Source organism: Streptomyces sp. NPDC007264, from assembly GCF_042869095.1.
Classification (GTDB): Bacteria; Actinomycetota; Actinomycetes; order Streptomycetales; family Streptomycetaceae; genus Streptomyces.
This window is the reverse complement of sequence record NZ_JBIAFD010000003.1, coordinates 1-57,671: the sequence shown is the minus strand read 5'-3', so window position 1 is coordinate 57,671 and position 57,671 is coordinate 1. Positions and strand designations below refer to the sequence as shown.

The following is a 57,671-nucleotide window of genomic DNA, read 5'->3' as shown; positions in this document are numbered from 1 at the left end:
CCTTGCCCGCAGCCGTGTCGCCGCCCTGGCCCGGCAGGTCGATCTTCGGTGTGGCGAGCGCCTTGTGCTCGGCGCGGGCGGCCATCTCCAGATCCCCGGCGACGTAACAGGCCGTGGCCTCGCGCGCACCGTTGACCGATTTCGCCGCCCGGGCACCGAGGAACAGCACGTCCGGGGCCGTCTTTTCCACGAACAGCGCCAGTGCCGCGCCGACGGGTCCGGTCGGGGCGAGCCCGCAGTACGGCCCACTGATCGTGCCGGCCGAACCGGCCGCGCTCTCCACATCCTTGCCGTACGCCTTGACGTCCTTGGCCAAGTCGTCCATCGCGTCCTCGACGAGCGAGGTCACGAACTGGACGCCGGACGATGAGATGTCCCACTTGGTCATGCCGAACCCCCGTGGAAACGATGCCTGCTCGCCGTGAACGCTCTCCATGCAGCCGTGACGTCAAGTCGACGCGCCACGCTGCCGACTTGGCCCTGGACAAGCGTCGGCTGGGCGGTGTCGTCGTCCGGCTCCGTCGTGGTGCGAACCCGCTGGCGTGTCGCGAACCTCGCCGAGCTGAGGGTGCCCTTGCCGACTCCGAGCGGGTAGTGGCCCCTCGTGCCGAACTTCTTCACTCACCCACCCCATGCGTGCGTCGTGCACGGTTGCCCGACCGCCTCCGAGCCCCCGAGTCACGCAGACCTCACCGCAACTCGAACATTGTCTCGTGTCGCGAGTTGCAGACGCAACGCGACAAGCGGTGAGGCGGAGTGATCTGGTTCATGCGCAGCCTTGAGGCGAGCCGCGTTGCATGCGCTCGCGTCGAGGGCGTCGAGCTGGGTGATCCCGGCTGGCAGGGGTGAGGGAAGTGACTGAGTTCGCCAGGCCGCGCCGCGTGTTCCAGGTCTGGAGCTACGACCCTTCGCACCGACAGCTCATCCTGCGAAGCGATCCGTCCCGGCTGGACGGCACGACGACCCGCGTGGAGGTGTGCTTCGGGCACGTCGAGTGCATGCTGGTCCGGCCGACCTATCACTTCCTTCGGATCCGGCGGGCTTCTCCTGACGGGTTCCGGCGTATCTCGGATGCCGCGGGGATCCCGACGGAGGACATGGACTCGACATATCTGATCGTTCCCGAGGCGTCCGCCGCCCACTCGACGCGTGTACGCCCCAAGAGTTGGTGGAGGCATCATCGGAGGGCAGGTCTGACGAGGAATTCCTCGGTCGGCCGGCGGAGCAGGTCGGTATGCGGAGACACGGCCTCTTCCTCGTTGCCGGGCTGGCCGTTGCGGACGGCGCATTGCAGTTCGACGATGCGGCCGGCCGCGAACTCCCCGGTCTGGTGCGGCACGCACTCGGCCTGCCTGCGTCCGGCCGTCGGCGACTGCGTGACCGTGCCCGAGCGCTGGCCGAGGTGCCGGACACCGGTTCTCCCAGAAAATGGCGCCCGGTTGAGCAGTATCCTCCAGGGTTCGGCTCGCTCCTTGTGCGGATGCTCGCCCTCCGTAATCTGGGATGGTCGTCAGCGGCCAAGGTGATGTACCTGATGTCCGGTGTCTATGTGTCAGCGGCGACCATCGGGCAGGTGGGACGGGGCGTCAAGGAACTCGACGCGGAGCTCATCAACGGCTTCGCTGCCGTGCTCGGAGTTCCGGCCGCGGTCCTGGTCGACGTGACCGGCATGCACCGAACAGTGGTAAGCCGTGAGCAGCCTGCGGAGATCACCGAAACCGCCGCGCTGCTGTGGGACGTTCGGAATCTGACCGCGGCGCAGGTGCGGCACCTCTCACATGGTGCAGATGAGGGCCCGCGCCCGGGGGAGGTCCGCCCCTCCGGATGCGACAAAGAGGAGAAGACAGAGTAAGACGTTCTTCGACTGCCGGTGGCGGGGCGCAGGTGTACAAGTCGGTGGCAGGCTGAACGGCGGTAGGGGACGATCGCGAGGGCACGGCACGGCCCTTCTCTCGCCGCACGCACACGAACTCGTTGCGGTGTTGAGCGCTGTGGTGCCGTGCTGACGACAGATCGATGCTCGGCCTGACCTTTCCATGCCGGGCCGGAAGGACGCGTGTGTCACTCGCTCTTGAAGATCGCTTGGCCATCACCGAACTGATCTCGTTGCACGGCCACCTTGTGGACGACGGAAGCCTGGACCGGTTGGAGGAGTTGTTCACCTTCGACGTTGTCTACGACCTCACCGACTTCGGCCAAGAGCCGCTGTCCGGGGTGGCGGCCGTCCGGGAAGCGGCGTGGGCGCTGGGAGCCGCCAACCCCGTCGCGCATCACGTCACCAACGTCGTCGTCACGGCGTCGGCAGACGGCCGGGTACAGGTCCGATCCAAGGGTCTGGGCATCAAGGCGGACGGCTCCTGCGGTTCCGTCTCCTACGACGACACGGTCGTGCGCACCGCCGACGGCTGGCGCATCAGCCATCGCAAGGTATCGCCACGCCGTACCCCCTTGGGCGGGATGACAAAGTCCGGCTGACCAGGCATCTCTCGCCCGGTCCCAGCCGGTGAGGACAAGATTGTGCAGGCGGGCGATGCCAAGCATGGCGTGGTGGAGGCCATCGCTTGAAGCGGCAGTCGCGAAGGATCTTCCAGATTTTCATGCGGGTGAAGACGTGCTCGACGCGGGCTCGGACTTTGCGGTGGGAGGCATTGTGCTCCTCCTTCTAAGCGGCAAGTCCGTCCTGGCCGGGCTTGCGGCGGTGTGCAATGACCAGGCCCGTGCCCCGGTATCCGCCGTCTGCCTCAGAAGCGGCGGTCCCGGCGGTCCCGGAGCGTGAACGGACGCGACGATCCTTCGAGCCGATCGCGTTGTCAGTCCCCCCTGCCATCATCCCGCCATGCTGTACGACGCCTTGGTGGCCGAATCCCGCAGGAACGACTCGCTCGACGTCGTGAGGTCCGCCGCGCTCGCCCGCACCCGCTGGCTCGTCGACCTGTTGGAACGTCAGCGCACCGAGTTCCGAGAGTCCATGGGGCCCGAGTACCGGCGATTCGAGGCGGCCGGCGCGGTGACCCGGACCGAGATCGAGGAGCGGCTCGCGGCCTGCGCGGACGAGGAGGGCAGGGCCGCGGTCCTGTGCCTCATGCTGGCCGCCTGCCTCGACGGCGCGAGCTTGTGGCAGTACGACACGGAGATCGGCTCCCTCGTCTCACGGGTGCGGGGCTGGACGCCCGACGAGGTCGCGGTGATGCTGCTCCGCGCCACCGAATACCACATGGACCACTGGTTCGCCGATTCGCTGAGGCTCGTGCTGAACGCCGCCGAACAGCTCGACACCGACGGCCGCCGCGCGGCCATGCCCTGGCTGCGGCACGCCCACACGGAGGTCATGGACACCACGGTCGACGCCCGCTCGCGGACGTTGCTCACCCAGCGCCTGCGCGCGCTGCTCGCAAGCGTGGACCAGGCGCACATCCCCGAGGGGCTGATCCCCGCCGGGGCTCGCTGGGCATTCCCGCTGAGCGACCGTGCGAGGACCTCGCCGACGCCGGAACTTGCCGCGTTCATCAGGCACTTGGCGAGCCTGTCCAGCCCGCGCCCCTCGCAGAAGTGGCGGCGGACCTGCCTCGAACTCACGGACGCGGCATCGGCGCGGGACCTCGTGGCCGACGTCCTGCGGGCGCTGGCCGAGGACGCTCCGCCGGGCAGCAGCGAAAGCGGCGCACACACCGGCCGGCTCCACGCCGATCATCACTACCACTACCACTACCTCGTCCACCCGAACGACGGGGACCTGGCGCGCGGCGTCGTCTGGGCCGCGACGCTCACCGGCGGACCGGCCGTCGTGCGGCACCTCGAAGCGCTCGCTCTGCGGACCGGCGGCCCGGGAACCGGCATGATGGAGGACCTCAAACTCGCGGGCGCGGCGATCAACGCGCTGGCCGAGTCCGGTGATCCGGCGTCTCTGGAATCACTGTGGCGGTTGCGGTCCCGGATCAAGCACCGGGCTCTGCGCAAGCAGCTCGACACCGCACTGGTGACGGCCGCCGGGAAGCAGGGCATCACGGCGGAGCAGCTCATCGAGCGCAGTGTGCCGGACCACGGCCTGGCGCCGGGCGGCTCGCTGGAACGGGAGTTGGGCGGACATCGGGTACGAGTGGCGATCGAGGACGCGACAACCGTACGGCTCACCTTCACCCACCCCGACGGGACGACGTCCCGCACGGCTCCGGCGGCAGTGAAGGACGGCTTCCCGGACGAGCTACAGCAGTTGAAGGCCCTGGCCAAGGAGGTGCGGGGGACGCTGTCGGGCGAGCGGGCCCGGGTTGAGGCGCTGATGTCGGCCGGGCGCGAGTGGCCGTACGACGAGTGGTGCCGCTTCTACCGCGACCACCCGGTGACCGGGGTTCTCGTCCGCGGCCTGATCTGGGAGTTCCGGGACGCCGAGGGCGCCGAGGGTGCCGAGGGCACCGACGCCGAGGGCGCCGACGCCGAGTGGCGTGCGGTGGCGCCGACGGCCGAGCCGCCCGGTCGGCCCGAGCGCGTCCGGCTGTGGCACCCGATCCGGGCGTCGCCGGACGACATCAGGGCGTGGCGGGAGCGGCTCGTCACCGAGCGCCTGCGGCAGCCGTTCAAACAGGCGTTCCGGGAGATCTACCTGCTGACCCCGGCCGAGGAGGAGACCGGCGTCTACTCCAACCGGTTCGCCGCCCACATCGTCCACTACCGGCAGCTCTATGCGCTGTTCAAGGAACGCGGCTGGCAGGCCAACTTCCTCGGCCGGTACGACGGCGGCTACGACGGGGAGGCCCGGGCCGAGTTCGGCGACGGCGAGTGGCGGGTCTGCTTCCACCACGAGCCCGCCGCGGGCGACGACGGCGGCGGCTACGCGCCCGAGCACGCCGCGACGGACCAGGTCCGCTTCGAACGGCGGGACGGCCGGCGCTGGCGGGAGGTTCCACTGGCGGAGGTACCCCGGCTGGTGTTCAGCGAGGCGATGCGCGACGTGGACCTCTTCGTGGGCGTGACCTCGATCGCCGCCGATCCCGACTGGACCGACCGGGGAGAGGACCGCTATGCCGGGTACTGGCGGACGGCCACATTCGGTGCGCTGACGGCGAGCGCCGAGGTCCGCCGCGAGGCGCTGGAGCGGATCCTGCCGCGCCTGAAGATAGCCGACCGGTGCACGCTCGACGGCCGCTTCCTGACCGTCCGCGGCGACCTGCGCACGTACAGGATCCACCTGGGCTCGGCCAACATCCTGATGGAGCCCGACGACTCCTACCTGTGCATCGTCCCGGCCCGCGGCAGGGGCGACGGCAAGGTCTTCCTGCCGTTCGAGGACGAACGGCTCTCCCTGATCCTCAGCAAGGCATTCCTGCTGGCCGCCGACATGAAGATCACCGACAGGACGGTCCTCCGCCAGATCAAGAGGGATGCCTGATGCACCTCGCCGCCCGGCTGATGCGCGCGCTGACCGACCCGGACTTCACACTCGAGGACAAGAACGAGGACGAGGACGAGGACAAGCGCCCAGACCTGTCGCAGGTCTCCGACGAGGAACTCGGCAGTCTGCTCGTGGCAGCCCACCGGGTGGGCGCGTCGGCCACGCACACGATGACCATGGTCCGCTTCGCGGTCGAGGACGCGGTCGGAGAACGGCAGCCGCGTTATACGCCCGAAGCGTGCCGCCGGTTGTTCGACACTCTGGCCGAGAGGTGCGAGCAGCACGGCTGGGCTGACCTCACCCTGGGTCTCGGTGCGCTGGAGCACTGCACGGGGCCGCTGCCCGACGTGTCCGGACCGGCCCGCACCCTGGTCGGGTTCTGGCTGGGGAAGGAGACCGTGCGTCAGCCGTACGCGCTGCTCGCGGTCGCCGGGCTGGCAGGCGAGGGGACACTGCGCGCGGCCGTGGAGCGCCTCGCCCGTGATGTGGGCCCCATCGTCGCGGACGAGATCGCCGTCATCGCCGGCCTCACCCCGGCCGAACAGGCGCTGCTGTCCGAGACCGACCGGGAGCACAGGCTCGCCTCGCCGCTCGCGCACGCCTGGCACAGGTCGGCCGACACCCCCGCCTATGCGGCGTTCGCCCGCCGCGCGCTGGCGGCAGCCGCCGACCGCACTGACGCGATCCGCGCGGGCGAGATCCCCTACCGTGCGGACAAGGCGTTCACGGACCGGGAGATCACCTCGCTGGGACGGGCTCTGCGGGTGGCGCTGCTGCGCGACGAGCCCTGGCTGCCCGAGCTGTTCGAGCGGCTGCTGCCCGGCGTCGCCCTCGCCCCGACGGCGGCGAAGACGCTTCCCTCGCAGGCCCTGCTGTACGAGGTGGTCCGCGCCGCACAGGACTTCCCGACACCCGAACTGGCGACCGCGATCCGCACCGTGCGCCGCACCGTCCGGCACGCCGGGGTACCCAAGCAGCTCGACAAGATGCTCAAGAAGGTCGACGCGGCCCTCGCCGAGCGCACCGACGTGGCGCTACGGCTGCCGAGACTGGACTTCGACACGGCAACCGTCGGCGGCTTTGCCGCGGGCGGCGTCCTGCGCAGGACGGCCGGCGACCACCAGGCCGTCGTCGTGGTCACCGAGACCGCCACGCTGACGTGGGAGAAGGACGGCCGCCCGGTGCGCGGCGTCCCGGCTCAGGTCCGCCGCGACCACGCCGCCCTGATCAAGGAGCTGCGCGACCTGGTGAAGCGGGTGAACGCTCAACTCATCACGTTCATGCGCGCGTTGGAGGGCGGCTTCACCGTCGACGCCGTCCACCCGTACGGCTGGTGGCGCACCGAGCTCGCCGGGCACCCCCTCGCCCGGACCCTCGTACGCCGGCTGATCTGGGAGATCGAGGTCGCCCCCGGCCAGTGGCGCGCCGTACTGCCCGAGACGGACGAACACCTTCCCGACGCGCCCCAGGACGCCTCCGTACGGCTGTGGCATCCCATCCGCTCCGAGCCGGACACCGTGCGGGCATGGCGGGATCTGCTCGTCGAGCGGCGGATCCGGCAGCCGTTCAAGCAGGCGTTCCGCGAGATCTACCTCCTCACCCCGGCCGAGGAGCAGACCCGCGTCCACTCCAACCGCTTCGCCGCGCATCTCGTCCACTACCGCACGATGTTCGCCCTGTTCCGAGCGCGGGGATGGAAGAGCGGCCGACTCGGCCCCTGGGACGGCGGAGACGGCGCGGAGGCCGAGCGCACCCTGGCGGCGGGGGAGTGGCGGGTCCGCTTCTTCCACAGCTGGGCCGACTGGGCGGGCGACGACGAACTGGCCTCGACCGATCAGGTGCGCTTCGACCGCCGGGTGGCGGGCACCTGGCGCGAGGCACCGCTCACGGACGTGCCTCCACTGGTGTTCAGCGAGGCGATGCGCGACGTGGACCTCTTCGTGGGCGTGACCTCGATCGCCGCCGATCCCGACCGGACCGACGGCGGCCTCCGGCGCACCTACTGGGAGCGAGCGGGGTTCGCCGACCTGACCGAGAGCGCCGAGGCGCGCCGCGACGTGCTGGAGCGGATCCTGCCGCGCCTGAGGATCGCCGACCGGTGCACGCTCGACGGCCGTTTCCTGCTGGTCCGCGGCGATCTGCGCACATACAAGATCCACCTGGGTTCGGCCAACATCCTGATGGAACCGGACGACAGCTACCTGTGCATCGTCCCGTCACGGCGCCCGGGCGACGCCAAGGTCTTCCTGCCGTTCGAGGACGACCGCCTCTCCCTCATCCTCAGCAAGGCGTTCCTGCTGGCCGCCGACACCGAGATCACCGACGAGTCCCTTCACCTGCAGATCAAGCGAGGTGCCTGATGGCCACCGTGACGTTCCGGGACGAGACCGCGACGGGCAAGCCGGTCACCGAGTGGGAAGTCGCCGACCTGCCGGCCCGGATGACGGTACGGGAGCTGATCAGGCTCCGCGTCCGCGAGGAGGTCGCCCGGCACAACGCCCGCCCGACCGTCCGCTTCGACGGCCTCGTCCGCCCCCACGACGCCGAGACGGAGCTGAACGGCCACCGCCTCCGCGAACCCCGCAGCATCGACTGGGAACGCCAGGCCGAGATCGCCGAGCGCGCCTTCCTGGCCAACGGGTTCTTCGTGCTGGCCGGCGATCGCCAGGTCGAGGAACTCGACGAAGTCGTGGATCTCACGGCCGATTCCCACCTGGTCTTCATCAAGCTCGTCGCCCTTGTCGGCGGCTGAGCCCCCGGCCTTGCAGAGCCACTGCCCCGTCGCCGGGGTGCCCGAGCGCACGAATCGCGCGAGCAAGGGCCGGTCGTGCCGGACCGGCTGGCTGTGACCTGCGGGAATCTCTGGTTGGACACATGAGCCCACGCTGGCACCCGTGGCACCCGAAGCAAGCTATCATCTAAGTAAGATTCGATCTACGTAATATCGAAACTGTGTTTGAGTCGAGAGGGGTCGCCCATGGATTTCAAAGGGAGGGCGGCTGACCTGGACCTGCTGGCTCGACAGCTGGACCTGGTGATCGAGGGCGCGGGCGCCACCCGAGGGCGGGCCGTGATCATGACCGGGCGGCGCCGTGTGGGGAAGTCTCGCCTGGTCCAGGAGTTCTGTGACCGGTCCCGGGTTCCGTACGTGGTCTTCCAGGCGACCCGGGGCCGCAACGCCGTGGCCGAGCGGGCGGACTTCGCCGGGGCACTCGCCCAGTCCGCCCTGCCGGGGGCGGAGCTGGTGGCCGGGCTGCAGGCCGCGGACTGGAATCAGGCGCTGCGCTCACTGGCCGTCGCGGTCCCGGACGACACCCCGAGCATCGCGGTGATCGACGAGGTGCCGTGGCTGGTGGAGCAGGACGCGGAGTTCGAGGGGGCCCTGCAGACCGTCTGGGACCGTCACCTGTCCGCCAAGCCGGTCCTGCTCATCCTGGTCGGCAGCGACATGTCGGTGATGGAGGCGCTGCAGTCGTACGGACGCCCGTTCTTCGGTCGGGCGGCGAAGATGACCGTACGGCCGCTGCACCTGGGCGATGTGCAGGCCATGACCGGGCTGGACGCGGCGGACGCGGTGGACGCGCTGCTGATCACGGGAGGCTTTCCGGAAATCGTCCAGTCGTGGCGGCCGGGGGTGGGCCGTGCGGACTTCCTGCGCGAGGCGGTGGCGAATCCGCTGTCTCCGCTGCTGGTGGCGGGCGAGCTGTCGCTGCTGGGGGAGTTCCCCGAGGCGTCGCACTCGCGGGCGGTGCTGGAGGCGGTGGGCAGCGGCGAGCGGACCTTCTCCACCATCGCGGCACAGGCCGGGGGAACGGGTGCGCTGCCGTCGGGCACGCTGTCCCCGCTGCTGAACACCCTGCAGGCCAAGCGGGTTCTGGCGGCCGACCTGCCGCTGTCCGCGAAGGCCGACACCAAGAACAAGCGCTACCGCATCGCGGATCCGTATCTCCGGTTCTGGCTGGCCTTCCTGCAGCGGGGCATCCCGCTCATCGAGCGCGGCCGGGGCGATCTCGCCCTGGAGCGCATCGAGCGGTCCTGGACCGCCTGGCGGGGACGTGCGGTCGAGCCGCTCGTCCGTGAGTCGCTGCTGCGGCTGCTGCCCGACGAGCGATGGCCGGAGACAGAGGCGGTCGGCGGCTGGTGGAACCGGCAGAACAACCCCGAGATCGACCTGGTCGGCACCGACCGGCAACCCGCGGCGGGCGCGGTGCACTTCGTGGGCTCCATCAAGTGGCTGGAGTCCCAGCCGTTCGGCCGGCGCGAATACGACGCCCTGGCTCGGGACGTGCTCGCAGTGCCCGGTGCCGGGCGGGGCACCCCGCTGGTCGCGGTGTCCCGCAGCGGTGTCGCTGGCAGCCTGCCGCTCGCGGCCCACTGGGGACCTGAAGACCTGGTCCGCGCCTGGCAGTAGCGGAGAGACGGTGAGGGACGGGGCAGGTCCCGCAGACAGGGAAGGGGGTGTTGCCGGAGACTGTGGCGGTCGTGACCACCGCCGGAGGAAGTGGCGGTCGTCGTCGGGCCGAAGGGCACGGGCGCTGCCGTCGGTGATGAGGCTCGCGTCAAAAAGCCTCGACGACGAACCCGGGGCCTCGTGGGTCGGCTGTGGACCGGCGGTCGAAGTGCCGACCAATTGCACCTGCACCTCCTTACAGCCATAGGCTGGCGGACTGTCACGTGCACAACCCGGAGCAGGCGGAAACCATGGGCAGTCTCACCGAGGCCAACCTCAGGGCACTGGCCGGTGCCCGTTCCTACGAGCGAGCGCTCGGGTACCTGGATGCGGTGTCCGGCGTCGAGGTGGGTGACGGCTGGGTCACCGCGAGCGTTCACGGCACGGAGCGGTACGAGGTCGAGCTGACCCTGGACGGGCCCGGCGGCCTGGCCGGCACCTGCGACTGTCCGTACGGCCTGGAGGGCAACTTCTGCAAGCATCTGGTCGCCCTCGGCCTGAGCATGCTCGCCCAGCGGGAGAGCCTGCCGCGGCAGCGGAAGGCGGCCCGGGAGCGTGCGCAGGACCTCGACCGGTGGCTGTCCGCCCTGTCCAAGGACGAGTTGCTCGCTCTGCTGCGGGAACAGATCGACGAGGACCGGCAGGTGCGGCGGCGCCTGGAACTGCGGGCCGCAAGCGTCCGCGGGGACCTCGCCACGCTCCGGTCCGGCATCCGCGACCTGTTCGACGTCAGCTCTTTCGCGCAGTACGGGTACGTCGAGTACGCAGATGCCCGCGCCTACGCCGACCAGGCCGGGCAGGCGGTGTCCTCGATCAGGGCGCTGACCGGCTCGGGCCGGGCCGCTGATGCGATCACGCTGGCGCGGGAGGCGATGCGGCTGCTGGCCGAGGCGGTGGAGAGCGTCGACGACTCGGACGGCCGGCTCGGCCGGATCGGGGCGGGCCTTGCCGCAGCCCACCTCGACGCGTGCCGCGCAGCACGCCCCGAACCCGAGGAACTCGCGCGCTGGCTGGCCGGCCATGCACTCGGCGACCTCGACGACGGCCTGACCGACATCGACCCCCTCGACTACGAGGATGTCCTCGGAGAAGAGGGAATGGCCGCCCTGCGGAAGCTGGCGGTGGAGGCATGGCGGGGCAACCGTCGCGGCTGGGCGCAGAAGTACCTGATGGAGCGACTGGCCAAGGCGGGCGGCGACGTCGACGCGCTGATCGCCGTGCACGCGGCCGACCTCGCGCCGAACGGCCACACGCATCTGGTCATCGCCCGCGAACTGGACACCGCCCAACGCCCCGGAGAGGCCCTGCGCTGGGCGGAACGCGGCATCCGGGACACCCAGGACCTCGCCGCCGTCGACACCGCTCTCGTCGACCACCTCTGCGACCGCTACACCCAGGCGGACCGTCTGACGGACGCCCTCACCGTGCGCCGCGACCACTTCCGCGCCCGCCGCACCCTGCTCACCTATCAGCAACTGCGCGCCGCCGCGCAGGCCGCGGACTGCTGGCCGGCCGAGCGCGAGGCGGCCCTTGCCCTGCTGCGGGCCGACGCGGAGCGGCGGCAACAGGGCTGGTACGGCGGCCCGGTACTGATCGACGCCCTGCTCGACGACAAGGACGCCGACGCCGCCTGGCAGGCCGCCACGCATACCGGCGCCCACGACCGGCAGTGGGTCACGCTCGCCGACCAGGTGCGGGCCGACCGTCCCGCCGACGCGCTCGGCGTCTACCTCCGCCTGGCCGAGCCACTGCTCAAGCAGACCGGCAACACGGTCTACGAGGAACTCGTCGCCCTGCTGCTGAGCATCCGCGACTGCCACCGTCGCCTGGGAACGCCGGACGAGTTCACCGCATACGTCACGGCCCTGCGCACTGCCCAGAAACGCAAGCGGAACCTGATGCGCCTCATGAACGAACACGGCCTGTGAGGCCATGGGCGACGAACTCGACAACTCGGTGTACGGCTCCTGCTTCACGAGCCGCCGGACCCGCACGGCAGCCTGCACCCGCAACCCCTCGGCCTGTTGCCGCCGGCCACCGCGGAGCACCTGGCGGAGTCACCGAGGTCGGCGCGGGCTTCCCGCTCATGGAACCTTGACGCCCGAGGCGGCGCCGATGCCGGCGCAACTGATCGCGCGGCTTCGCGGCAGCGATGAAGGCGGACACCGTCTGCACGAGAACCGCGGCGTGGCGTAAGCCGACGGGCGCCAGAACACGACCGTGCCCGGTCTCGTCGATCAGGCCCCGGTGTGGGACGGCCCCGTCTGTCCGCTGGACCCGGACTGGACCCGCTTCGCATCGGTGTCACCGACCCGGATCCCACCGTGACCGATCAAACCATCCTCGGTCGACACCAGCCCGAGCTCCTCACCCCCGAACGCCTGGGCGACGAAGTCGAGGAAAGCCCTCGCGCCGTCGGTGACGACCGAGGGCACCACGGTGGTGCAGCCCACCGGCGCGGCGCTGGTCTGCTCGGGCATCGCGGTCCTTTCGCTATGGGCCACCGCTGTGCGTCAGTCTGCTGAAGTATCCTTCCCGCCACCGCAGACCGACCGGAAGGACCAAGAGAATTGACGGGCCTGCCCACTTTCCCGCTGCCCTTTCACGCCTCCCGTTCCATATCGTTCGCGACCCCCCGAACGCTGCGGGAACTTCAGATGATGCAGTGCAGCGCCCACATCCGGGCGAAGCCGGGGTGGTTCGACAAGATGAACGACGCCGACATCGTCGCCAGGTGGACGCAAGAAGCGGTCGCCCAGGGCCTCACCGAAGCACAGGTTCGTTACGTGCTTGCCGAACTCGCGCATTACGCCGCGCTGCGAGACGGGCCAACCGGCATCGAGGTGTCCGCCGTCGACGGGGTGTGGCAGTCGGACGCACTGGTCGACGACAAGCTCAGATCCCGACTGCGCAAGGCGGTTCGGGTCCTGGAGCAGGTCCCCGAAGCAGAGCAGGACTGGCATCCCGGATCCGACGGCCAGGTACTGGATCTGGTTCATCCCTCACTGTTCTGCCTGGTGAGAGAGGTGAGCGGTGCTCCCGAGCGGGCTTGGCAGAACCCGACGGACCGCTACTCGAGGTACGAATTCTCGGAGAAGTTCCAGTGGCTGCCCACGGACATCGACGTCAGTGACGACGGCGATGTCGCCTTCCGTTCGTACGTCAACAACGTCCACCCCGAGACGCATCGCGAACTGGCCTCCGTCCTGCCGGCCTTGTTCGCACGCTTGCGCCCACTGCTGGAGAACGTGCTCACCGATTTGCGCCATCCGCGGCCCCTGCGGATCGAGGCCGATCCTTACGGGTGGTACGACTCGGAGCCGGAGTATCCGGACAAGTCCTCCTACAGTGACGACGGGGCCTACCGAGAAGCCGTCCGTGCATGGGAAGAGGCCCAGGACGACTGGTGGGAAAACCGCCGCCCGGTCATCCCGGACGCCCCGGCTTTCACCCCGCCCGAGTTGCCTGACGAATCCGCCCGAGTCGACCTGCACGGTCGCCGTCTCCAGGTCATCGTCAAGCTCGCCACCATTCATCTCACCCCGGACAAGCCCGAGTATCCCGGTGGTTCCTGGCATGTCGAGGGCATGTTGAACGAGCGGATCGTCTCGACCGGCATCTACTACTGGGACAGCGAGAACATCACCGAAAGTCGGCTCAGCTTCCGGGCGGCACTCGACGACCCGCACTACGAACAGAACGACGACAACGGTCTGCGTGAGGTCTACGGACTGGAGAACGAGGACGCGCTGAACCAGATGCTGGGATCGGTATCGACCCCAGCGGGCCGCTGCCTGGCGTTTCCGAACGTCCTGCAACACCGCGTCGGCTCGTTCCGCCTCATGGACCACAACCGCCCGGGATATCGCAAAATTCTCGCGTTCTTCCTGGTCGACCCGTCGGAAAAGATCGTCTCGACATCCGACGTGCCACCGCAACAACCATGGTCCGACACCTCGACCATGACGCTTGAACAGGCCAAGAACTACCGCGAACAACTCATGCAGGAACGCAAGTTCTTCGTCGACGAACACAACGAGCAGCTCTACGAACGAGAATTCTCCCTCTGTGAGCACTGAATCTCTATCCTGAATACGTGCAGTCAGGAGGGTGTGGACAGCCTGGACGATGGTGCCGATGCGGCGAGTGGAGCATCTGGCCCGCTGGATCAGTCGCCAGGTTCTCAGCTGCGCGAAGGCACGTTCTCCCGGACCTCGCAGCCGGGCGTGATCACGGTTGAACTCCTGGTAGTGCTCGGGCTGGTGGCGGTGGCGGTGGCGTGAACGGTGGCGTCGGCTCCCTGATGGGCCCGGTCCGCGCGCACGAGGACCTGCCGGGTCAGGCACGCCTGGACGATGCCGTGGCTCGTGCTGTGGTCAGGTCGTGGGCGCGCCCCTGTCAATCCCCTCCGAACGTGGGGACCTGTGATCATGCGCGTAGGCAGTTAGCCCTCCAGCTTGCATGGGCCGGAGGGCTTCGCTGTATCTCGGCCGTGTGTCGTCGGCCGTTGGTTGCTGGCTGCACCTGCCGCGTCGTCTCTCGTCTCGCTGCCGGACGGTTACCTCAGGGGTTCCGTCCGGTTCGCGCTCTACGCCTGGACCGACGGGCTGGCGACCCTCGCGGTATGGGGGTTTTCGAGGAGAAACCGCGGCGGCTGGGTGGTGGCCATTCTCGCTGCCCGTACTGCGGGCTACTGCAGGATCAGGCGGCGACGCTCGAGCAGGACTGGGTGCTGCTGGAGCCGGACATGCATCCGCTGGCTCACACGGTGCCGGCGGCGCACCGGTGGATCGAGCTCTCCGACGGACGGGTGACGGTCTACGGGGTGTGTCCGCCGGATCAGTTCCAACGGTGCCGCATTGAGCACCGTCTCGCCTGCCCAGCACAGCCTCTACCGGATCTGTGGCGGTGGTTGACGTCCCTGCGAGAGGAGAACGCGCGGCGAGCAAAGCGGCAGAACGACCCAGAGCCGCCTCGGCCTCCTGAGGAATGGCCGGACGCCAGCTGATGGACACCTCGGAAACCCCAAGGCTGACCAGGGAAGATGTCCCACAATCCTGTCCGCGGACCCTGTCTTAGGGCCGCTCATCGCTGCACACGCCTGCCCACACGCGAAGACTCCGGCCTCAGCGTTTCCACTGGTGACGGGGTCTTTGGCACCTCATACAGGGTGCCCCCGGCGGGGGACTCGGAGCATGGGGGCGGGCGGAACCGCCGGCCGGCGGCGGGCAGCTGGTGATCCAGGCCGTGGTCCGGCTGAACCGGTAGAGCGTTGGCGCGCGGTCGCGCGTTGGCAGGGCTCGCGCGTGTACGCGGAACGCCGGGGCAGGGCGCCTCATCGCCGCCGTGTCACCCGCGGCCGCGCGGCGGGGTGGCATTGCCGTCGTCCACTGCCTGCTTCAGGTGCCCGGGCGAGCTGCTGGAAGGTGGACCATGCCTCGGGGTCGGTTCCGTCTCCCAGGAGGTAGTGGAGAGTGGGGCGGGTCGGGGGACCGAGGCGTCCGGGGTGGGGCCGGCGGGCCGGTGCTCGGCGTGGGCCTGCCCCGCAGATCGCCATCGCGCGAGGCGATCAACCGGCTCCGGCCGTGCCGATTGCGGCCACTGATTCGGAGAAAGCCTGCCGCCTGTCGAACGCATCCCGGTGGTACCAGATCACCGTCGGCTCCCCGGCCGGCGGAATCCACAGCAGCGGGTCTGGATACTCCTCGGCCAGCACTACCCCGTAGCCAGGAAAATCACCCACAAAACCGGCTACCAGCTCACTGAGGTACTCCTGCGTGTCCTCATCATCCTCGATCTCGTCCATGATCGATTCAAGGCAGACCCACCTCAGGACTGCCTGCATCGGCTCGACCACGAGAACACCGTGATTGTCCGCGATGATCGCATTGCTGCGAGAACCGCGCAGTGGGTAGTAATTGTCGAAGGCAGCCCAAAGGCGTAGGCAATCCGGGGCGGGTCTGCCGTTGGGAAGAGAGAGGCGGGCGGCGTGCGGGTGCGGCGCAAGCGGGTCCGCGCAGTACGACTCTGGCGCCGTCCGCAGCCGCGCCAAGCACCACCCAACGACATCGTCAATTGCAGTCATCGCCGCAATTTCTTGCTGCGCGCTCATTGCGCCTTCCAGGATCCGTGACTTGTCCACCGGGAAGCCGATCTGGTGAAGGTAGGCGATTGCCGCGTCCAGTTCCGTTTGCTGCCCGACGGTGATCTCGCCGCCCAGGAGATCGTCGTCACCTATGTTGATGGCATCGAATCCCGGAACTGCTTCGAGGTGATCCCGCTGGGTGAGCAGAGCAAGTTCTCTCCACTGTCTGACAGTCTCTGCAGTGGGGAATTCAAGTCGCATGTGGAAATAAATCCCGCTCACGGGATCTCCGTCTCCGTGATTGCCGTTCGATCGGCGCATGCCGATGCATTTCCTTGAGGAGTCCGGTATGCCAGGGCTCTTCGGAAGCCGCGGACAGGATCTAACTGTCGGGCCAGTCGAGATCCTGGATTTCCATCCCCTCAAGACCGAGCCCGGTATGGGTCGCATGTTCTTGCATTCGGCTGCCGTACTCGGGGTGCTCTGTGAGCGAGGTGTAATCCCCGAACTTCAGGTCGATTACCCCGGCGAGATCGGCGAGGTAGACATCGAGTCCTGGGTACATTACGGCTACATATGGCAGATCGTCGGTATCGGTTACCAGTACTGGATATTCACCGGTTGAGTCCGGCTTTCCTGTGTACAGCAGTCGTCGGGAATCACAGCCGCCCACGAGCGGGAAGCAACGCTCGGGCAGGAGCACCTCGAAGCTGGCGAACATATCCGCCCATACATAGTCCTGCTCGGCGAACCCGTACATCTGTGCCGTGACGGCTCCCAGCAGCTCGCCGTCCAGCACGGGATTTTCCGCGTTCTCGAGCCAACCGAGGGTCACCCGCTCGATCACCCGATCAATCAGCTGGACGCCGTGCATCTCTACGTTCATGCCCCGGAGCATCGCATGCGGTACTGACAGCTGCCGGCGCCTTCTCTACTCATTTGATCGTTCTCCTGGCGGCCCGCGCACCGTACGGGTGGACGTCACGGACACCGCCGGCAAGCGGGCGCCCGTTCTGCGGTCGTCCGCCCCCGAAGGGGAGGGCCCGCCGAATCGGGCAGGGGGCTGCTGCTCGTCGCGGGGCTCGCGGACGACTGGGGTTGGTACCCGTATCCCGGCGGACCGGGCAAGACGGTGTGGGCCGCGTACGTCGCGAGGAGCGCAGGCGTGCCCGATCCCTTGCCCCGGGACTGAAGCGGCCAGGCACAGGCCCAGGCCTGTGGTGGGTGCCGCGTGGTCGGCAGACGGGACGCGGTGCTGTCACTCGCCCTCGTAGAGGCGGTTCAGGTCGACCAGTTGGACGGCCGGGTCGCGGTCCGCGATGCCGCGCAGGTCGTCGGTGAAGCCGGCGCCGCTGAAGCAGAGCAGGCGGGTCCGGTCGGAGGCGGTGGTGCCGGTGGCGCGGGAGGCCAGCAGGTGCCGGATGCGCCGGAGGCGTTCCAGGTGGGCGAGGCCCATCGTGTCGTTCCACTTGGCCTCGCCGATGGCGAGGAGCGCCTCGTGGCCGTTCGTCTCGTGTTCGGCCTGGCCGAAGACGGCGACGTCGACCTCGTGACTGGTCCTGGCCGACGGGTCGTTGACGGTTCCGGCGGCGACACGTGAGGGATGGCCGTCGTACGTCTCGGGTGCGGCGTGCCAGCGGGCCCACTCGCGGCACAGGGTCTCGAAGTGCGGCCCGAGGACCTTGCTGCGGAAGGTGGGCTGGGCGCGCCGCCAGACGGCGGCGGCGCGGCCGGGGCGTTCGAGGTCGCCCCAGTGCGGTCGCATGACGGCGTGGTAGAAGGCGATGAGTGGTTCGGCGATCCGGTAGGCGGAGCGGTTGCGGCGGAAGGCGTCGGGTTCGTGGCGGATCAGGCCGACGTCCTCGAGTACGTGCAGGGGATGGGCGAGATCCGTCGATTTGCGGCCCAGGTAGTCGGCGATTCCGCCGCGGGACGTGTTGCCGGCGGTGATGGCGGCCAGTACCGCGTGGTAGAGGGCGGTGTCGTGGAGTTCGGGCTCCTCGGCGAGGAGGTAACGGGCCTCACGGAACAGGGGGCGGCCCGGGTTGAGGACGGCACGCACCACCCAGTCGTCGAAGTCCTCGGGGCCGGAGGGCGTGTCGCCCTGGGTGAACTCCCGGCGGTAGGCAGGGGTGCCGCCGACGACGGCGTGGGTGAGGGCGGCGGTGCGTGGATCCGTGATGTCCCAGAAGCGGGCCGCGAGCCGGTACTCCAGGGTGGGCACGACCAGTTCCAGCCCGGCGCGCCCGCGCAGCGGCGCGTCACCGGCGAGGAGCCTGCCCATGAACGACAGGGCCGACCCGCACAGCAGGAGCCGTACCGGAGTGTTTCCGCGCCGCGCGGCGGGATCCAGGGCGCGCTGGACGATGGACGGCAGGGACGGCGAGGCCTTGGCGAGGAAGGGGAACTCGTCGATGACGGCGACGGTCGGCCCGTCCGTGGCGATGCGCATCAGCCGTGCGATCGCCTCGTCCCAGTGCTCGAAGCGGAACGGGACGCTCTCGCCGCAGTGGGCCGCCAGCGCGTGACCGAACTGGCGCAGGGCGTCGGCCTCGGTGGTCTCGGTGGCGGTGAACATGAAGCCGCCGGAAGCCCTGGTGAGGGCGTCCAGGAGGAAGGTCTTGCCCTGCCGCCTCCGCCCGGACACGACACCGAGGGTCGCTTCGGGGCCCGAGTAGCGGGCGTACCTGGTCAGCTCGGTCCACTCGAAGTGCCGGTCGAACATCTCGGCAGGCTTGTCCACGACCGCTCCTCACCAGCTGTGAATAGGTCGACTTATTATAGATGAACTTATACAAGGATGCCGCTCGGTGCCGAGGGCCGTCCCGGGCGGTGATGCCCGGTGCCCGGGCCGCCGTCGGCCGGCTGCGGCCGTGCCGGGCGTCGGCCGCCCGGCCGCGGCCGGTACTTGTGACCGTTTCCGGCCCCGCTCCGCCGAGCCGCACAGCACGATCCGGCCGCCGGGTCTTTCGCGGGACTGCGACCGGTCATACAGCAACTGCAGGAAACCGGGGATCTCCGGGGAGTGCTGCAGCAGATACGGCGGTCCCGCCTGGTCCTCGGCGGCGCCTTGGAAGCCGCCTGGCAGGCCCTCGCCGGCGAACTCCCCACCGGCTGGGGCATCGCCGAACCGGCCAACCTGCCGTGGTCGCGACGCCACCTCACCGATCTGGCGTACGAGCGCGCGCCCCGGGCGACCTGGACCGTCGTCGGCTCGGCCGACCGGGTCGCCCTCGCCACCCTGCGTGTGCTGCGCACGCCGGACGGAGTCGAGGAGGACGTCACCCTCGCCGTCGGCTTCCGTGACGGCGAGAAGCCGCCGGTGTCCGCTGTCGCGGACCTGGCCGCCGAACTCACCACGCGGCACGGCCTGAGCACCCTGCTCGCGCACCTGCGCGAGGCCCGCGCGGACCTCACCGCGCCGCCGCGCTTCGAACGGCCACCCGTGCCGTTCGGCTTTGCCTTGGGCCCCGCCGAAGTCGCCGAGGCGGGCACCGACGTCGCCGCCCGCCCGCGGCTCCCCGCCACCCCGGTACGGCTCGGCTCCGCGGCCAAGCCTGGCTACTACCACCCGCTGGGAGACGGCGAGTCGGCAGAGGGCTGGACCGCCTTCGAGACGCTGCTGAGGCACCTGCGGGGCGCCCCGTAAGGGCCCGGCCGTAGACGCCTGGTCACAGTCTCGCCTCGGCCGACGGTGCCAGCTGCCCTGGACTCTGGTCCCACCCGGGGAGCGGACACCCCACACGAGGAGTTCGCTCCGATCCCATGCGGGCGGCATGCAGGCCCGCCCCGGCTGCGCCGACATCTCAGGTACGACGGTTGTCCTGTCCTGCACTGCCGGTACCTATGGAGCAGGTCGGCAGGCGGCCGCAGGTTCGAGTTCTGGGCGGGGGACTCGGAGCATGGGGGCGGACGGAACCGCTGGCCGGCGGCGGGAAGTTGGTCATTGACACGGTGGTGAAGCTGAACCGGCAGGCCGGGGGCACGTAGTGGCGGGTTGCCTGAACGGCGGACGAGTGCCGTACCCCCGTCGTAGGCTTTTGGATGACCCACGGAACTGACAATCCATTGTGCTCGTCGTCGCTTCGTGTGGGTGTGCTGCGCTTCCGTCACGCAGGGCGTCAACGCACCAGATTTGGGGGTACACATGGCACTGATAAAGACACTCGTGTGTCTGGCAAATTCCCGCAAGCTTTCGGGTCGGTGTGTGGCAGGCATGGTTGACGACGGCTCAGGAGAGTGGGTACGCCCGGTCAGCGCCCGCCCGAACCGCGAAGTCTCCGCTCGCGAAAGACAGTACGAAGACAGAACGGACCCGAGTGTCCTCGATATTGTCTTGGTGCCGCTTCTCCGGCCGCAGCCGCACGACTTCCAGAGTGAGAACTGGCTCCTTGACCCCGATTACTACTGGGAGAAGACCGGCAGGGTTGAGTGGATTGGATTACTGAGGCTGGAACAGTGTCCCAGCGCTCTGTGGATCAACGGGTCCAGCACCTACCACGGCAGCAATGATCGCGTCCCGACTGAAGAAGCAGTTACTCTGCCGGACTCGCTCAAGCTGATACGCGTCACCGACCTGACGTTACAAGTGCACGTCCCTGGGGCGATGTTCGGAGATCAGAGGCTGGTCCTGCGTGCCTGCTTCTCTTATGCAGGGCATGTATATATACTACGGGTGACCGATCCCAAGTATGAGCTGGAATATCTGGGCAAGCCGGAAGGGACCTACGAACTGGGTGAATCCTTCCTTACGGTAAGTCTCGGTGAACCATATGAAGGCTACGTCTACAAATTAGTGGCAGCCATTATCGAACGAGTAAAGATCCAAGCGGGCAGCAGGCGATGACACCTAATACAGTATTCACTGTCGGCCACTCCACGCACAGCATCTCAGATTTCCTGAGCCTGCTGCAGAAGCATGGGATCACGGCGGTCGCCGATGTGCGGTCGATGCCCGTCAGTCGATTCACGCCCCAGTTCAACCGATACGCCGTGGAGCGTAGCCTGTCCGACGTCAATATCAAGTACGTCTTCCTGGGAAAGGAGTTGGGTGCGCGCACCGAAGACCTCACCTGCTATGTCGACGGACGAGTGCGGTACGACCTTCTTGCCCAGACCTCGGATTTCGTCAGCGGCATCAAACGCCTGCGGAATGGTTTGCAGAGCGAGCGGATCGCCGTCATGTGCGCCGAACAAGAACCACTCGACTGCCATCGTTGCGTGCTCGTCGCGCGAGTCCTCGAAGGGTACGGGATCACCGTCGAACACATTCATGGCGACGGGCACGTCGAGGACCATGCCTCGGCAATGCGACGCCTGATGGTCAATTTCGGGCTGGATCAGGAAGATCTGTTCCGGACCTCGGCCGAGCGCCTCCAAGAAGCCCTCGACCGTCAGGAACAACGGATTGCGTATGTCAATGAGGAACTTCGCATCGACGGGATGCCGGGAAGGTGAAACTCTACACCATCGGGTTCACGAAGAAGTCCGCCGAGAAGTTCTTCGGGCTATTGCGCGAAGCTGGAGTGACAGCACTGGTCGATGTTCGACTCAATAACGTCTCGCAACTGTCCGGTTTCGCCAAGCGTGATGATCTGAGGTACTTCCTGGGTGAGATCTGCGGTGCGCAGTACAGCCATCGTACCGAGCTGGCCCCGACCCAGGACATGCTCGACGCCTACAAGAAGCAGGGTGTCGGCTGGGCGGCCTACGAAGAACGTTTCCTCGAATTGATAAAGGTTCGTCAGATTGAGAACTCCGTCCGGCGGGAAACGCTTGACAACGCAGTCCTGCTCTGCAGTGAGGACAATGCGCAGCATTGCCACCGCCGACTGGTCGCGGAATATCTCGCACAGCAGTGGGATGACGTCACGATTGAGCACCTGGTGTGAGCGGCGGCGCTGCGGTCAAGAGCCGTCCCACAACCACAGTCGCCTGAGTCGGCGCTGCCGGAGCCGTTCACTGTAGGCCGCCAGCCCGAAGATAAAGCCCATCCCCAGTCCGCTCACTCCCGCGAAGACCAGATTGTTGGGGCCGTCGCCGAGGGACGTCGGCCGAGAAGAGCAACGAGATCACCTGCTTCCAGCCGCTGCTGAGCACTGCGGCCGAGCTCGCCGGCGTCGTGGTCACCAGCAACGCGATGCACACCCAGCATGAGCACGCCGACTACTTCCCGGGCCGCGGTGCGCACTACATCGTGATCGTCAAGGGCAACCAGAAGAAGCTCCGCAGGCAGCTCAAGTCCCTGCCGCGGAAGGCGAGACTTAGTCAAGTGATGGTCACTTGTTGGCGACCTCGCTCAGCGGAACGAGGTCACGCCCGGCCAACGCCCCATGGAACGCGGAGCCGACGTGATTGTGCCCGTATCCGATCACTGCCACGTGGAAGTAATCCCGTACGCCCTCCTCTTTGGCGCACTTGACAGAGAGCTCGGTCAGCAGCCGGTTGATTGCGTCGGACACGACCTCGGCCCGCTGTTGGGCGACCTCACCACTGCCCATGGGGTTCGCTCATCGAGGCGGACTGGTCGACGAGGAAGATGAAGCAGCCCGGGTTGATCCGGCCAATCTCTGCGGTGTACGGCACCTGCCGCCCCCTGGTTCATCTGCGCAGACAAGCGGGAGGCCAGCGAACGTCAACCGCCCGCCCCAAGGGGATCACCATATCGAATGACCAGTATTTCCACAGGTGCTTCACGGGCTTCTTCGGGTCAGTACCCGTTTCACAGGTTGTCGTTGGTGAGTCCGAGGAACTCGATGGCGCTTCCACACGATCTGGCACGTCCGTCGACGGCCCAACCGTGGACGCAGAGACGGGTCTGTTGAAGAAAGGGGGTCTCCGGACCTGCACGGCTTCGAGACGTCGAATGGCTCCGCCCCCCTCACAGCCCTTGACACATCCTGTCGGCGCACCTGTCGGACATGCCCAAGCGCCCACGGCCGTGCAGGGGGTGTTTCGTCATGTCCGGGGTCAAGTCGCCCTCAACTGATCACAAGTCCAACGCAGTAGAGCTACGCTTCCGCCACATATCACGCCCCGGGGGGATCTCCATGTCGCCAAGCCGCACCCGCGGTTCGTCCTGCCAGTCTGTCGTCATCCGGCTCTTGTGGGCCGTCCTCGTTCCGCTCGTGATCCTCCTCCAACTGGTCCAGCACGTCCCGGCCCTCGGTATCCCGCTGCTCCTGGCCGCGTTCGCCGCTGGCGGCATCTACCTGGTGCGCAACGCCCGCAAGGCGGAGCAGCGCCGCCTCGAGGCCGCGCGTCTCGCGCAGATCCGCGAGGTGCAGTCACGGGAGATCGCTCGCTACCACACCCTCGGACCCACTGAGTTCGAGCACGCCGTCGCCTACCTGTGCCAGCGGGACGGCTGCACGGACGTCAAGGTGATCGGCGGAGCCGGAGACCTGGGGGCCGACGTCATCGCCACCGCCCCCACCGGGTACCGGCTCGTCATCCAGTGCAAGCGGTACGGGCCCACTCATAAGGTCGGCTCCCCGGAGATGCAACGGTTCGGCGGCACCTGCTACTCCGTGCACCGGGCCCACATCCCCGTGATGGTCACCACGAGCGCATTCACCGCGCAGGCCGCCAACTACGCCACCGTTCAGGGCATCCGCCTCTACGACGAGCACGCCCTTGCCGGGTGGGCGTCCCAGACCGGCCCGGCCCCATGGCACCAGGTCAGCGCGCCGGCCGCGTAGCCACTCCACGGCCGCAGGACAGCCCGGGAGGGCGCTTGTGCGTTGGGCGGAGACAACTGCTTTGTAAGTTCAATCCGAGCCTGCTTCGGCTGCTGCCGTTGCCTGATGCAGCGGCCGGAAAGAGACGCTGGTGTATGCCTCCGTCCGGCGTCGTTGAGGGGGTCTGATGCAGGTCCGGGTGACAGGTTCGGTCACGCGGCTTGGAGGGCCTGGCGTGGTCATGACAGTCTCGAATTCGATGGGGGTCAGCCAGCCGAGTGAGGCTTGTCTGTGGCGTCGGTGGTAGGTCCGCTCGATCCAGGTCACGATCGCGGTCCGGAGTTCTTCGCGGGTGGCCCAGGTCCGGCGGTCGAGGACGTTCTTCTGCAGCAGGCTGAAGAAGGACTCCATGGCCGTGTTGTCGCCGACAGCTCCGACCCTCCCTATCGATATCGATCCGGCCATCCGGTGGCGGTCGAGCGCCCGGACGAACTTCCGGGAGCGAAACTGCTTGAACTCAACCGGTCGTTGCAACACCGGCTTGTTGGAGCAAGAGTAGCTGCTCGTTGAATGCCTCGGCCGGGGTCCTCCAACCAAGTGTTTTGCGGGGTCTGGTGTTCAGCGCGTGAGCAACGGCTTCGATTTCTTCGGCGGACCAGCGCGAGAGGTCGGTGCCTTTCGGGAAGTACTGGCGCAGGAGTCCGTTGGTGTTCTCGTTCGTGCCTCGCTGCCATGGGCTGTGCGGATCGGCGAAGAACACGGGGATACCGGTCTCGACCCTGAACTGCGTGTGCGCCGACATTTCCTTGCCGCGGTCCCATGTCAGCGACCGCGTCAGCTGCTCGGGGAGCATCGACATCGTGTTGGTGAGTGCTTTCTTCATGGAGATCGCTCCGTAGCCGGCCAGTGCGGGGCCGTTCTTCGTTCGAGGGATCGTGCCGTATCCTTCTTCGCGGGGCAGATGAACCAGCATGGTGAACCGGGTCGACCTCTCGACAACAGTGCCGATCGCCGAACGCTCCAGCCTGATGATCAAATCCCCTTCCCAGTGGCCGGGGACAGCGCGGTCCTCGGCCTCGGCGGGCCTCTCGCTGATCAACGCTTCTGGTGTGACGTGCGCCCAGGTCTTCCGCCGTGAACGCGCCCGTGGCGCACGCAGAGCGCGGCCGGTCCGAAGACACAGGATGAGCTCACGTTTCAGCGCCCCGCGGCCCTGAATGTAGAGGGCCTGGTAGATCGCCTCGTGACTGATGCGCATGGATTCATCATCCGGGAAATCCATCTTGATCCGGTTCGCGATCTGCTCTGGACTCCACGCCTGAACCCACGCACGGTCCTTGCGATGCGGCTTGTTCCGGCCCGTCCACGAGCCCGTCACCGGTCCCGCGATCGGCATGCCGCCAGATGTGCTGATCTGGCCGGACAGCCTCTCCTGGACGTAGGCGTGCAACCTCGGATTGGCGACCAACTTCGCTGGCTTCGGACGCCGGGCCGCCATATCTGCTTTCCACTGCGCCACCGACGCCCGGTAGTCGAGCTTCCCACTTCTTGTGGCGGCGTTGCGTCGCAGCTCGCGGGAGATGGTGCCTGGATTACGACTGACGTCTCGGGCGATCTCGCGTACTCCCTTGCCCTGGGCCCTGAGCAGCGCGATCTCCTCTCGCTCGGAAAACGACAGGTACCTGCCCGAGGGCGGCTTCGAATCGAACGGTCGCATGCCGCCACACTGGCGGTACCAGCGCGTCGCAACCGCCGGCGCCACGCCGATGATGGCCGCGGCCTCCTCAGCGAGAAGGCCCTTGGCGATCTCCGTCCAGAACGCCGCCTCGACATGACGCTGATACTTCGGATGCCCAGGAGACCTCAGCTTCGGACGCAGCGCCCGGTCCGCTGCCTGCTGACGACGCACCATCCAACACCTCCATGCGTACGAGGTGTTGCGACGACCAGTTGAATCCGCCCTGCGATCCGCGATCGCTGTGCAGAATGCACCCGTCGACGTCTCCACGCCGTGCCACGGCGTTGTCCAGGGCGGCCACGGCCAGGCGGGACTTCATCCGCTCGTCGATGGAATAGCCCACGATCCTGTTGCTGAAGGCGTCCTTGATCGCGCAGAGACAGAGCTTGCCTTCGCCGGTGGCCTGCTCGGTGATGTCGGCGAGCCACGGCCGGTTCGCACAGGTCGCGGTGAAGTCACGGCGGACCAGGTCGTCGTGCACGGGCAGGCCGGCCTTCCTGCCCTTGCCGCGCTTCTTGCCGAACACGCTCCACCAGTGGTTGTCCCGGCAGATCCGCCATGCGGTCCGGTCCGCCATCACGGCCCCGGCACCACGCCCTTCGTCAGCCAGGAAGCGGTAGCCGAACTCAGGGTCGTCACGGTGCGCCTCGAACAGCGCGTTCGCGCGATGCGCCTCCACCTGACCCGGGGCGGTTCAGTCATGACCACGAACAGCCCGCCAACGTGACGAGCCGCTGGCCCTTTCCGGAGTGCACCAACTCGCCGCTTGCCCACGTCGCCCTGTCGACGGGCCCTGATCGCCAGCGTGGTCTGCGTCTCGCTCAGCTCAAGAGGCCGCTGCGGTTCAGCGAGTTCATGAGTTCGGTGCGCGCCTCAAGGAAGGCGTCACGAGCCCCGGACAGGTCGGCCAACGTCTGCTGGTACCGCTCAGGGTCAGAGCGCTTCCACTCCGGGGGGACCTCTACGTAGGCCGGGGGGCTGGAGCCGTTATCGGGGTCGTGCATGCTGTCGAGTTCGTTGATCAGTCGGCGGAGGCTGTCCATGAACGTAGCGTGCGCGTCCACCAGTTCATGATCGAGGAATTTGATGTCGTTGTCGGCGATGAGGGCATCCCAGGCCGTGTCGATCGCTCGCGTGACATCCGCCCTGACCCGGCGCATTGGTAGCCGACCCTGGAGCATGCGGAGCCAGGGCGCGTCGAAGGGCATCGCAGCGAGGATCCGCTGCGCCTTGGACCGGTCCGCGGTGTTCCCGTGCAGTGCAACGGATTCCTCGGCCGCCCGATGCACGCCGCTGTCGTCGGCAGCCGGGGCTCCGATGGCCATCCATCCTGCGGATAGACGGCGGTGGGCCTCCTGGCGGCTCCAGAACACAGTCTGGTCTCCACGTCGCACAGGGACGGCGAGACCTGTGACCGACTGCGAGTCCTTCTTGGTAGGCGGCGGAATCACGAACGGGCGCGCGCTGGCGGGCTGAGCTGGGATGTCAATGCTCAACACTCCCTTGCCATCCCCGCACTCGACCCATCTCAGCTCCAGGCCCTCGATGTGCGGGTAGACCCGCTCGTCGATCAACTTGCGGTACGTCTCCGTGTCGACCAGCTTCCGTGGCACTGCGTTGACTTCCGAGACGGTCTCCACTCCGTTGGCCTTGGTCGCCTTGAAGCCGATGATGAGCAGCCCACCGGTCGCGGTGTTGGCAAAGCCGGCGACGTCCTTGACGAGCTCTTCCTTGTGGTGGGGTTCTGTGTCGACCATGTAGGGCGCAGACTTCACGTCCATCCATCCGCACTCTTCGAGGCCTATCAGCGCTGCAAGGTTTCCGGCGCTGAGCGCCGTACGTACGTCTTCGATGTTCACGGAGCCAGCATGGACGGCGCTGTGAGCGGCGTAAACACTGGGCTCAGCGGCCCCTCCCGAGCGTATGTCGGAGGTACCCCATCAGGGGTTCAAGATCATTCCGTGGCGGGTTTCTGGCACATCGGTGATATTCCTATGTCGCTGAGTACGTCTACGCCGCTGGACGGGACAGGAATGCCGCCTGAGGCGGCGCGTTGTCAAGCGCCCCGAGACGGATCTGGCGAGCCTTCCGGCCACCGCGGTCCCGCTGGTCGCCCGCACCTCGGTTTGCCACACCGGCCCTTGCTCCGAACACCGGGCCCCAACAGTCGCGCCGTCTCGCTTGGCGCCTGCTGGCAGCGGGGGCTTCGACGGAGACCAGGAACTGCCCGCCGTCCGTGCTCAACTGGGCGACGGCTCGTCCACCCGCCCGGCAGTCGGCCGGGCCGTCCGAGTCGCTTGTCTGACTATGCCGCTGCGGATCCGGATGGCGGACCATCGTCCACCAGTAGTTCCGTGGCATGACCGGCGCTCCTTACCGCGTGGTCCGGGAGAAAGCGGCTGGCCTTCCCGCTCCACGTGATCACCAGCTCGTCGCGGGCCCGCGTGGCCGCCACGAAGAGCAACGAGCGGGAGCGCTGTTCCTCCTGCCGGTAGCGTTCGGTCTGGTCGTACCGGTAAGTCTCGATTCTCTGATGCGGAACGAGTCCCTCGCTCACCCCGGCGAGAAAAACCCGCTGGAACTCCAAGCCCTTGAAGCCGTGCAGTGTGCCGATGCGCACGGCGTCAACTCCTGTCGGGATGTCCCGGCCGATCTCGCAGGCGCGGATGCCGTACCGCTCGTCGGCGAGCGTGACGGCCAACTGCGTGACAGCGTCACGCGACGGGACGCCGACCGCCATCGCCGCGTAGGGCGTTCCATGACGGTCGTGACGTTCTCTGAGCAGTGTGGCGATGGCCCGCATCTCGGTCTGCCAGTCGGGGGCACGCCAGTACTGCGGTGCCAGTCCGGTGAGCACGGACCGGTAGCCGTCGAGGGTGTCCCGGCCGTCGTCGAGGTCGTCGAACCGCTCGCCGCTCATCAGTCCCTGCGCGCTGCCCAGGATCTCGCGTGTGGTCCGGTAGTTGAGGGTCAGCCGACGTGACGCCCGTCCGGGCGTGCTGATGCCCAGCCGCCCCAGCACCACCTGGTGGGCGTAGATGCGCTGGTGGGCGTCGCCGACCAGGAAGATGTCGTCCGGGCCGGGCGTCACCATCGCGCGCAGCATGCGCCAGTGGGAGGCGGACAGGTCCTGCGCCTCGTCCACGACCACGTGCCGGTAGCGGGGCTTGAGCCACATGCCGCTCCCGGCCTCGCGGTGGATCAGGTCGAGGCCACCGTGTTCGGCCTTGTAGCGGGCCTGCGCGGTCACCTTGGCCATCCGCCGACCCTCCGCACGGGCGGCCTCGTCGGCGATGAGCGCGTGCGTGGTGCGGTGCTCCCGGTCCAGATGCGCCCGGTAGCGCTGGACCAGCTCCCACACCTGGCGGCGCTGCGGACGCTGGAGGACGCCCCTGCCCCTGCGTTCGGCCCGGAAGTACATGTGGTCGGTGCCGCAGCCCTGGGCGAGGATCACGTGTCTGAACTCCCAGTCCAGGAACTCCGCGTCGAACGCGTACACCTTGGCCTCGGTGCACACGGGGTGCCAGAGGCTCAGCGCCTGCTCGTCGCTTAGCGGAGGGGGAAGCGGGGAGCCGGGGTGCGTCTCCTGGACGACCTCACGGGCGAGTTGGTCGATCGACTTCACGTCGACCCGGCGTACCAGCTCGTCCCCGCCGAGCCGGTGCAGCCTGTCCCGCAGGTCCTTGGCGAGGTTGGTGTTGTACGTGGTGAGCAGCACCGGTCTCGTCTGCCCCGGCGGGAGCTTCTCCACCAGGTGACGTACCCGGTGCAGCGCCACCACCGTCTTGCCGGTTCCCGGGCCGCCGGTCACCTTGGCCGACCCCTTGAATGAGGTGGTGGCCAGACGGTGTTGCTCGGGGTGGAGGAACAGCCGCCACGCTTCGAACCCGTCGCCGAGTGCGTCGAGCACGGCGGCGTCCTCGGTGCTGACGCGGGACACTGGCCGACGTGCCGCCTTCGCCCAGTCGTGCGGATCCACCCTGTCGTCGGCACGCCATGCCTCGGTGATGTGGGCCCGGACGTCGGCGGGCTCCATTCCGTCGCTCAGGGCGAGCAGGACGTCGCGGGTGAGCCCGGGGAGGTTGTGGCCCAGCAGCGCGTCCAGCTGCGCCCGGTCCGTGATCCGCCGAAGCGCCGGAAGCAGCGCGGCGGACACGCCGAGGCGGAGCAGTTCCGTGTCGTCGTGCTGGGCGAACAGGGGCACCAGCAGCGACCGGGGGGCCGGATGAGTGGTGTCATCGGCCGGCGACGGCTCCCCGTCCTCGATGTCGCCCGTGCCCTTTCGGACCGGAAGCGCGACGACCTCACGGCTGACCACACTCTGGTCCACGAGCTCGACGCCCCCGGAGACCTCGTTGATCTCCACGGTGATCCGGGCGAGTTCGTCGCGGGCCGTGTCCCCGACCCGGACGGCGAGCAGGCTGAAGCGGTTCTCGTCGGTCTCCAGCAGCAGGGCCGTTCCGCGGCTGTCGATCCGCGCGAGGAAGAGCCGGCCGTTGCGACCGGTGTCGCGCAGCGAGGTGAGCAGCAAAGCACGGTTGGAGCGGTCGGCGCGCAGCCTGCGGACGAAGTCGCCGACGGCGTTCTTGTCGCCGGGGGCCAGGCGCTTGATGTCCTCGTTGGCCTGCGGGGTCGGGATGACCTGTGTTCTGACCGGGCTGTTCACGCTCCTCCGCCTCCCTCGTCCCTCACGCCGGGCCGCGTCTCGCGGAGCAGCGCGGCCAGTTCGGTTTCGTCCCAGGCCGCCGCCTGACCGACGCGCCAGCCCGCGGCATGGCACTCGGTCAGGTACCCGGTGTCCTGTGCGTCCTCGGCCAGAACGACGGCGATCCTCGCCGTGGGCCAGGCCAGTTCCAGGGGGCGGGAGACGCCACGTGTGTCCCACCCGGCCTCGGGCGGCGGTACGTCGCCCCGCTCCGCGAGCGTGCGCGCCAGCTTCTCGATGGCCGGGTCGCCCATGTACGACAGCTCCCGCAGCACGAGTTGCCAGGCGGCCGCCCACTCCAGAGCCGTGGGCGTGGTGTCCCCGGCGGGCGCGACCACGCCGGTGCCGGTGCCCCGCTCCTGCCCCGCGCCGGCTCCGGCCGGGACCGCGCCGGCATCGATCAGCCCAGTACCCTTGCGGTCCTCGCGCAGCGCCGTCAGGAGCCCGCCGGCCTGTCCGGCCGTCGCGGCCAGCAGGCCCGCGTCGAAGGCGTCCAGCGCGGTGCGGGCCAGCTGCAGCCCGTCCGCCCGGCCCTCGCCCGACGGATCCAGGAACTGCAGGACGTTGCCCCAGCTCAGCCATGCCTTCCAGCGTCGCCGGTGCGCGGCGCTGTCACCGGCGACCGCCTCCGGACGGTCGTCCAGCACCGCGAGCGCGCTCAGCCCCTGCGGTTTCACCCGGGAGTCCCCGATCAGCAGCAGGGGCAGTCCCGAACCGTCGCGTACCGGATACAGCCGCAGCCCGCTCCCGACGACCGCCGGGCGATCCTCACCGCGCAGTGCGGCCTCCACCCACGGCACCGCTCCCTCGGGTCCGGCGTCGACGACGTCCTCGCGGCGCGCCATGCTCATCAGCCCCGCCACGGCGAGCCGTGCCAGCACCTGCCACCGGCGCGGATCCGGGTCGGCCAGAAACCCCAGCAGCGCGGGGATCGCGCCGGCGAACAGCCGGTCCAGCTCCGCCGGGTCCTGCCGCTGCTGGACCCACCGGGCCCGTGCCTTGCCGCCCGGTGTGCCGTCCCCGTCCACCGGGTACGGCGGCCAGGCACCCCGCGCCTGCGGTCCGGCCAGCGCGGGGGCGAGCGCCCCCGCCGCCTCGTCCGCGTCCGCCCCGCCGGCCCGCCCGGACTGCTCGCGCAGTTCCTTCTCCCAGGCGATGACGTCGTCCCAGGTGATCTGCCACACCAGCATGCCGTCGGCCCGCAGCCGGGCCCGTTTGGCCGCGTCCCCGGCGATCCGGTTGACGGCCTCGGAGGCGTGCCAGCGGTAGCCGTCGAGGTACACGGCGACCGGCATCTGGCGCGGCCCGTCGCCGTCGGTCGACTCCTCGTCCGGGCGCAGCAGCAGGTCCGGGACAGTGCCGTGGGCGTCGAGCGGCTTCTGCGCGACCACCTCCCAGTGGACGGGCGCGCCGTTCCGCCCGCGCAGGGTGAACCGCTTGCCCTGGCGGCCGGTCGGCGTCTCCTCGTGCTCCACCCCTGCACCGTCGGCCGTACTCTCCAGCCACCGGTCCAGGCAGTCGATGAACCGCCGCTCCAGGTCGCTCTGCGCCTGCGCCGCGAACCTTCGGCGATCCACGCCCTCGCCGCGCTCACCGTCTCCGGGCCGCCCGTCCGGTTCCCTGCGGACGCGGCGGACGTCCCAGCGACTGTGCCCGTCCACGCCGAGGACGTCGTCCAGCATCCACAGAGCCTCGCGCCGGTCGAGCAGGGGGTAGTCCCGGTCCGGCGCGTAGCCGAGCAGACACAGGTGGCAGGCGCGCCGCGGTCCCTTCTCGCAGGGGCACTTGCGCAGATATGCCTGGGCTCCGGCCAGCACCGCCCGGAACTCCTCGCCGTCGTGTTCGACGAGACGCTGGAGATAGCCGGTGCCCCCGGGCAGGGAGTCGTACAGCACCAGGTGGTTGCGGGTCAGGCCGGTCGCCCGGTCCGGTTCGCTGGTGGGGGCGGACCGGATGTGGGCGGGGTCGCCGCCGTAGCGCAGGGCCAGGCCGAGGTGGAGGGCGGCGGAGAACGACGCGAGCCGCTCGGGCACGTGCAGGGTCGCGGCGGGCAGCAGGACACGCAGGGCCTCGGTGCGGTGCTCGGCGCACGTGATCACCCGCGTGTCCGCCGCCTCCACGGGCCGGGCCCGCCGTCGGGTGGGGCACCAGGGCCTGTGGTGCGCCAGCTCGGGCCGGGCCGCGATCGACTCGCTCAGCTGCTCCTGCACGGGCGGATGCCCCGGGTCCCGGTCGGTGGCCCCGCCGCACAGCGGGCACACGGTGAACGGGCTGACGGTGACCTCTTGTCCGGCGAAGAACGTGTCCGGATGCCGGCCGGGCCTGGACAGCCCCAGGTTGAAGCGGCGTACGACCGCCTCCCGTACGTGGTCGAAGCCGAAGACGGCGCTCTCGTGCCGCCAGCTCTCCTTGACGGCCGCCGGGTCGACGTCGACCGCCGTCACCGTCGAGTGGTAGCGGCGGCTGCGGGACTCCTGGTCGTCGATGATCCGGGCGTCGTCCCGCCGGTCACGGGAGGTGACCTTGCGCGGCACGATCACTGAGAACCGCGCCGACCGGCCGCCGATGCCGGGGCCGGCGCAGCGCGGGCACGGCGAGGTGTCCGTCTCCGCGTTCCGCCCGGTGCGGACGTGACCGCAATCCGGGCACACCCGCCACACCGCGATCGCCGGCCGGCTCTCCTCCCCGTCCCCGGTCTGCTCGCCGTTGTTGTGGGGCCGGGCGCCGAGGTCGAATCCGTCGACCTCGTGCCGGTAGCCGAGCACGTAGTAGGAGTTGCCCGGCGCCAGTTCGGTCAGTGCGGCCTCGGCGGGCCGCTGGTACAGGCGGGTCTCGGTGCGCCACCGGGTCCCCGGCTTCCGCTCCGGCTGTGCGCCGCGGGTCCGCCCTGCGAGTTCCCTGTGGGTGAGGACCGCCTCCAGCCGGACGCCGTTCTCCACCAGGGTGTAGTTGGGCAGCAGGCCCCGCTCGACGAGGAACGCCTGCGCGCCGGACTGGGCGAGGAGCTGCAACTGACCGCGTACGGCTCCGGCTTCCCGGCCCAGGGTGCGTTTCTCGCGGGCCTCGTCCTCGACGGTGTCGTGCAGGGCCTCGGCGGCCTCGTCGATCGCGGCGAGCCGGTCCACCAGCTCGGCCCGTTCCGCCTCCCAGGCGGCCTCGGCGTCCCGCAGCCGCCAGGCCAGCCACCGCTCGGGCGAGGGCGCCGTCGCGTCGCCGTCGCCGGACAGTGGCTCCACGTAGCGGCGCAGCTCCTTGTGGGCGTCACGGGACGCCCCCGAGTCGGGTACGCCCTCGATCTCGGGGAACAGCCGCAGGAAGTCGTCCACCAGGTCGGTCCTGCCGACGACGGCCCGCCCGAAGTGGCGCAGCCAGCCCGCGGGCCCGAACAGCGCGGTCGCCCGGTCCGGCAGCGGCAGCACGCCCTCCAGCGTGCCCCGTCCCGCGAGGTCGAGCAGGTACGCGGTGAACTGGCGCCGCAGCAGCTCGGTGGCGGACAGGAAGCAGCCCGGCGGCAGGATGCGCCCGGCGATCAGGTGCCGGGGCTCGGCCAGGTGGTACAGGGAGCGAGGGCTGGTGTCGGCGAGGGACACCAGCAGAGCGTTGCCGGTGGAGCGCCCGGCGCGGCCGGACCGCTGGACGTACGCCGCGGTCGTCGGCGGCAGCGAGGCCAGCAGAACCGCCTCCAACTGGCCGATGTCGATGCCGAGTTCCAGGGTGGGTGTGCAGGAGAGCACATTGGGGTCGGTGTGCCGCACCCCTTCGCGGAAGCCCTTCTCGACCTGTTCTCGTTGCCTGCGGCCCAGTACGCCGGTGTGCTCGGCCGCGACGACGCTGTACGGGTCGGCCTCCCGGTACAGGCGGCGGTAGTAGTCGCCGCGGTAGTCGCGTCCGGCCCGCCCGGCGTCCGCAGCCGGGGGCCGCCGCAGGGCGCCGGCGCAGCCCTTCAGCGGGCACGGCAGCCCCGCCCACACCCCGATCCGCTCCGGGGGCACGGTCTGCGTCCAGCCGCACTCGCGGCACACCAGCGCGGCGTCGGCCGTCTCCTCGTCGGCGAGCGGACGCACCCGGACGTGCCCCGGGGTCAGCCCGTACACCCCGGCCCGGTCCTGGCCACGTCCGGCCCGCTGCTCGCCGGTTCGCCGGTACGCCAGCGCGCCGATGCCTGGTTCGGCGAGCCGGGGCAGCAGCCTGGCCAGGTAGTCACCGGCCAGGGCGCGGTCCAGGTCCAGGCAGCGGGCCGTGAAGTCGGTGTACCAGCTTTCCCTGGTGTCGACCCGTTCGAAGTCCGTCCGGCCGGGCCGGGAGCCGACGAGGACGAACGCGGGCGCCTCGGAGCCCCGCCCGAACGCCTGCATCCCCTCCGGGCGGCCGCCCCACACGCTGTAGCGGTCGCGGCCCTCTTCGCGGATGAAGGTGTCCAGCCACGCGTGTCCTATGCCGCCGCTGACCCTGACGTGTTCCAGCAGTCCGCGCACGAACCCCTCGAAGCGGCGCAGCCGTTCGGGCCCGGCGGCGGGCACTCCGGCCACCGCGCCCGCGTCCGGGCCGCCGTCCTCGGCCTCGGGCCCGCCGTCCTCGGCTTCTGGGCCGTCCGGCGTCCCCTCGTCCGGCGCCTTCCCGTCCGGCGTCTCCGCCAACGGCAACTGCTGCCGCAGAACCTCCTCGTAGAGGGCCTCGGCGGTCTTCGCCGCCGTCTCCGCGTCGGGCAGGTGGACCTCTGCGGCCACGGCCCGGGTGAGTTCCAGGGTCCGTCCGCGCCGCGCGTGCAGCCCGAACTCCAGCAGTGTGTTGAAGGCCAGGCGCTCCCCGACCAGGTTCCACGTGCCCTTCGGCAGCCGCTTGCGGCCAGCCAGCAGCCGCCGTACCCCGTCCACGTCGTGCAGGTCCGGCGGGACGACGGAGGCCAGCAGCTTCTCCTTGTCCACGGACGCCCGGCGCACCAGCGCGGCGATCAGCTCGTTCAGCGGTACGCCGTCCTTCGCGAACTCCGCATTCACCGCCGCCTGTTCGGTCAGCTGCTCGTGCACCAGCGACCGCAGGGAGAACTTCCAGGCCCGGCTGGCGACGAACCCGGCCAGGTGCGCGGCGTCCTGCACCGAGTCGTTGAAGACCAGGGTGCGGCGCCGGTCGTTGCCGTCGGCGTCCCGCGCGGGCAGCTCGCCGCCGGTGAACAGCTGGGTGACCGCCACCGAGGCCAGCGGCGCGACGCCCGCGCCGAGGAACCGGATGCCCTCGGCCTGCCCGCAGGCCGGACAGCGGTCCTGCCGGGCGAACTCGTCGGCGTCCTGGTTCAGGTACCACAGCTTGACGAACACTCCGTTGTCCGGGGCGTCGGCGATCCGCCCGCCCGGCAGCAGCACCTCGTCCGGGTCGACGGGCCGCAGCCGCTCCCCGTTGTCCTCCAGCACGAGCACGCTCGCGTCCCGCCAGGCCGCGTTGCGCCGCCGCGCCCGCGCGAGGGTTCGCCGGGCCTGTTCGGCCGCCTCGGCGGGCGTCGCCGCGATCATCGCCCGTACCCGGGCCTTCCCGGCACCGCCGCCCGCGCTCAGCCGGTAGATGTCCTCGGGCGCGGTCACCAGGACGGACGGGTTGCGCTCGGGGCACACGGCACTCCAGCCGGACCGCCCGCAGTGCCGGCAGTACGCCGACGGCAGCCGGCCAGACCGCCGCACCGAACGCCGCCGCTCCTCCTGCGCGGCCGACGCCACGGCGGAGGCGGCCGCCTGGTCGTCATCCGACCAGGAGAACACCGGCCGGGGCGAGACGAACCGCAGCACGCGTGACAGCGACCGCACCCACAGATGGCTCTCGACCAGCAGCAGGGGCCGCTCCTCCCCGTCCGGCGCGTCCGGATCGCGGGCCTCGGAGACCAGCGCCACGAACCGGGCCAGCGCCTCCACGGCGGTCACCGGGTCCTGCTCCACGGCCAGCCGCCAGGGCGAACTCGCCGGGAACGCGCCCAGCACCTCCTCGAAGGTGAGCGGCCGGTCCACGCCGGTGGCCAGCAGGTCGTGCGTCACCGGGTGCGCGAGAAGCCGCCGCCCCAGTTCCCGGGCGTCGGACGTGTCGCAGCCGAGCACCGTCCGCGCCAGCCGGTCCATCCCGCCGGCAGTGGCCACCGGATCGGGCAGCGCGGCCACCTCGTCGGGCGACGGTGCGGGCAGCGAGGCGTCCAGCGGCTTCAGGAAGACGCTCAGCTCCCGCCGGTCCTCCCCGATGACCGAGTCGTCGGGGAAGTACGTGCCGAACACCCGCGACGCCACGTCCAGCATGGCGCGCGCCCCGCCACCTCCGGAGGCCTGCGGATCGTCGTCCGGTCCGCCCTCGCCGAGCGTCGCCGAGGTCGCCACCGGGCACACCGACCCGAGCGGCCGCCCTTCCTGAGCCGCCCCGGCGACCGCGCCGAGCCGTCGCAGCAGCATCGCCACGTCCGTGCCCTGCGCGCCGTCGTAGGTGTGGAACTCGTCGATCACCACGTACGCGAGGTCCGCGTCCGCCCACAACGGGGCGTCGAGCTGCCGCTGGAGCAGCAGGTCCAGCATCTTGTAGTTGGTGATCAGGATGTCTGGCGGATTGCGGCGTATCTCAGCCCGCTCCACCATCACCCGCCCGTACGGCGAGGCCGCACCGCGCGCGGTCGCCTCGCCGATGTACAGCCCGGCGGTCACCTCGGCGAGCCGCCGGTCCTCCTTCAGCAGCTTCCCTAGCCGCCCCGCCTGGTCCCCGGCGAGCGCGTTCATCGGATACAGCAGCACCGCCTTGACGCCGGCCCGCCCAGCCGCCCGCTCCCGGCGGCAGTGGTCGAGCACGGGCACCAGGAACGACTCGGTCTTCCCGGACCCCGTACCGGTCGTCACCAGCGTGGGCTGCGGCACGTGCCCGCCCTTGGTGGTGAGCCGCGCGAACGCCTCCGCCTGGTGCGCGTACGGCCGGAAACCCTCCCGCCACCAGTCCAGATACCGCTCCCAGCCGCCTGGGGCGGACCGGAACGGCCGCCGGATGCGCAGGTACGGGCCCCGGAAGAGCCCGTCGGCGGGATCGGTGAGGAAGTCGGTGAGCGCCTCCTGCGTGGCAGGTTCGGCCAGTGCGAACGTGGTGGTCAGGTACTCGACCGCCGTGTCGCGCAACGCCTGCGCGGCAAGTGTGGGTCTCATGGCGGTCGCAGCCCCTCCCGTACGGCCAGACACGGGACGCCCGCCGACGGTTCCCCCGGCCCCGTCGCCCCGTACACGATCTCCACCACCTTACGTCCGGCCACTGACAGTGAGGAACGAATCAGCCGGGAGGAACTGGTGGGACGGTCCGCCGGCGACTCTGCCCATGAGTCCGCACACCAAGGCATCGCCTTCTCTTGTGCCGACGAACCACCGTGCCGCCAACCCAGTCACCCGCAGCCACGCCCGCCATACCGACGTCGAGATCCCGCTGCCCGGCCGACGATGACTGCGCGCCCCGGCTGCCAGGTGTACCGGCGCTGCGTCGGCTCCCTAGAGTTGTAGCCCGGGCCGGATCGAGAGAGGGCAGAGGATGGACGCGGAGATCACCCTTTTAGCGGGCACCGCCGGCACGACGATCGCAACGCTGCTGGCGACCGACATGTGGAACGGCGTGCGGAACGGGGTGCTCGCGCTGTGGGGACGCGTCCGGCCCGACGACCAGGAGCGAGTCGCCATCCAACTGGACACCTCGCGCCGGGACCTCCTGGACGCGCAGGCCGACGGTGACGAAGAGGCCGAGCGGGAGGTCGCGGCGGAGTGGCGGGGACGCATCCGCCGTCTCCTCGTCGCCCACCCCGAGCTGGCGGCGGAACTACGCTCTCTGCTGACCGAGCTCGCTCCTGGCACGCTCACCACAGTGACCGTCACCCAATGCGCGACTGCCTCCGGCAGCTCACGCGTCTACCAGGCCGGCCGTGACCTGAACGTCGACCAGCGATGACCGGAAACGACGGTCGGGCTACCGACCAGGGGCGCGTCTACCAGGCTTCCGGCGACCAGCACATCGTCGAACACCACCATCACGGCACCGCCTGGACTGGCCCGGACTCGGTGCGGCGTCCGCCCATCGGCCGGGCGCCGGCGATTCTCCGGGACCGCAGTGAACTCGTCGGACGCCTGAAGGAGGCGGTGAACGAGGGCGCCGGAAACACCGTGTTCGTCCTGCACGGCCTGGGAGGGTGCGGCAAGACGGCCGTGGCGTGCGCACTCTTTGACCACGCCACCAGGGAACGTGGACGCCTGGGCCTGTGGGTCAACGCCTCCGATCAGGCATCCCTGCGGGCCGGGATGCTCGCGGTGGCCGCCGACCGCGGCGCCGGAGACGGTGAACTGATGGCTGCACGCAACGGCCTGCGCGCGGCCGCCGACCTGGTGTGGGACCACCTCGACCGGTCCGACCTGCCGTGGCTGCTGGTGCTGGACAACGCCGACGATCCAGCGGTGCTGCGGGACGGCGGCTGGCTGCGCACCAGTCCACGCGGAACCGTCCTCGTGACCACACGGCAGGCGGCCGGCCACTGGTGGCCCGCCGCCGAGCTGCTGTACGTGGGTGTCCTGCCGCGTGAGGAGGCGGCCCAGGTCCTGTGCGACCTGGCCCCCGGAACGGGTTCCGCCGAGGACGCGGCCGCCATTGCCGACCGCCTCGGCCGCCTGCCGCTCGCCCTCACCCTGGCCGGCGGGTTCCTGGCCCACCAGGTGATCAGCCCCTGGACCATGGAGGAGTACGGACGTCGTCTGGAGGAGCGTTCGGACCCCATTGAACTCATCGACCAGGGTGCCACGGACGCGGACAACGACTCGCGCCATCTGGTCAGCGGAACGTGGCAGCTCTCGCTGAACTCCCTGGTTGAGCAGAACCTGCCGGAGGCCGTCACCCTGCTCCGTCTGCTGGCCTGCTGGTCGAACGATCCTCTGCCCCTGTCGCTGCTGGCCGACGCCCGGCTCGACCTGCCCCTGCCCGCTGGCCGGGTGGAACTGGCGCTTCGGGGACTGCTCGATCGCTCCCTCACCGAACTCCTCCCCGGCGACATTCGCAGCCTGCGCACGCACGGGGTGCTGCTCGACAGCGTCGCGCGCGTCACCCCGGCCGGCGAACGCGACGGACTCGCTGCCGCGGCGGCCGCAATCCTGCTGCGCTCGCTACCCGCGACACCGGAACGCGGCTTGCGCGACAGCCGGCTCACTGTCCTCGCCCCCCATGTCCTGGCGCTGCTTCGTCGCGTGATCACCTGGCCCGAGACCGCGGTCGGCACCGCCGAATCCGCGGTCACCTGTGCCCTGCGCCTGGTGACGGCGCAACACCGTTCGGGCGACTACACCTCCGCACTGGCCGCAGCCGAACAAGCGACGGACCTCGCGCGGCGACGACTGGGCAACGACCATGTCCTGGTGCTGCGCCTACGGCAGCGGATCGGGAAAGCGACCGATCGTCTGGGGCGCCTCGAAGAGGCAGCGAACCTCCACCGCAGTCTGGTCGCCGACCTCGAACGGGTCTGCGGTCCCGAGGCGCCCGACACTCTGACCACCTGCCTCCACCTGTCCCGCCCGCTGACCTGGATCGGCCAGCCGGCGGAAGCGGTCCAGCTGATGCACCGCGCGGCGTCCGGGCGAGCCGCGCTGCTGGGGCCGTGGCACCCGCTGACACTGGAGGCGAAGGCATGCCTGCTCGAACTGCCTCCCGGACCGGAACTGGACCGCGAGGTATCGGCGGGAGCGGACCTGGTCGCGGACTGCCGCCGCGAGCTGGGCGCCGACCACCCGATCACCCTGTCGGCCGAACTCAACTGCGCGGGAGCACTGTTCAACACCGGACAGCACGCCGAGGCACTGATACTGGCCCGCCATGCGCTGGCGGCACACGAACACCGCTTCGGAACGGACTACCCCATCACGCTGGCGGCACGAAGCCTGCTCAGCAGTGTCCTGCACGCGGTTGGCGAGTACCAAGAAGCAGTCGAACAGGCGGAGGCCGTCAGAGAATGGCGCGAGCGGGTTCTCGGCCCGGAGCACCCGTGGACGACGGTGATCCAGGACAAACTCGCCCGGTACCGGCGTTCCCTGGCGGAGGCAGCGCCACCCGCCCCGAGCTGATGCGCGGCGGTTCGGTAGCCGCTCAGGATTCGGAGTCCGCCACTGGTACGGACTCCGTGAGCCACAGGGGACCGTCCGCGCACATTACCTTTGTTCCGTCCACCGGCTGCAACGACGTGCGCAGAACCCGCAGCCGACGGCCGGCCACCGTGGCAACTGGGCCAGATCGCCCCGAACTGCCGAACCGGATGGCGCGCACCTGGTTGTGGATCTCTTCTCTGGCGTTGCTCCAGTCGATCCGCGAGAACTCGGGTTCCATCCATCCCGCGTACGTGGCGGCTTCCTCCTCCTGCGGCATACCAGGGGAACCGGCTACGGCCCGCGAGAGCGCCAGAGGAAGAAGCCGCTCGATGTACCGGTCGACCTCTTCCCACAACAACCGGGGGACGACATCGTCGCCCAACGCGATCCCCGCCTCCTGAGCCAGGATCCCACCGGAGTCGAACTCACTCTCCATCCAGTGGATGCTCACACCGATTTCCTTGTCACCGTTCCTGATTGCCCAGTTGACCGGAATGGGACCTCGGTATTTCGGCAGCATGGACGTGTGCACGTTGATCGCGCCCAGACTCGTCGACCGGAGGACCGCCGACGGCAGCTTCCAGGGGAAGCCGTAGCAGACGATGAGATCGGCCCGATACCCCTCGACGATGTGCGGCAACATGCCCTTCCGGCCTGGGATGAGCAGATCCATCCCGTCCGGCAGCGCATCGACGATCTCACCCACAACATCGCCCCCACCACTGCGCGTAGGCCCACCCGGCCGCAGTGACCGCGCATGCAGACAGGCGACGGGCACGTGCCCGGCCTCCTCACAGACGCCACGCAAGAGGGCGAAACCTTGCGCAGAGTATGAAATCAGGATGATGCGCATATGTGGCCTCGGCGACACCTCAGACCTGCTCCCCAGCCAGGTTCGGCGGAGGCAACGGGGCGACATGGCTACTGAAGAAGTCATCCAACGGTTCACCGGACCGGTGCATCTCCTGGATCACCTGTCGGTACTCGGAGATGTGATGAGGATCATCGAAGCGGACGCCGCCGGCGAGCACCCCTTCGTCGTCATAGAGGACCTCGTACATCACCAAGGAACCGAGCACGACGATCTCCGGAAGCGTGCGCTGCGTTTCGTACCGCCGGATTCCGTCCCCGCTGAGGACTCTCGTGTCCTCCCCGTACTGGGCCTTGAGGTGCAGAAGGTGGAGTTCCCACTGGAGGTACGGAGAGATGGGCTCCTCCACGCAGCGAACGCGGTGGAGAGCGAACCCGCTTCCGGCGATTCGCCGGAAGTACTCCTCATAATGATCCCGTTGTCCCTCGATCAGCGTCAGGGACTCGTCCCACTCCCCACGGCGGAACGCTTCCCAGCTCTGCACCCCGGGCTCCCGGAAGGTTTGCTGGCGTTCGAGCTTCCAGAACCCCTCGGGCCCGGACCGCCAGAAATAGCGGTCGAAGTCCTCCATGTAGTCGTCCAGTCCGAGACGCCGACCGGAGCCGCCGGTCTGTGGGCTACGCATCAGGGATATCCGCCTTCGCTGCAACGGCAGTCCTGCGGGGGATGACGACGATCCGCTCGTCCGGGGCGACAGTAAGTCCCGGGGGAAGGCGGGTCAGGTAGGAGTCGGTGAGGTCGCGGCCCACGACGGCGATGTCACCGTTCTCCAGTTCCCAGATGTCCGGACATCCTTGTTCGCCGCCTGTGGTCCCGAGTTCGGCGGGTGATTTTCCCAGGCGGCGCACCAGTGGAGAAGAGGGATCGGCTTCCCAGCCCCGAGTCATCACGGTCCTCCGTTCAATTTTTCCGAAGGTAACTGAGATCACACATGATGTGAGATCAATACGCGACTTTCAGCCACGCAACGCAGCACATCGCCCCCTGCATCGGGCAGACGGCCATGCAGTTCGGACCGCGGCCGCCGTCAGGAGGGACGGACCGCCGGGTACTCCGCCCAGACCGTCTTCCCCGGCGCCCGACCCTCCCGGGGCCGCCATCCCGAGCGGGCGGCGAGCGCTGCCACGATCACCAGTCCGCGCCCGGTGTCGTCCAGCGGCCTGACCGGACGGGCGACGGGAAGCCGTTCGCCGACGGTGTCGGTGACGGCCACTCGGATGACGACGGGCGCCCCGACCGGACCCGGGTGCGCGCCGAGGTCCAGCCGGAAGTCCCGGCCGGGCACATGCGCGTGCCGCACGGCGTTGGCGCACAGCTCGCCCACGATCAGCGTCACCTCCTCGTGTACGGCGGTGCCGTACGCCCAGCCCCACGCGTCCAACCGCACGGCGGCAAGTCGTCGGGCGAGCCGGGCGCCGCGTGGGGTGCAGCTGAACCGCATCCCGAAGTGCTGGACGGGGGCGAGGGATTCGGGGTCACCGGTAAGGGTGGTGGCTTCCTTCGGCATGCGGACAGCATTCGGCCCTGTCGCGTAGCGTGACCAGTGGTGACGCACTGACGCGGGCCGGTTGTACGCGGTTGTCGGTGGTGTTGTCTGCGGGGCTGGGCGTGCCGTGTGTGCGACATGCGGTGCGCGAGTGAACGGGACGGGCGGGTGAGGGCCGATGGAGCCGATGGAACTGGGCCGGGGCGTGGACGAGGTAGCGGGGGAGGGGGAGGCCGGCTTTCGTCCGGAGGATGATCCGGGTACGGGCGTGGTGGCCGCGTTCGGTCGCCAGCTGAAGCTGCTGAGAACGGCGGCGGGCATGGAACGCGCGGAACTGGGCGCCCGGCTGGGCTACTCCGCGTCGAGCATCGCGTCCTACGAACAGGGGCGCCGCATCCCGCCCGGTCGGTTTATCGAGCGGGCCGATGAGGTGTTGGGGGCGGGCGGGGTGCTGTCGGCGCTGAAGGAGGAAGTGGCTCGGGCGCAGTATCCGGCGTTCTTTCGGGATGCGGCGAAGTTGGAGGCGGTGGCCGTTGAACTGCACATCTACGCGGCTCTCGCTGTACCGGGCCTGCTGCAGACCGAGGAGTACGCCCGCGCGGTGTTCGGGATGCGCCGACCCTTGTTGGACGAGGAGACGATCGAGCAGCGTGTTTCAGCACGACTGGCCCGCCAGGAGATCTTCTCGCGAAAGACGTTGCCGACGCTGAGCTTCGTGATCGAGGAAGCGGTGCTCACGAGGCCGATCGGTGGTCGACGTGTCATGCGGGGCCAACTGGAGCAGATTCTGCTCCACGGTCAACGGCGCAACGTCGTCATTCAAGTGATGCCGCACGATCGAGAGGAACACAGTGGACTGGCAGGCCCGTTCACCTTGATCGAAACGCATGAAGGGCGCAGGATCGCCTATGTGGAGGTGCAGCGTCACAGTCGTCTCTACACCGAGCGAGAGGCAGTCAGAGACATCGAGGCCCAGTACGGCATCCTGCGTGCACAGGCGCTGACGCCGCGTGAGTCAATGGCCTTCATCGAGAAGCGGTTGGGAGAGGGATGAACGGCGGCATGACGAACACCAACGATCTGGCGTGGTTCAAGAGCAGTTACAGCAGCGGGGAAGGCGGCGAATGCGTAGAGGTCGCCGCCGCTCCGGGAACCGTCCACGTGCGGGACTCGAAGCGACCGGGTGACGCGATGGTGACCGTCTCCCCGCAGGCGTGGGCCGGGCTGGTCACCCTCGCCGTGACCGACCGGAGTGTCTGACCTCGCCACACAGCGTGAGCCCTGCCACCCGTCTCGGGCGGGAGGGCTCACGTGCGTTGCCGGAGGCTCTACTTCCCGCTGCTGCCGGGAGGCTCGGTGTCACCGGGCTCCCACCCAACGGTTCGCATCCGTCGCGTGAACTCCGCATGCGCGGCCCGCATCTCCTTCACCCGGTCCGCCCGGTACAGCGGCCCTTCGTAGCCCTCCGGCACCTTCGCCGCGAGCGGGAATTCCTCATGCGAACTGAGCTGCTTCCACGCGTCCTTGGGCTGACCGTAGCCGTGCTGCTGATGCGCCTTGGCGATCCGCCGCCCCGTGGCGTCGAACCACATGCTCTCCTCGTACTGCTGGAGCACAGGGAACCGGGCCCGGTACATGGCGACCAGCTCGTCCTCGCTGAGGCCGAGCCACACGGCGACAAGCGCGTCGATCTCGACCAAGGCGGCACGCCGGTCGAACTCCGAGCGGAGCGGGGTGTTCCGCGTCCAGTCGGGGCCGACGCCCACCGACAGCCCCGGTCGGCCGGACGGCCACTCGTCCTTCGCCGCCCAGTCGTCCTCAGTCCAGGACGCCTCGTACAGCTTTGACCACAGCCGGGAGTAGGCGTTGGTCTGGGCGTTGAGACGCAGGGTGCGGAGGAGGAGGGCCGGGGCGAGGGGGTGGCCATCCGTATGGCCAGGCATGGCTGGTGCTTCGCCTACTTGCAGGTCTGAGCGGCCCGTTGCGCGCAGGAAATAGTCGAGCGGCAAAGCAGACCAGTACCCAGCGCACAATACTGTGTCGAGTTCGGTGGGCAACGACACGCTATGCACGGCATTAACGTGCGCTGGTCCGGGCGGAACGAGTGCGGCGAACAAGCTGCGCTCTGTATTCGACGCGATCTGACGTCGCCAGGCGAGCCTCGTGAACCGACTGTACGGCCGAGCCGACCACTCAAGCAGAGTTGCCTTCTGCTCCTGTTCATCTCCCCGGGCGGCAAGCAGCTCGCCTACGCGGTCATCGGCTGCCAAGTCCTCCTGCAGCTCTTCATCCACCCAGGTACGTCGCCCCAGAGCCGAAAAATATACCGCACGCGTGCAACTGTCCGGTCGCCGGTAATTGGTACGCGGCACCTCCCCTTCCGAAAGCCCCGCGACATCCCAGGTCTCCATCTGAAGCGAGGTTCGCGCCCCCTCCACCGGCCGTTTCGCGAACGGTGTCGCGATGCCGAAGAACGGCCCCTGGAGGATCACGTCCTCCCATGCCTCCGCTGGGCCGGAATCCCAGGTGAAGTATCCCGCCGTACGGTCGTTCTTCTCGTGGAAACCGGGGCTGATACGCGGCCGGAGCGCCCCGAGTCGGTGCGGCCACCTGGCCAGTGCCGAGATGGCCGACTCCTCGGACCTGGTCACGGGGAACAGCAGTTTGGATTCCTCGGCAGGAGCCGCTTCGTCTCCCGTCAGCTTCTGCCAGTCGGTGAGTGTCGCTTTGTCCACCGTCACGATCCGATTGAGGTGGGGCCGCATGTCCCAGGCCCCCTGATGCTTGATGCCAGGTGACTCCCCTGAACCGTCATGACGGATGGATTCCGTGAGAACCAAAGGGTGGAAAAGCCAGCTGAGATGCTGGAAGCAGATTTCGCGCTCTGTTCCGTAGACGTTGACACTGAAATGCGTTGTGTCGCTCACCGGCGGGGAGAAGAGCAGCTTGGCGTTGACGAAGTCGGCGTGCAGCCTGAGATGACGGTACGCAGCCCGTCGCAGAGCGCCTTCCTTGGCTCCAGTGAAGTGTGTGGCCGGATGAATCAGCCCCGCCACCCCGCGCCTGCCTGTCGCTCTCCACGACAGCAACATGAAAGCCCGGTACAAGTCTGGCTGCGTGCCGACCAATTCGGGATGGGCGTCAGCCGAGGCCAGGAAACCGGAGAGTCCCGCCGCCCCCGCCAGCTCCCCCAGAAACGCCGACCGCGCGTCCCCCCGCTCCAGCACCGCCGACTTCCGCTCGGCCCACGCCTCGTTGCTCGGCTTCTCCGCAAGCTCGAACCACGGCTCGAACTCGGCGAGGACCTCGCTCTCCTTCCACTCCTGCTTGACCCACGGCGGGTTCCCCACCATCACGTCGAACCCGCCCTCCGCGAACACGTGGGCGAAGTCCAGCTCCCAGTGGAAGAACCCCCGTTCCTTGGCGATCCGCGCGGCCGTCCCGTGCCACGGAAACAGGTTGCCCAGGTCGACGAAGGACACCCAGGCCGACAGCCGGGTCATCCGCGTGTCAAGGTCCTGCTCGAAGGTGTCCAGGTCCGGTAGGCCGGTCACCTTCGGCATTTCGAACAGCGACGTCGTCCCCTTGGCCTTTGCCTCTGCCTCCGAGTCGGCGTCGACGCGGCCGACGAGGGCCTCGGCGAACTCGATCCAGTCGTCCAACGACCGCAGGGCCACCCTGCGGTCCTGGCCGCCACGGGCGACCCTCTTCAGGTCCCGGCCGCCGAGGAAGTAGTCCGGTGCCGTGCCGTCCAGCAGGGCGACCTCCTCCAGCGGCCAGAACCACAGCGCGCACCAGGCGTCCATGAGCTGCCGTAGCCGCCAGTACGGGCTGCCCTCCGCGTGCAGGGCCTGGAGCACCGCTTTGCGGTCCATGACCGGGCCGCCCGGCGCACCGGACGGCGCGTCCGCGCCCCACACGGGAACCTGCCGTGAGATCTCCCGCTCGGACAGTTCCAGGCGGAGCCGGACCAGGCCCCACAGGTACTCCACCCGCTCGGCCAGCGCCATCAGCCGCCCGGTCTGGGACCGCCCGCCCGGCCTCTCGTCGTCCTCACCGCCGATTGGGGAGGTCCGGGCGGACACCTCAGCCCGCGCCGCCCGCGCCGACGGCACGGACGTGGCCGGAGCGGCCGGGGAGCCTGAGCCCCCGGAACCGTTCGCGCTTCCGGCACCGCTGGAGCCGCCGAATTCCAGCCCCGGCTGCTCCCAGATTTCCAGCCCCAGGTCGAACGCCCCCTGCCCGGACCATGCCTCCGACTTGGCGGCCCGTTCCTGCGGGGTCGCCCGCACGACCTGCGCGGCCGAAGTCGCCGCACTCGCCCGCTTCGACGGCTTCGAGCCCTCGGGCGCCCGCCGGATACGCGACCGCCACCGCTTCAGCGCCTCGATACGCTCGGGTTCCAGCCACTCCGCGACCGCCCCGGCCACCACGCTCACCGGCGTCTGGTCGGCCGCGCCCTTCTTCGGCTTGCGTACCGACACGGACTCGGCGACGGAGCCCCAGCCCAGTGCCGGCAACAGGAACTGGTGAACGGCCCGCCCCGGCAGCTTCTGGGGGAACGGCAGCGCGCGCGGCTTCTGCTGGTCACCGGCCTTCAGCCAACTGCCCTCGCTCAGCCCCTTGCCCGGGTACATCTTCCGGGACGCGCCGACGAGCGAGTTGCCCCGGTGCAGGTGCAGCCCGTACCAGGGAGCCCGCATCCCGGGGTACATGGTGTTCAGCCACAGAGAGATCTCCGCCAGCTCCACCGCCGTACCGTTCTGGTCGACGCCGTAGGCGTTGTGCAGGGCGATGTACGCCTTCACCTTCTGCAGCTCGCGCGGATACTCCTCCGGGTCGATCTGCTCGCCCCGCTCGTGCTGGGCCAGCCTCAGGTACAGCTCGGCCAGCTGGTTCACGGCCTCGTTCAGGAACGCGCCCGAGCCCAGGGCCGGTTCGCACACCCGCCAGCGCAGCACCTCGGCGGCCCTGACGTGGGACCTCTCCGGCTCTCGGGGATCGACGCGGCCCTCGTCGTCGAGCCGGAAGCGCAGGGTCTGCTCCACCGTGGCCTGGGTGAGGGATTCCGGGGTGTAGTAGGAGGCGCTGGTCTGCCGCTCACGGCCGGCCAGCCGGTAGACGTACGACCCGACCCGGTGCACCACCGAGTCCGGTACGCCGGTCTCCGGATTGATGCCCTCCGCCTTGACGAACACGCTGTCACCCGGTGTGTCCCGGTATAGCCCGGAACGCACCTGGGCCTTGTTGATCAGCCAGCTCCCGCCCTCGGGGTTGCCGCCCTTGGCGACCTCGTACAGCGGCTCGGTGGCGACTAAACCCGAGTACGACATCAGGCCCTCGTACACCGCGCCGAGGTGGTTGATGCTCAGGTTCGCGTAGCTGATGAAGCCGCCGCGTCCCTTGCCCTTGCCCTCCACCAGGGTCAGATGGCGCAGCACCTGGTGCAGCACCTCGTTGCGCAGGCGCAGGTCCAGCGGCTTGGCGGGGGCGGGGGAGCCGTCGGGGCGCGCCCGGTGCGGGTAGCGGACGCACCGGCCTACCAGCTTCAGCGATTCCGGGTCGAACAGGCTGGAACGCAGGGCCTCGACACGGACGTCGTCGTGGCCGTCGTCGGCGGCGAGCGTCGGTGCCTCCTCCGCGAGGACGGAGGCCGAGGCACGGTCGGTGACGGTCCCGGCCAGCGGATGCCCGTGGTAAACCTGCTTGAACAGCAGGGCGAGGGACTCGTGGAAGTGGTGGCCCCGGCGGGAGGCGCTGCCCAGCTTCTCCGGTACGACCAGCTCACGCAGCCGGGCCACGCTGTAACCGGCGGCGTACGCCTCGGACTTCACCGGCAGGATGTTCAGCTCCGGCCGGGCCTCCGCGTACAGCAGGAACAGGATCCGGTACAGGTAGCGCAGCGACTCCTCTGTCAGCAGGCGCGGCAGGTCGCCGGGCTCCCGCAGCACGTCGGGCAGCCATTCGGGCAGGTCCTCGGGGTGCACGCTGTGCTCGATGCGGGCCCGGGCCAAGACCTCGTTGGCGATGAGCTGCACGGACTTCTGCAGGCCGATGCGGAGCTTGTCGGTGACGCCCTCCGAGTGGTCCCGGGAGGCGGCGACCAGGCGGGCGATGCCGTCGTCCGAGCCGTTCTCGCCGGGGCGCAGCGAGTCGGCCGCGAAGACCGCCGCGATGAGGTCGATCTCGTTCGCCCGCGCGCCCTTGGCGGCCTTGCGGGGCAGCGCGGTGTCCAGGTTCACCGCCAGATAGCGGCCCCGGGAGAAGGCGTGCCGGTCGGCGAGGATCACCACGCCGCCGAAGAGCAGCAGCGCGTACCGGGGCGCGTTCTCCGCGTTCAGCAGCCAGGACGCCAGCTCACGGACGGTGGTGAGGGTCTTCGACGCGGACACCCGCACGGGTACCGGGAGCAGGTTCGCGGTGCCGTCGCCCCGGGTGGCGTCCAGGTCCTCGGCGAAGCCGCCGGTCAGGACGACGATCCCGGGTTCGTGGTGGGCGACGGGGGCGGCGACGGGTCCGGTCGGAGTGCGGACGGTGAAGTGGCCGGGGGAGGGGCTGAATCCCAGCGCGGACAGCAGCCGGCGGTGCCAGCCGTCCAGCGCCGTCCGCCACTCGTCCTCCACCGTCTCGTCCGGCTCGTCGGGGCGGGCCCCCGCGGGCTGGAAGGCCGGGGGCTCGGCGTCCGCGCCGACCGCTCTCAGCACCTCGGCCGCCGCGAGCTGCGCCGCCATGGCGGGCGCGTACGGCAGCCGGTTGTACTTGTCCGCCTCCGGTCCGAGCACGGCCCGTACGTCCATGTACGGACGGGTCAGGTCGCGCAGCGCCTGCCGGGGGGTGGTCACACCCTGCCGCTCCAGCGCCGCCCACTCCTTCAGCGGACCGCTCGCGAGCTCCTTGGGCAGGATGTCGTCCAGATAGAACGAGGGGAAGTACTCGCTCTCGTTGATCAGGGAGTCGAACGTCATGCCTGCGGCTCCTGCTCGCTGCTCGGACCGGGGGAGGACAGGGGCGGTCGCGGCACCGCCGGGAAGAGGGGGAGGGGCCCGTGGGCCGCTAGGCCGCAGATCAGCCGGGAGGTGGCCGGGCGGTCTGGGGCGCGGCAGGTGACGGACCCGGTCATGAGCCGGCCTCCAGGACGGCCAGGACCCGGACCATGGGCTCGCCGGCGGTCCGCAGCCGGGCGGCGATCCGGGCCAGCCGGTCCGCCGCCTCCCGCTGCTTGGGCTTGCCGCCCTCGAACCCCGGCAGCGTCTGCTCCCGCCATTCGCCGATCCCGCGTTCGAGGTCGTGCAGCGGGGAGTCCACCAGCTCCTCCGCCACCTTCCTGACCCGCTCCATCGCCCGCCGGGTCTCCGCCACGGCGAGCGGCACCAGCGGCCGCAGCGTCTCCGGGTCGGAGGGTGTCCAGTGGTCCCGCATGTCTGGGCCCACCCCGAGCGCGGTGAGCAACGCGGGGGTCAGCTCGCGGACGCGGGGCGCGGAGGTGCCGAGCCGGTCGACGGCGAGCCAGGCCACGGCGGTGGGGCGGCCCTCCGCGTTGGACCACACCCCCTGCGTCAGGAACACCGGGTCCGGCGCCTTCTCCGGCCCCACTTGGAGCACCAGGGCCTGCTGGCGGCCGTACTCCACCAGCACCTTGTCGGTGATCCACTCCACCACCGGGTGCAACTCGCCTACGTAGTGCGCGTCCGGCCACAGCGAGGTCGAACCTGCGTCCTCCCGGGCGCGCCGCAGGGAGTCGGCGGCGTCCTCTCGGCTGAAGGTGAGACTGATCCGCCTCGTGATGCCCTGCTCGCGGACGTACCCGGGCGGCAGGACGTCGAATCGGTCGGCGAGATCCCGCGGCGGCTCGAAGCTCAGGTCGGTGCCGGCGACGGTGAGTCCCGCCCGCAGCCCGCCGAGGTCCGGCAGCTCGGCGAGGCCCGCCAGGACGAACTCCTGCCGGTTGCGCTCCGGGGAGGTGGAGAAGAAGCGCAGCTCCTCCACCGTGGGGATGTCCGAGGCGGGGGATTCCGGCGAGCCCGTACCCGCACCACTGTCGTCAGCTAGCCCCTCACCGTGCGCCGTCGGTGCGAAGTCCCCGAAGTCGTCCAGGTCGATGTCCAGGTCCAGGTCGGAGTCGGTGCCGAAGGTGCTCCCCTCCGACGTACCGTCCGTCGACGCCACGACATGAGCCGGGCCGTCGGCGGGCGCGGGTCCGGTGCCGAACTCGCTCATCGTCAGCCGCTCCACCGGCGGCGCGGCGGCGTCCGTACCCGATGCCCCGCCACCCTCGACCGCTCCACCGGCTCCACCCGTCTCGAACGCCTCCACCGGGATCGCCTCCAGGTCGGCGACGGCCTCCTCGGGTGTGGCCCGGCCCAGCAGCGCCTCCATGACCCTGCGCTCCTCGCGGGCCCCGTCGTTCTCCCGGGTGACGGCCTCCACCGCGCCCAGCACCTCGTGCACCCTGGCCTCACGGGCCAGCACCTTCTCCGCGACGGTCCGGTCGTCGAGCGCCCCCTCGACCGCGCTGGTGAGCAGCAGGGCACGGAACTCGGGCGGCCGGGTCTGGCCGTAGCGGTCGATGCGGCCGTTGCGCTGCTCGACCCGGATCAGGCTCCACGGCAGGTCCCAGTGGACCAGGTGGTGACACTGGCGGTGCAGGTTGACGCCCTCGGAGGCGCCGTCACCGGTGAGCAGCACGCGGATGTCCCCGCCCGCGCGGGCGAACTCGTCGACGTAACCCATCTGGACCGTGTCGGAGACCTCGCTGTGCATCACCTTGACGGCAGCCTCGCCGTCCTTCGGGTCCGTCCAGCCCAGCAGCGGCGGCAGCACCGTGCCGAGCCAGTTGAGGGTCTCGCGGCGCTCGGAGAACACGACGGCGCGGGCCGCGCGACCCGGCCCCACCTTGACGTGGTCCCGCAGTTCGGCGACGAGCCCGGTGAGCTTCGCAGTGGCGCCCGTACCATCCGCTGCCGCCCGCTCGATCCGGCGGGCCAGCTCGGTGAGGCGCAGCAGGGAGGCCACCTCGCGAGCGGGGGAATCCATCGGATCCTGCGGGGAGGGGTCCGTCACGTACTTGTGGCCCTCGGGCAGCGCGTGCCCCAGTTTGGCCAGTTTCTCGCGGGCCGTCGCGAACAGCGCTCGGTGCGAGGAGAGGAACGACTTCAGCAGCACGTAGGGGAACAGATGCTCGTCGCCCCGGGCGTCGGACCGGCCCTGTCCGGGGTTGGCCAGCCAGACCTTCGCCAGCTCGCCGAAGACCTCCTCCTCCAGCTCGCTCGCCGTCACCCGCAGTGGGCGGGACTCGCCGCGCGGCGCCCACTTGTCCTTCAGCACCCGTGCGACCTCGTGGCTCACCTTGGTACGCCGCACCATCAGATGGTGCAGCTCCTCGGCCCGGGGACGGGCGGCGTCCCGCACCGCCATCGGGTCCAGGAGCCGTACCAGGCCCGTGAAGGCGCGCATGTCGCCGTTGTGCGGGGTGGCACTCGCCAGCACCAGCGCGTCGGTCTTCTCGGCCAGCAGCTCGGCGAGTTCCCGGCGGCCGCTTCCCCGGTTGAGGAGGTTGTGGGACTCGTCTATCACCACGGCGTCCCACTCGACATCCCGGAGCCACGGCCCGTACCGCTTCTGGTTCTTCAGGGTGTCCATTGAGACGATGACGCGCTTGTAGTACGTGAACGGGTTGCGCCCCACCGGGATCTTCCGCTCGATCCGCGAGATGCCCACACTGTCCAGGCGGACCAGCGGCAGGGAGAACCGCGTCCACATCTCGTGCTGAAACTGTTCCAGGACGGGGGCCGGCGTCACCACCAGGATGCGTTCACCACGGCCGCGCCGGATCAGCTCCCCCAGCAGGATCCCGATCTCCAGCGTCTTGCCCAGGCCCACGACGTCGCCGATCAGCAGGCGCGGCTGGAAGCGGTTGGCCAGCGCCTTCACGGCGGGCCGTGACTGGTAGTCCAGCCGGTCCAGCAGGAAGCCCTCGGTCAGCGCGAGGCCCTGCTCGCTCTGCGGGAGCGGCAACCTGCGCCGCACCGCTTCGAGGAAGAGCCGGCCGACCCGGTAGCCGTCGGATTCGTCCGCCACCAGGCAGGTGTCCTCCGGGCGCAGGATCCGCGGCATGCCGTCGAGCGCGGTGAGGAACCGCGCCGTGTGCCCGCGGACCAGCTCGGAGGCGCCGATCGCGTCGATCGCATACTGGCCCGTGCGCACCTCACTGCTGCTGCGTACCAGCCACTCCTCGTCCCGGACCTCGATCAGCGTCCCGGCCGGGGGCGCGCCGGAGGGAAGACCGGAGGCGGTCTCGGACATGGCGGACGTTCCTTTCGACGGACACCGCACGGCACGACCCCGGGTCGCGGGTGCGGTCTCGGCGTGAGTGTTCCTTTGTACCGTTCGCCGCTCTCCGACCGGGCGGGCACCCCGGAATCGGTCACGGCGACGCGGACGGGATGCGTAGGGGAGGGGGCGACGGCGTCACGTGCCGCGGGCGGCGCCAGCCGCAAGGCCGGGCCGTCGCCCGAGGCAGCGGCTCCCGGTGTTCCCGGCAGGCCTCCGGGTCACAGACGTCCGCTGTGCGCGTACGCGCGCCGCAGCGACTCCGCCGCTCGGAGCGCGGCTGGAGGCGGGCCGGAGGCCGCGGGCTCCGCCGGTACCGGGTCCGGCGGGGCCAGAGGGTAACTGGTGACCTTGGCGGGGTCCTCGGCGGATGCCCCGTCCTCGGGTGCCTGCCGCGCATCCTGGTCCCCGCCGGTCGGTACGTACTCGGCGGGAGCGGCGGGGAGAGGGGCGTCCGCGTCTTTGGCCGCCGCCGGAAGTTCCTCCGCCGCGTCCTCCTCGGCCAGGAACTCGGCGAAGAGGTCGTCGGCCGAGGCCCACGGCGCGTCCGGGCGGTCGCCCTCGTCCACGGCCCGCTGGGCGGCCAGTCGTGCCTCGGGGTCGGTGTCGTCGGCGAGCGCGCCGGCGGGCAGGACCGGGACGAGCCCGGAGGCGTCGACCAGGGCCCGGAGCTGCCCGGCCGCGTCCTGAGGGGTGAGGCCGTGTTGGGCGAGCAGCTGCACCAGACCCTGCTCGATCTCGCTGAGCAGCGGCCGCTGGACCGCGACGTGCACCAGCATCCGGGCGAGCAGCGGCACGAAGGGCGGCGGTACCCGCTCCCAGCCGGGCTCGACGGGAATAGGACCGTGGGGGAAGGCGTCCCGCCTCGCTGCGGCGAAGTAGAGCACTGCTCCGAGGGAGTAGATGTCGGCTGGCTCCTGGACGTGCTTGGCATCGGTCGCCTGCTCCAGCGACATGTAGGCCAGGGTCCCGAACCCCGTACCGGTCTTCGTCAGCGCCTCGGCACTGTCACGCTCGGTCAGCACCGCCAGGCCGAAGTCGAGTACCACCGGGCCGTCCGGACCGATCGCGATGTTGCCCGGCTTGAGGTCCCGATGTAGCAGCTTCACTTCGTGGATGGCACGCAGCGCCTCGACGAGTGCGAGGCCGAGCGCCGCGTACGGGCCCACCTCCAGAGGGCCGCACGCGTGCACGAGCCGGTGGAGGGTCGGGCCGTGCACGTAGTCCATGGCCAGCCAGGGCAGGGCCGCGTCGGCGTCCGACGCGAGGAGGGATGGCACCCGGGAGCTGACGACGGCCCGCATCGTCTCGATCTCCTGCCCGAAGCGGGCACGCGCCTGCTGCTCCGAGTGCTCGCTACCGTCCGTCAGTGTGTCCGGCTTGATCACCTTGACGGCGGCGAGCACAGGACCGCCGTCCGGCCGCTGGTCGACGTCCGTCAGGTGATACGCCGCTTCCAGCTCCGGTGGGAGGTCCGCCAGCCGCAGCCGCCGCGCCAGGTAGGTCCTGCCCATGCCCCCCTGACCGAGCACGGCGAGCAGCTCGAACGGGCCCAGTACGGCCGGGTCCTTCTCCGTGTCCAACGCCTGCATGCCGCTCTGCGTCCCCGCCCCTCGTCTTCGGATCAGATCCGGCCGACGGCAGAGGAACGCTCCGGGAGCCTATGCGGTTCCCGGACGGCCGCGTCCCGCCGGCCACGCACACAGCGTGTCGATCAGTGTACGGAAGCGGCGGTCGTGATCGGCCGGTTCCGATCAGGTTCCGTCATGCCACTCGGTCCCCCGTGTAGTCGGCGAGGCGTTCCGATCGCGGTCCGAGAAACGGTCGGAGTTCACGGGTCAAGAGTTCCGCGTCCGCTGCCGGAAGCGGGAGCGAGGCCCGCCGCATGCGCACGCTCCAGGAACGCTCGTCCGGGAAGACCTCCAGCTGCGGCACCAGGTCGGCGAGCACGACACCCTCGCGCACCGGCGCTAGGCCTTCGACATGCAGGGCACACCCCGAGGTGAACCGCCTCTCACCGAATACAACCGGCTCGGGGAGCGTGTGGACGGGCGACGTGACGACGGCCAGTCCCATGACCCGGCCGCGGTCACGCGGCGGATTTCGGTAGCAGCCCCGCGTCGTGTACAGAAGGGCCTGGTCGCCCTCGGCGGGCAGGCCGCTCGTGGCTCGGCCGGCCGGAAAGGCCATCCGCTGGGTCCGCAACACCCACGCCAGCGGTTCGCGGTCGCTGATGATCACCAGATGAGTCGCCATACCCTCTTCCCGCACCGTGCGGTCGGCTCCGCGCCGCACCTCGTCGACCCGCACGTGCCGACGCCACACCCTAGTACTCCAGCAGGATTTCGCTGTCTGACCTGGTCTTTCGCCGGGCGGCCGGAGTGTAGCGCGGCTTCGGTCGTGTGGGGGCGGTCTCACGGGGACCGCCCCTGTCGGCGGCGGCCGAAATCTGGTTTTGGATCACTTTCCGTGCAACGCTGACGGATGGTCACGGGCCCGCCCCGGCCGCCGTACGGTCACCCGGCCAGGAGGACGCGCTTGCGGAGCAGAGCCAAGCCCGCACGGCCGAACATCTGCCGCTTCAGCATCTTGATCCGGTTCACCTGCCCCTCCACCGCTCCCGAGCTGAACGGCAACGTCAGCCCCGCCTCCACCGCCCGCAGATCACACCCGATCCCGTTCACGAACGACAACGACGACTTGTGATCACTTTCGGTGCTTCCCCGCGCCGTCGTCGCCGCGTACCTGACGATCCAGGTCTGTGAGCGATATAGAGGTGGAGGATGTCCTGTTCGCCGACCTGGACGGCCTGCAGGTCGACGACGTCGAGCTGTGTGAGGAAGCGATCACCTGACGGGCCGTTCGCGCGCGGGCGACGCCGCCTGCCCAGGTTGCGGGGCAACATCGCGGCGGGTCCACAGCGGTTACGAGCGTCGCTTGGCGGACGCTGCGGTGGGTGGGCGACCGGTGGTCGTGCACCTGCGGGTCCGGCGTTTCCGGTGCCTGGTAGCGGCTTGCCCCCGAGTGACGTTCGTCGAGCAGATCGACGGACTCACCTTCCGGCACGGGCGGCGCAGTCAGCGGCTGCACACCGTCTTGCAGGTGGTCGCGCTGATGCTGGCCGGACGAGCCGGCGCCAGGCTGGCCGAAGTGCTGAGCGCCGACGTCAGCCGTTCCACTCTATTGCGGCTGATCCGGGCCCTGCCCGATCCGTCGACCGTGACGCCGCGCGTGCTCGGCGTCGACGACTTCGCCCTGCGCAAGGGCCACGTCTACGGCACTGTGCTGATCGACGTCGAGACCCGCCGCCCGATCGATCTGCTTCCTGACCGCGAATCGGCGACCCTGGCCCGCTGGCTGGCCGACCACCCCGGCGTCGAGATCATCTGCCGAGACCGCGCCAGCGGCTACGCCGAAGGCGCCCGCCTCGGAGCCCCCGATGCCGTGCAAGTCGCAGACCGCTGGCACCTCTACCACAACCTCACCGAAGCCGTGGAACGCTGCGTGGCCAGGCACTCCACTCAGCTGCGGGCCCCTGAACCAGCGCCCGGTCCGGAGGCGTCCGCCGCCGCGATCGCCGAGTTGGAGAAGATCACCGATGCCGCGAAGTCGGACCGAAGCGCCCACCGTTGCGCCGACCGCACCCGCGATCGCCATCGGGAGATACACGCCCTGATCGGGAGAGGGCTCACCCTGCGTGCGATCAGCCGCGAGCTCGGCCTGGCCGGCAATACCGTGCGCAAGTTCGCCCGCGCGGCCACGGCCGAGGAGCTGAGCGAGGGCAAATGGCAGGGCCGTGCGAGCATCCTCGATGACGACAAGCCCTACCTTCACCAGCGGTGGCAAGAGGGCTGCACCAGCGCCAAGAAGCTCTCCGACGAGATCAAGGCCGCGGGCTTTCGCGGCGGCTACTCGGTGGTCCGCGACTATCTCAAACCCTTGCGCGCCGGGACCAAGCCCGCCGACCGGAGGCGGCCCCCGTCGGTCCGGGACGTAACCAGCTGGATCACTCGGCACCCCGACAACCTCACCCAGGACGAGACCCTGCAGCTCAAGGACCTCCTGGCCCGGTGCCCCGAGCTCAACGCCACCGCAGAGCACGTCCGGGCCTTCGCCGAGATGATGAACACGCGCGCCGGCGAGAAGCTCGCGACCTGGATCGACAGCGTGAAGGCCAGCAGCCTGCCTGAGCTGTTGTCGTTCGTGAACGGGATCGGGTGTGATCTGCGGGCGGTGGAGGCGGGGCTGAGGTTGCCGTTCAGCTCGGGAGCGGTGGAGGGGCAGGTGAACCGGATCAAGATGCTGAAGCGGCAGATGTTCGGCCGTGCGGGCTTGGCTCTGCTCCGCAAGCGCGTCCTTCTGGCCGGGTGACCGTACGGCGGTCGGCGCGGGGCCGTGACCATCTGTCAGCGTTGCACGGAAAGTGATCCAGAACCAGGATTCACCCGTCGCCGACATCAGTCTGCACAGAGAGTGTTGCGCCACCCTACGGACCTTGGCTCCTTCAACCCGGAGACTGGTTGCTCGGCGTTGGCCGAGGCTGCCGCGCGCACCAAGCCAGCGCACGGGCAGGGTTGCGTTCATCATCCAACATGCGCTGCCCCACGGCGGGCACGGTCGAGGACGGTGCCATGTTGTGCCCGGCGGTTTCTGCCTCGGTGAGCACGGCGAGGGCGACCCAGGCCGTTTCGGTCGATGTACGCCGAGAGTGCTGAGCGTGACAGACTCCTCACCCATTACTCAGGTTGAATGCGCGATGTCCGGGGTGGTGACGGGGTGTGATCCCTGCGGTACGACGGTCTCATGCGGTACGCGCAAGGGGGCGGGCTGACG

General features: G+C 69.5%; 39 protein-coding genes and 5 pseudogenes (1 of these 44 running past the window's edge). 20 read left to right on the top strand and 24 right to left on the bottom strand.

Annotation, left to right across the window (positions count from 1 at the left end; translation table 11 throughout):
• Window positions 1-388, bottom strand: partial view of a DUF6507 family protein gene (locus ACFYMU_RS05345; RefSeq protein ID WP_388368120.1) — the 5' portion only. It extends 17 nt beyond the left edge of the window; only the first 388 of its 405 coding nucleotides appear in the window; the start codon lies at window positions 386-388; the stop codon falls past the left edge of the window.
• Between the two features lie 777 nt (window positions 389-1,165).
• Between ACFYMU_RS05345 and ACFYMU_RS05340 the strand changes: the two genes are divergently transcribed.
• Window positions 1,166-1,852 carry a hypothetical protein gene (locus ACFYMU_RS05340; protein ID WP_388368117.1) on the top strand — a complete coding sequence of 229 codons (687 nt, stop codon included), beginning with the start codon at window positions 1,166-1,168 and terminating at the stop codon, window positions 1,850-1,852.
• 206 nt (window positions 1,853-2,058) lie between these two features.
• Window positions 2,059-2,475 (top strand): nuclear transport factor 2 family protein, encoded by a 417-nt coding sequence (locus tag ACFYMU_RS05335; protein ID WP_388368115.1) that lies wholly within the window; start codon window positions 2,059-2,061, stop codon window positions 2,473-2,475.
• A gap of 24 nt (window positions 2,476-2,499) precedes the next feature.
• Here ACFYMU_RS05335 and ACFYMU_RS05330 read toward each other — a convergent pair.
• Window positions 2,500-2,743 (bottom strand): annotated as a pseudogene (locus ACFYMU_RS05330) (transposase family protein); the annotation flags it as partial.
• Between the two features lie 93 nt (window positions 2,744-2,836).
• On the opposite strand from ACFYMU_RS05330, the gene ACFYMU_RS05325 reads away from it, so the two are divergent.
• The 5 genes from ACFYMU_RS05325 (at window position 2,837) to ACFYMU_RS05305 (ending at window position 11,764) form a co-directional block, all read left to right on the top strand.
• Window positions 2,837-5,383 (top strand): DUF4132 domain-containing protein, encoded by a 2,547-nt coding sequence (locus ACFYMU_RS05325; protein WP_388368112.1) that lies wholly within the window; start codon window positions 2,837-2,839, stop codon window positions 5,381-5,383.
• Window positions 5,383-7,746 (top strand): DUF4132 domain-containing protein, encoded by a 2,364-nt coding sequence (locus tag ACFYMU_RS05320; RefSeq protein WP_388368111.1) that lies wholly within the window; start codon window positions 5,383-5,385, stop codon window positions 7,744-7,746. Before ACFYMU_RS05325 ends, ACFYMU_RS05320 begins: the two co-directional genes overlap by 1 nt.
• The gene (locus ACFYMU_RS05315) at window positions 7,746-8,138 is read left to right on the top strand and encodes a hypothetical protein (protein ID WP_388368107.1); all 393 of its coding nucleotides are present in this window, start codon (window positions 7,746-7,748) and stop codon (window positions 8,136-8,138) included. Before ACFYMU_RS05320 ends, ACFYMU_RS05315 begins: the two co-directional genes overlap by 1 nt.
• Window positions 8,139-8,363: 225 nt before the next feature.
• Window positions 8,364-9,797: an ATP-binding protein gene (locus ACFYMU_RS05310; protein WP_388368105.1), complete on the top strand. Its 1,434-nt coding sequence runs from the start codon at window positions 8,364-8,366 to the stop codon at window positions 9,795-9,797.
• 290 nt (window positions 9,798-10,087) lie between these two features.
• Window positions 10,088-11,764 (top strand): SWIM zinc finger domain-containing protein, encoded by a 1,677-nt coding sequence (locus tag ACFYMU_RS05305; protein WP_388368103.1) that lies wholly within the window; start codon window positions 10,088-10,090, stop codon window positions 11,762-11,764.
• Between the two features lie 372 nt (window positions 11,765-12,136).
• Here ACFYMU_RS05305 and ACFYMU_RS05300 read toward each other — a convergent pair.
• A pseudogene (locus ACFYMU_RS05300) lies at window positions 12,137-12,316 on the bottom strand (VOC family protein); the annotation flags it as partial.
• A gap of 90 nt (window positions 12,317-12,406) precedes the next feature.
• Here ACFYMU_RS05300 and ACFYMU_RS05295 point away from each other — a divergent pair.
• Complete coding sequence (locus ACFYMU_RS05295; protein WP_388368100.1) at window positions 12,407-13,915, top strand: DUF4246 domain-containing protein; 1,509 nt, start codon at window positions 12,407-12,409, stop codon at window positions 13,913-13,915.
• Window positions 13,916-13,919: 4 nt separating this feature from the next.
• On the opposite strand, the pseudogene ACFYMU_RS05290 reads toward ACFYMU_RS05295, so the two are convergent.
• Window positions 13,920-14,231 (bottom strand): annotated as a pseudogene (locus ACFYMU_RS05290) (transposase family protein); the annotation flags it as partial.
• 229 nt (window positions 14,232-14,460) lie between these two features.
• On the opposite strand from ACFYMU_RS05290, the gene ACFYMU_RS05285 reads away from it, so the two are divergent.
• Window positions 14,461-14,844 (top strand): DUF6083 domain-containing protein, encoded by a 384-nt coding sequence (locus tag ACFYMU_RS05285; protein ID WP_388368097.1) that lies wholly within the window; start codon window positions 14,461-14,463, stop codon window positions 14,842-14,844.
• 327 nt (window positions 14,845-15,171) lie between these two features.
• Here ACFYMU_RS05285 and ACFYMU_RS05280 read toward each other — a convergent pair whose 3' ends face one another.
• The 4 genes from ACFYMU_RS05280 to ACFYMU_RS05265 all read right to left on the bottom strand — a co-directional run bounded on the left by ACFYMU_RS05280 (window position 15,172) and on the right by ACFYMU_RS05265 (window position 18,664).
• The gene (locus ACFYMU_RS05280; RefSeq protein ID WP_388368094.1) at window positions 15,172-15,393 is read right to left on the bottom strand and encodes a DUF6177 family protein; all 222 of its coding nucleotides are present in this window, start codon (window positions 15,391-15,393) and stop codon (window positions 15,172-15,174) included.
• 12 nt (window positions 15,394-15,405) lie between these two features.
• Entirely contained in the window at window positions 15,406-16,203 is a 798-nt protein-coding gene (locus ACFYMU_RS05275; protein WP_388368091.1) for a hypothetical protein, read from the bottom strand.
• 100 nt (window positions 16,204-16,303) lie between these two features.
• On the bottom strand, window positions 16,304-16,807 hold the full coding sequence (locus ACFYMU_RS05270) for a hypothetical protein (protein ID WP_388368088.1): 504 nt from the start codon (window positions 16,805-16,807) through the stop codon (window positions 16,304-16,306).
• A gap of 372 nt (window positions 16,808-17,179) precedes the next feature.
• A complete protein-coding gene (locus ACFYMU_RS05265; protein WP_388368085.1) occupies window positions 17,180-18,664 on the bottom strand; it encodes an ATP-binding protein in 1,485 nt (494 codons plus the stop codon).
• A 282-nt stretch (window positions 18,665-18,946) separates the two neighbouring features.
• On the opposite strand from ACFYMU_RS05265, the gene ACFYMU_RS05260 reads away from it, so the two are divergent.
• The 5 genes and pseudogenes from ACFYMU_RS05260 to ACFYMU_RS05240 all read left to right on the top strand — a co-directional run.
• Window positions 18,947-19,570 (top strand): DUF6177 family protein, encoded by a 624-nt coding sequence (locus ACFYMU_RS05260; RefSeq protein WP_388368082.1) that lies wholly within the window; start codon window positions 18,947-18,949, stop codon window positions 19,568-19,570.
• A 498-nt stretch (window positions 19,571-20,068) separates the two neighbouring features.
• Complete coding sequence (locus tag ACFYMU_RS05255; protein WP_388368079.1) at window positions 20,069-20,767, top strand: hypothetical protein; 699 nt, start codon at window positions 20,069-20,071, stop codon at window positions 20,765-20,767.
• Window positions 20,764-21,378, top strand: a complete 615-nt coding sequence (locus ACFYMU_RS05250; protein ID WP_388368076.1) for a DUF488 family protein — start codon at window positions 20,764-20,766, stop codon at window positions 21,376-21,378. Before ACFYMU_RS05255 ends, ACFYMU_RS05250 begins: the two co-directional genes overlap by 4 nt.
• Window positions 21,375-21,812 carry a DUF488 family protein gene (locus tag ACFYMU_RS05245; protein ID WP_388368073.1) on the top strand — a complete coding sequence of 146 codons (438 nt, stop codon included), beginning with the start codon at window positions 21,375-21,377 and terminating at the stop codon, window positions 21,810-21,812. Before ACFYMU_RS05250 ends, ACFYMU_RS05245 begins: the two co-directional genes overlap by 4 nt.
• A gap of 179 nt (window positions 21,813-21,991) precedes the next feature.
• A pseudogene (locus ACFYMU_RS05240) lies at window positions 21,992-22,144 on the top strand (ISAs1 family transposase); the annotation flags it as partial.
• 55 nt (window positions 22,145-22,199) lie between these two features.
• On the opposite strand, the gene ACFYMU_RS05235 reads toward ACFYMU_RS05240, so the two are convergent.
• Window positions 22,200-22,421, bottom strand: coding sequence for a hypothetical protein (locus tag ACFYMU_RS05235; protein ID WP_388368070.1), 222 nt, complete (start codon window positions 22,419-22,421; stop codon window positions 22,200-22,202).
• A 549-nt stretch (window positions 22,422-22,970) separates the two neighbouring features.
• Here ACFYMU_RS05235 and ACFYMU_RS05230 point away from each other — a divergent pair.
• Window positions 22,971-23,621, top strand: coding sequence for a restriction endonuclease (locus ACFYMU_RS05230; protein WP_388368067.1), 651 nt, complete (start codon window positions 22,971-22,973; stop codon window positions 23,619-23,621).
• Between the two features lie 216 nt (window positions 23,622-23,837).
• Here ACFYMU_RS05230 and ACFYMU_RS05225 read toward each other — a convergent pair.
• The 6 genes and pseudogenes from ACFYMU_RS05225 to ACFYMU_RS05200 all read right to left on the bottom strand — a co-directional run.
• Window positions 23,838-24,110, bottom strand: a pseudogene (locus tag ACFYMU_RS05225) (integrase core domain-containing protein); the annotation flags it as partial.
• A gap of 7 nt (window positions 24,111-24,117) precedes the next feature.
• Window positions 24,118-25,317, bottom strand: a complete 1,200-nt coding sequence (locus ACFYMU_RS05220; RefSeq protein ID WP_388369127.1) for an IS30 family transposase — start codon at window positions 25,315-25,317, stop codon at window positions 24,118-24,120.
• A gap of 67 nt (window positions 25,318-25,384) precedes the next feature.
• A complete protein-coding gene (locus ACFYMU_RS05215) occupies window positions 25,385-26,017 on the bottom strand; it encodes a transposase (RefSeq protein ID WP_388368064.1) in 633 nt (210 codons plus the stop codon).
• Between the two features lie 142 nt (window positions 26,018-26,159).
• Window positions 26,160-27,197, bottom strand: a complete 1,038-nt coding sequence (locus tag ACFYMU_RS05210) for a helix-turn-helix domain-containing protein (RefSeq protein ID WP_388368061.1) — start codon at window positions 27,195-27,197, stop codon at window positions 26,160-26,162.
• Between the two features lie 446 nt (window positions 27,198-27,643).
• The gene (locus ACFYMU_RS05205) at window positions 27,644-30,004 is read right to left on the bottom strand and encodes a UvrD-helicase domain-containing protein (RefSeq protein WP_388368058.1); all 2,361 of its coding nucleotides are present in this window, start codon (window positions 30,002-30,004) and stop codon (window positions 27,644-27,646) included.
• Window positions 30,001-37,197: a DEAD/DEAH box helicase gene (locus ACFYMU_RS05200; RefSeq protein ID WP_388368055.1), complete on the bottom strand. Its 7,197-nt coding sequence runs from the start codon at window positions 37,195-37,197 to the stop codon at window positions 30,001-30,003. The genes ACFYMU_RS05205 and ACFYMU_RS05200 overlap by 4 nt, the downstream gene beginning before the upstream one ends.
• A 373-nt stretch (window positions 37,198-37,570) precedes the next feature.
• Between ACFYMU_RS05200 and ACFYMU_RS05195 the strand changes: the two genes are divergently transcribed.
• Together ACFYMU_RS05195 and ACFYMU_RS05190 are read left to right on the top strand one after the other, a co-directional pair.
• The gene (locus ACFYMU_RS05195; protein ID WP_388368052.1) at window positions 37,571-37,981 is read left to right on the top strand and encodes a hypothetical protein; all 411 of its coding nucleotides are present in this window, start codon (window positions 37,571-37,573) and stop codon (window positions 37,979-37,981) included.
• Window positions 37,978-40,131, top strand: a complete 2,154-nt coding sequence (locus ACFYMU_RS05190) for a tetratricopeptide repeat protein (RefSeq protein WP_388368050.1) — start codon at window positions 37,978-37,980, stop codon at window positions 40,129-40,131. Before ACFYMU_RS05195 ends, ACFYMU_RS05190 begins: the two co-directional genes overlap by 4 nt.
• Window positions 40,132-40,153: 22 nt before the next feature.
• On the opposite strand, the gene ACFYMU_RS05185 is transcribed toward ACFYMU_RS05190, so the two are convergent.
• The 4 genes from ACFYMU_RS05185 to ACFYMU_RS05170 form a co-directional block, all read right to left on the bottom strand.
• Window positions 40,154-40,858: a methionyl-tRNA formyltransferase gene (locus ACFYMU_RS05185; RefSeq protein WP_388368047.1), complete on the bottom strand. Its 705-nt coding sequence runs from the start codon at window positions 40,856-40,858 to the stop codon at window positions 40,154-40,156.
• Between the two features lie 166 nt (window positions 40,859-41,024).
• Complete coding sequence (locus tag ACFYMU_RS05180; protein ID WP_388368044.1) at window positions 41,025-41,594, bottom strand: DUF6879 family protein; 570 nt, start codon at window positions 41,592-41,594, stop codon at window positions 41,025-41,027.
• A 46-nt stretch (window positions 41,595-41,640) separates the two neighbouring features.
• Window positions 41,641-41,910, bottom strand: a complete 270-nt coding sequence (locus ACFYMU_RS05175; protein ID WP_388368041.1) for a hypothetical protein — start codon at window positions 41,908-41,910, stop codon at window positions 41,641-41,643.
• Between the two features lie 140 nt (window positions 41,911-42,050).
• Window positions 42,051-42,530, bottom strand: a complete 480-nt coding sequence (locus tag ACFYMU_RS05170; protein ID WP_388368038.1) for an ATP-binding protein — start codon at window positions 42,528-42,530, stop codon at window positions 42,051-42,053.
• A gap of 166 nt (window positions 42,531-42,696) precedes the next feature.
• Between ACFYMU_RS05170 and ACFYMU_RS05165 the strand changes: the two genes are divergently transcribed.
• Together ACFYMU_RS05165 and ACFYMU_RS05160 are read left to right on the top strand one after the other, a co-directional pair.
• The gene (locus ACFYMU_RS05165) at window positions 42,697-43,563 is read left to right on the top strand and encodes a helix-turn-helix domain-containing protein (RefSeq protein ID WP_388369124.1); all 867 of its coding nucleotides are present in this window, start codon (window positions 42,697-42,699) and stop codon (window positions 43,561-43,563) included.
• A gap of 8 nt (window positions 43,564-43,571) precedes the next feature.
• Window positions 43,572-43,769, top strand: coding sequence for a DUF397 domain-containing protein (locus tag ACFYMU_RS05160; protein ID WP_388368036.1), 198 nt, complete (start codon window positions 43,572-43,574; stop codon window positions 43,767-43,769).
• A gap of 68 nt (window positions 43,770-43,837) precedes the next feature.
• On the opposite strand, the gene ACFYMU_RS05155 is transcribed toward ACFYMU_RS05160, so the two are convergent.
• The 5 genes from ACFYMU_RS05155 to ACFYMU_RS05135 all read right to left on the bottom strand — a co-directional run bounded on the left by ACFYMU_RS05155 (window position 43,838) and on the right by ACFYMU_RS05135 (window position 55,531).
• Window positions 43,838-49,474 (bottom strand): Eco57I restriction-modification methylase domain-containing protein, encoded by a 5,637-nt coding sequence (locus tag ACFYMU_RS05155; RefSeq protein ID WP_388368033.1) that lies wholly within the window; start codon window positions 49,472-49,474, stop codon window positions 43,838-43,840.
• A gap of 151 nt (window positions 49,475-49,625) precedes the next feature.
• Window positions 49,626-52,811 (bottom strand): SNF2-related protein, encoded by a 3,186-nt coding sequence (locus ACFYMU_RS05150; RefSeq protein ID WP_388368030.1) that lies wholly within the window; start codon window positions 52,809-52,811, stop codon window positions 49,626-49,628.
• A 248-nt stretch (window positions 52,812-53,059) separates the two neighbouring features.
• Window positions 53,060-54,430, bottom strand: a complete 1,371-nt coding sequence (locus tag ACFYMU_RS05145; RefSeq protein WP_388368027.1) for a serine/threonine-protein kinase — start codon at window positions 54,428-54,430, stop codon at window positions 53,060-53,062.
• A 172-nt stretch (window positions 54,431-54,602) separates the two neighbouring features.
• Entirely contained in the window at window positions 54,603-55,094 is a 492-nt protein-coding gene (locus ACFYMU_RS05140) for a hypothetical protein (RefSeq protein WP_388368024.1), read from the bottom strand.
• A gap of 260 nt (window positions 55,095-55,354) precedes the next feature.
• Window positions 55,355-55,531 (bottom strand): hypothetical protein, encoded by a 177-nt coding sequence (locus tag ACFYMU_RS05135; RefSeq protein WP_365846583.1) that lies wholly within the window; start codon window positions 55,529-55,531, stop codon window positions 55,355-55,357.
• A 157-nt stretch (window positions 55,532-55,688) separates the two neighbouring features.
• Here ACFYMU_RS05135 and ACFYMU_RS05130 point away from each other — a divergent pair, with 157 nt between their 5' ends.
• Window positions 55,689-57,209 (top strand): ISL3 family transposase, encoded by a 1,521-nt coding sequence (locus ACFYMU_RS05130; protein ID WP_388369121.1) that lies wholly within the window; start codon window positions 55,689-55,691, stop codon window positions 57,207-57,209.
• The last annotated feature ends 462 nt before the right edge of the window (window positions 57,210-57,671 follow it).

What these genes read in the sequence shown, in the direction of transcription:
- ACFYMU_RS05325 (WP_388368112.1), top strand. Translation starts at nt 2,837, where the DNA reads ATGCTGTACGACGCCTTGGTGGCCGAATCCCGCAGGAACGACTCGCTC.
- ACFYMU_RS05320 (WP_388368111.1), top strand. Translation starts at nt 5,383, where the DNA reads ATGCACCTCGCCGCCCGGCTGATGCGCGCGCTGACCGACCCGGACTTC.
- ACFYMU_RS05315 (WP_388368107.1), top strand. Translation starts at nt 7,746, where the DNA reads ATGGCCACCGTGACGTTCCGGGACGAGACCGCGACGGGCAAGCCGGTC.
- ACFYMU_RS05310 (WP_388368105.1), top strand. Translation starts at nt 8,364, where the DNA reads ATGGATTTCAAAGGGAGGGCGGCTGACCTGGACCTGCTGGCTCGACAG.
- ACFYMU_RS05305 (WP_388368103.1), top strand. Translation starts at nt 10,088, where the DNA reads ATGGGCAGTCTCACCGAGGCCAACCTCAGGGCACTGGCCGGTGCCCGT.
- ACFYMU_RS05285 (WP_388368097.1), top strand. Translation starts at nt 14,461, where the DNA reads ATGGGGGTTTTCGAGGAGAAACCGCGGCGGCTGGGTGGTGGCCATTCT.
- ACFYMU_RS05280 (WP_388368094.1), bottom strand. Translation starts at nt 15,393, where the DNA reads ATGGCGATCTGCGGGGCAGGCCCACGCCGAGCACCGGCCCGCCGGCCC.
- ACFYMU_RS05270 (WP_388368088.1), bottom strand. Translation starts at nt 16,807, where the DNA reads ATGAACGTAGAGATGCACGGCGTCCAGCTGATTGATCGGGTGATCGAG.
- ACFYMU_RS05255 (WP_388368079.1), top strand. Translation starts at nt 20,069, where the DNA reads ATGGCACTGATAAAGACACTCGTGTGTCTGGCAAATTCCCGCAAGCTT.
- ACFYMU_RS05250 (WP_388368076.1), top strand. Translation starts at nt 20,764, where the DNA reads ATGACACCTAATACAGTATTCACTGTCGGCCACTCCACGCACAGCATC.
- ACFYMU_RS05235 (WP_388368070.1), bottom strand. Translation starts at nt 22,421, where the DNA reads ATGGGCAGTGGTGAGGTCGCCCAACAGCGGGCCGAGGTCGTGTCCGAC.
- ACFYMU_RS05230 (WP_388368067.1), top strand. Translation starts at nt 22,971, where the DNA reads ATGTCGCCAAGCCGCACCCGCGGTTCGTCCTGCCAGTCTGTCGTCATC.
- ACFYMU_RS05220 (WP_388369127.1), bottom strand. Translation starts at nt 25,317, where the DNA reads ATGCGACCGTTCGATTCGAAGCCGCCCTCGGGCAGGTACCTGTCGTTT.
- ACFYMU_RS05200 (WP_388368055.1), bottom strand. Translation starts at nt 37,197, where the DNA reads ATGAGACCCACACTTGCCGCGCAGGCGTTGCGCGACACGGCGGTCGAG.
- ACFYMU_RS05195 (WP_388368052.1), top strand. Translation starts at nt 37,571, where the DNA reads ATGGACGCGGAGATCACCCTTTTAGCGGGCACCGCCGGCACGACGATC.
- ACFYMU_RS05190 (WP_388368050.1), top strand. Translation starts at nt 37,978, where the DNA reads ATGACCGGAAACGACGGTCGGGCTACCGACCAGGGGCGCGTCTACCAG.
- ACFYMU_RS05180 (WP_388368044.1), bottom strand. Translation starts at nt 41,594, where the DNA reads ATGGAGGACTTCGACCGCTATTTCTGGCGGTCCGGGCCCGAGGGGTTC.
- ACFYMU_RS05175 (WP_388368041.1), bottom strand. Translation starts at nt 41,910, where the DNA reads ATGACTCGGGGCTGGGAAGCCGATCCCTCTTCTCCACTGGTGCGCCGC.
- ACFYMU_RS05170 (WP_388368038.1), bottom strand. Translation starts at nt 42,530, where the DNA reads ATGCCGAAGGAAGCCACCACCCTTACCGGTGACCCCGAATCCCTCGCC.
- ACFYMU_RS05165 (WP_388369124.1), top strand. Translation starts at nt 42,697, where the DNA reads ATGGAACTGGGCCGGGGCGTGGACGAGGTAGCGGGGGAGGGGGAGGCC.
- ACFYMU_RS05160 (WP_388368036.1), top strand. Translation starts at nt 43,572, where the DNA reads ATGACGAACACCAACGATCTGGCGTGGTTCAAGAGCAGTTACAGCAGC.
- ACFYMU_RS05155 (WP_388368033.1), bottom strand. Translation starts at nt 49,474, where the DNA reads ATGACGTTCGACTCCCTGATCAACGAGAGCGAGTACTTCCCCTCGTTC.
- ACFYMU_RS05150 (WP_388368030.1), bottom strand. Translation starts at nt 52,811, where the DNA reads ATGTCCGAGACCGCCTCCGGTCTTCCCTCCGGCGCGCCCCCGGCCGGG.
- ACFYMU_RS05145 (WP_388368027.1), bottom strand. Translation starts at nt 54,430, where the DNA reads ATGCAGGCGTTGGACACGGAGAAGGACCCGGCCGTACTGGGCCCGTTC.
- ACFYMU_RS05140 (WP_388368024.1), bottom strand. Translation starts at nt 55,094, where the DNA reads ATGGCGACTCATCTGGTGATCATCAGCGACCGCGAACCGCTGGCGTGG.